Annotated in this window: 52 protein-coding genes and 1 tRNA gene (2 of these 53 only partly in view); 27 read left to right on the plus strand and 26 right to left on the minus strand. The window is 76.1% G+C overall.

All coding sequences use genetic code 11. From position 1 onward, the window contains the following. Together FB458_RS13260 and FB458_RS21380 are read left to right on the plus strand one after the other, a co-directional pair. A protein-coding gene (locus tag FB458_RS13260; protein WP_170185677.1) for a glycosyltransferase family protein crosses the window boundary here: on the plus strand, positions 1-429 show its 3' portion. Its footprint begins 567 nt before the window's first position; only the last 429 of its 996 coding nucleotides appear in the window; its start codon lies off the left edge, out of view; it ends in the stop codon at positions 427-429. A gap of 155 nt (positions 430-584) precedes the next feature. Beyond that, positions 585-755 carry a hypothetical protein gene (locus tag FB458_RS21380; protein WP_170185678.1) on the plus strand — a complete coding sequence of 57 codons (171 nt, stop codon included), beginning with the start codon at positions 585-587 and terminating at the stop codon, positions 753-755. Between the two features lie 11 nt (positions 756-766). Here the strand turns inward: FB458_RS21380 and FB458_RS13265 are convergent, their stop codons facing one another. After that, a complete protein-coding gene (locus FB458_RS13265) occupies positions 767-2,431 on the minus strand; it encodes a GNAT family N-acetyltransferase (protein ID WP_170185679.1) in 1,665 nt (554 codons plus the stop codon). A gap of 182 nt (positions 2,432-2,613) precedes the next feature. Between FB458_RS13265 and secA the strand changes: the two genes are divergently transcribed. Further along, on the plus strand, positions 2,614-5,517 hold the full coding sequence (gene secA, locus FB458_RS13270; protein ID WP_141850577.1) for a preprotein translocase subunit SecA: 2,904 nt from the start codon (positions 2,614-2,616) through the stop codon (positions 5,515-5,517). Positions 5,518-5,538: 21 nt separating this feature from the next. On the opposite strand, the gene FB458_RS13275 is transcribed toward secA, so the two are convergent. After that, complete coding sequence (locus tag FB458_RS13275) at positions 5,539-6,162, minus strand: Rv3235 family protein (protein ID WP_141848908.1); 624 nt, start codon at positions 6,160-6,162, stop codon at positions 5,539-5,541. After that, a complete protein-coding gene (locus FB458_RS13280; protein WP_141848909.1) occupies positions 6,159-7,001 on the minus strand; it encodes a LysM peptidoglycan-binding domain-containing protein in 843 nt (280 codons plus the stop codon). Before FB458_RS13280 ends, FB458_RS13275 begins: the two co-directional genes overlap by 4 nt. A gap of 181 nt (positions 7,002-7,182) precedes the next feature. Here FB458_RS13280 and FB458_RS13285 point away from each other — a divergent pair, with 181 nt between their 5' ends. After that, the gene (locus FB458_RS13285; protein ID WP_141848910.1) at positions 7,183-7,734 is read left to right on the plus strand and encodes a hypothetical protein; all 552 of its coding nucleotides are present in this window, start codon (positions 7,183-7,185) and stop codon (positions 7,732-7,734) included. A 72-nt stretch (positions 7,735-7,806) separates the two neighbouring features. Here FB458_RS13285 and FB458_RS13290 read toward each other — a convergent pair whose 3' ends face one another. Then, on the minus strand, positions 7,807-8,052 hold the full coding sequence (locus FB458_RS13290; protein ID WP_141848911.1) for a helix-turn-helix domain-containing protein: 246 nt from the start codon (positions 8,050-8,052) through the stop codon (positions 7,807-7,809). Between the two features lie 202 nt (positions 8,053-8,254). Between FB458_RS13290 and FB458_RS13295 the strand changes: the two genes are divergently transcribed. The 3 genes from FB458_RS13295 (at position 8,255) to FB458_RS13305 (ending at position 12,287) form a co-directional block, all read left to right on the plus strand. Then, complete coding sequence (locus tag FB458_RS13295) at positions 8,255-8,914, plus strand: CpaB family protein (RefSeq protein WP_141848912.1); 660 nt, start codon at positions 8,255-8,257, stop codon at positions 8,912-8,914. Further along, positions 8,911-10,320 carry a CpaE/TadZ family protein gene (locus tag FB458_RS13300; protein ID WP_141848913.1) on the plus strand — a complete coding sequence of 470 codons (1,410 nt, stop codon included), beginning with the start codon at positions 8,911-8,913 and terminating at the stop codon, positions 10,318-10,320. Before FB458_RS13295 ends, FB458_RS13300 begins: the two co-directional genes overlap by 4 nt. A 446-nt stretch (positions 10,321-10,766) precedes the next feature. Then, on the plus strand, positions 10,767-12,287 hold the full coding sequence (locus FB458_RS13305; protein WP_141848914.1) for a glycoside hydrolase family 6 protein: 1,521 nt from the start codon (positions 10,767-10,769) through the stop codon (positions 12,285-12,287). 74 nt (positions 12,288-12,361) lie between these two features. On the opposite strand, the gene FB458_RS13310 is transcribed toward FB458_RS13305, so the two are convergent. The 6 genes from FB458_RS13310 to FB458_RS13335 are packed head-to-tail and all read right to left on the minus strand — an operon-like array spanning position 12,362 to position 19,761. Then, a complete protein-coding gene (locus FB458_RS13310; RefSeq protein WP_141848915.1) occupies positions 12,362-13,609 on the minus strand; it encodes a glycosyltransferase family 4 protein in 1,248 nt (415 codons plus the stop codon). Then, positions 13,606-14,940 carry a lipopolysaccharide biosynthesis protein gene (locus FB458_RS13315; protein WP_141848916.1) on the minus strand — a complete coding sequence of 445 codons (1,335 nt, stop codon included), beginning with the start codon at positions 14,938-14,940 and terminating at the stop codon, positions 13,606-13,608. Before FB458_RS13315 ends, FB458_RS13310 begins: the two co-directional genes overlap by 4 nt. Further along, a complete protein-coding gene (locus FB458_RS13320; RefSeq protein ID WP_141848917.1) occupies positions 14,937-15,827 on the minus strand; it encodes a hypothetical protein in 891 nt (296 codons plus the stop codon). The genes FB458_RS13315 and FB458_RS13320 overlap by 4 nt, the downstream gene beginning before the upstream one ends. Further along, positions 15,824-17,800 (minus strand): hypothetical protein, encoded by a 1,977-nt coding sequence (locus FB458_RS21385; RefSeq protein ID WP_170185680.1) that lies wholly within the window; start codon positions 17,798-17,800, stop codon positions 15,824-15,826. The genes FB458_RS13320 and FB458_RS21385 overlap by 4 nt, the downstream gene beginning before the upstream one ends. Positions 17,801-17,815: 15 nt before the next feature. After that, positions 17,816-18,976, minus strand: a complete 1,161-nt coding sequence (locus FB458_RS13330; protein WP_141848918.1) for a glycosyltransferase — start codon at positions 18,974-18,976, stop codon at positions 17,816-17,818. After that, entirely contained in the window at positions 18,973-19,761 is a 789-nt protein-coding gene (locus FB458_RS13335) for a glycosyltransferase family 2 protein (RefSeq protein WP_141848919.1), read from the minus strand. Before FB458_RS13335 ends, FB458_RS13330 begins: the two co-directional genes overlap by 4 nt. Positions 19,762-19,885: 124 nt before the next feature. Between FB458_RS13335 and FB458_RS13340 the strand changes: the two genes are divergently transcribed. The 6 genes from FB458_RS13340 to FB458_RS13365 all read left to right on the plus strand — a co-directional run bounded on the left by FB458_RS13340 (position 19,886) and on the right by FB458_RS13365 (position 26,209). Further along, the gene (locus FB458_RS13340; RefSeq protein ID WP_170185681.1) at positions 19,886-20,887 is read left to right on the plus strand and encodes an SGNH/GDSL hydrolase family protein; all 1,002 of its coding nucleotides are present in this window, start codon (positions 19,886-19,888) and stop codon (positions 20,885-20,887) included. After that, on the plus strand, positions 20,884-22,017 hold the full coding sequence (locus tag FB458_RS13345; protein WP_170185682.1) for a glycosyltransferase family 4 protein: 1,134 nt from the start codon (positions 20,884-20,886) through the stop codon (positions 22,015-22,017). The genes FB458_RS13340 and FB458_RS13345 overlap by 4 nt, the downstream gene beginning before the upstream one ends. Then, positions 22,014-23,267, plus strand: a complete 1,254-nt coding sequence (locus FB458_RS13350) for a hypothetical protein (protein WP_141848922.1) — start codon at positions 22,014-22,016, stop codon at positions 23,265-23,267. Before FB458_RS13345 ends, FB458_RS13350 begins: the two co-directional genes overlap by 4 nt. A gap of 62 nt (positions 23,268-23,329) precedes the next feature. After that, complete coding sequence (locus FB458_RS13355) at positions 23,330-24,760, plus strand: WS/DGAT/MGAT family O-acyltransferase (RefSeq protein WP_141848923.1); 1,431 nt, start codon at positions 23,330-23,332, stop codon at positions 24,758-24,760. Next, positions 24,757-25,734: a patatin-like phospholipase family protein gene (locus tag FB458_RS13360; RefSeq protein ID WP_141848924.1), complete on the plus strand. Its 978-nt coding sequence runs from the start codon at positions 24,757-24,759 to the stop codon at positions 25,732-25,734. Before FB458_RS13355 ends, FB458_RS13360 begins: the two co-directional genes overlap by 4 nt. Positions 25,735-25,774: 40 nt before the next feature. Then, a complete protein-coding gene (locus tag FB458_RS13365) occupies positions 25,775-26,209 on the plus strand; it encodes a DUF6912 family protein (RefSeq protein WP_141848925.1) in 435 nt (144 codons plus the stop codon). Here FB458_RS13365 and FB458_RS13370 read toward each other — a convergent pair. After that, positions 26,190-26,720 carry a hypothetical protein gene (locus tag FB458_RS13370; RefSeq protein WP_141848926.1) on the minus strand — a complete coding sequence of 177 codons (531 nt, stop codon included), beginning with the start codon at positions 26,718-26,720 and terminating at the stop codon, positions 26,190-26,192. The genes FB458_RS13365 and FB458_RS13370 overlap by 20 nt on opposite strands. 87 nt (positions 26,721-26,807) lie before the next feature. Here FB458_RS13370 and pruA point away from each other — a divergent pair, with 87 nt between their 5' ends. Then, entirely contained in the window at positions 26,808-28,436 is a 1,629-nt protein-coding gene (gene pruA, locus FB458_RS13375) for an L-glutamate gamma-semialdehyde dehydrogenase (RefSeq protein WP_141848927.1), read from the plus strand. Between the two features lie 33 nt (positions 28,437-28,469). Here the strand turns inward: pruA and FB458_RS13380 are convergent, their stop codons facing one another. The 3 genes from FB458_RS13380 to FB458_RS13390 are packed head-to-tail and all read right to left on the minus strand — an operon-like array spanning position 28,470 to position 29,692. Then, complete coding sequence (locus FB458_RS13380; RefSeq protein ID WP_141848928.1) at positions 28,470-28,970, minus strand: DUF2505 domain-containing protein; 501 nt, start codon at positions 28,968-28,970, stop codon at positions 28,470-28,472. Between the two features lie 9 nt (positions 28,971-28,979). Then, positions 28,980-29,447: a hypothetical protein gene (locus tag FB458_RS13385; protein ID WP_141848929.1), complete on the minus strand. Its 468-nt coding sequence runs from the start codon at positions 29,445-29,447 to the stop codon at positions 28,980-28,982. Continuing rightward, on the minus strand, positions 29,444-29,692 hold the full coding sequence (locus tag FB458_RS13390; protein WP_141848930.1) for a hypothetical protein: 249 nt from the start codon (positions 29,690-29,692) through the stop codon (positions 29,444-29,446). The genes FB458_RS13385 and FB458_RS13390 overlap by 4 nt, the downstream gene beginning before the upstream one ends. A gap of 124 nt (positions 29,693-29,816) precedes the next feature. Here FB458_RS13390 and FB458_RS13395 point away from each other — a divergent pair, with 124 nt between their 5' ends. Then, positions 29,817-34,706 carry an NAD-glutamate dehydrogenase gene (locus FB458_RS13395; RefSeq protein WP_141848931.1) on the plus strand — a complete coding sequence of 1,630 codons (4,890 nt, stop codon included), beginning with the start codon at positions 29,817-29,819 and terminating at the stop codon, positions 34,704-34,706. A gap of 28 nt (positions 34,707-34,734) precedes the next feature. Next, positions 34,735-36,222, plus strand: a complete 1,488-nt coding sequence (locus FB458_RS13400) for a sensor histidine kinase (protein WP_141848932.1) — start codon at positions 34,735-34,737, stop codon at positions 36,220-36,222. A 60-nt stretch (positions 36,223-36,282) separates the two neighbouring features. Here FB458_RS13400 and FB458_RS13405 read toward each other — a convergent pair whose 3' ends face one another. Beyond that, positions 36,283-36,531 (minus strand): WhiB family transcriptional regulator, encoded by a 249-nt coding sequence (locus FB458_RS13405; RefSeq protein WP_141850578.1) that lies wholly within the window; start codon positions 36,529-36,531, stop codon positions 36,283-36,285. Between the two features lie 445 nt (positions 36,532-36,976). Between FB458_RS13405 and FB458_RS21390 the strand changes: the two genes are divergently transcribed. Then, positions 36,977-37,378: a hypothetical protein gene (locus tag FB458_RS21390; RefSeq protein ID WP_170185683.1), complete on the plus strand. Its 402-nt coding sequence runs from the start codon at positions 36,977-36,979 to the stop codon at positions 37,376-37,378. Here the strand turns inward: FB458_RS21390 and crcB are convergent. The 9 genes from crcB to FB458_RS13455 all read right to left on the minus strand — a co-directional run bounded on the left by crcB (position 37,319) and on the right by FB458_RS13455 (position 46,693). Continuing rightward, positions 37,319-37,714 (minus strand): fluoride efflux transporter CrcB, encoded by a 396-nt coding sequence (crcB, locus tag FB458_RS13415; protein ID WP_141848933.1) that lies wholly within the window; start codon positions 37,712-37,714, stop codon positions 37,319-37,321. The two genes, FB458_RS21390 and crcB, sit on opposite strands and share 60 nt — an antisense overlap. Beyond that, complete coding sequence (locus FB458_RS13420) at positions 37,711-38,202, minus strand: fluoride efflux transporter FluC (RefSeq protein WP_246061210.1); 492 nt, start codon at positions 38,200-38,202, stop codon at positions 37,711-37,713. Before FB458_RS13420 ends, crcB begins: the two co-directional genes overlap by 4 nt. A gap of 20 nt (positions 38,203-38,222) precedes the next feature. Next, on the minus strand, positions 38,223-38,846 hold the full coding sequence (locus FB458_RS13425) for a PadR family transcriptional regulator (protein WP_141848934.1): 624 nt from the start codon (positions 38,844-38,846) through the stop codon (positions 38,223-38,225). After that, positions 38,843-39,784, minus strand: coding sequence for a DUF4097 family beta strand repeat-containing protein (locus tag FB458_RS13430; RefSeq protein WP_141848935.1), 942 nt, complete (start codon positions 39,782-39,784; stop codon positions 38,843-38,845). The genes FB458_RS13425 and FB458_RS13430 overlap by 4 nt, the downstream gene beginning before the upstream one ends. 113 nt (positions 39,785-39,897) lie before the next feature. After that, on the minus strand, positions 39,898-40,560 hold the full coding sequence (locus tag FB458_RS13435; RefSeq protein WP_141848936.1) for a GDSL-type esterase/lipase family protein: 663 nt from the start codon (positions 40,558-40,560) through the stop codon (positions 39,898-39,900). Positions 40,561-40,587: 27 nt separating this feature from the next. Continuing rightward, positions 40,588-40,773, minus strand: coding sequence for a DUF6104 family protein (locus FB458_RS13440; RefSeq protein ID WP_141848937.1), 186 nt, complete (start codon positions 40,771-40,773; stop codon positions 40,588-40,590). A gap of 45 nt (positions 40,774-40,818) precedes the next feature. Continuing rightward, positions 40,819-44,613 carry a multifunctional oxoglutarate decarboxylase/oxoglutarate dehydrogenase thiamine pyrophosphate-binding subunit/dihydrolipoyllysine-residue succinyltransferase subunit gene (locus tag FB458_RS13445; protein ID WP_246061577.1) on the minus strand — a complete coding sequence of 1,265 codons (3,795 nt, stop codon included), beginning with the start codon at positions 44,611-44,613 and terminating at the stop codon, positions 40,819-40,821. 239 nt (positions 44,614-44,852) lie between these two features. Further along, positions 44,853-45,656 carry an ABC transporter permease gene (locus FB458_RS13450; protein ID WP_141848939.1) on the minus strand — a complete coding sequence of 268 codons (804 nt, stop codon included), beginning with the start codon at positions 45,654-45,656 and terminating at the stop codon, positions 44,853-44,855. Beyond that, positions 45,653-46,693 (minus strand): ABC transporter ATP-binding protein, encoded by a 1,041-nt coding sequence (locus FB458_RS13455; RefSeq protein ID WP_141848940.1) that lies wholly within the window; start codon positions 46,691-46,693, stop codon positions 45,653-45,655. The genes FB458_RS13450 and FB458_RS13455 overlap by 4 nt, the downstream gene beginning before the upstream one ends. Before the next feature lie 121 nt (positions 46,694-46,814). Here FB458_RS13455 and FB458_RS13460 point away from each other — a divergent pair, with 121 nt between their 5' ends. Together FB458_RS13460 and FB458_RS13465 are read left to right on the plus strand one after the other, a co-directional pair. Further along, positions 46,815-48,170, plus strand: coding sequence for a hemolysin family protein (locus FB458_RS13460; protein ID WP_141848941.1), 1,356 nt, complete (start codon positions 46,815-46,817; stop codon positions 48,168-48,170). Next, positions 48,167-49,219, plus strand: coding sequence for a hemolysin family protein (locus FB458_RS13465; protein WP_141848942.1), 1,053 nt, complete (start codon positions 48,167-48,169; stop codon positions 49,217-49,219). Before FB458_RS13460 ends, FB458_RS13465 begins: the two co-directional genes overlap by 4 nt. Positions 49,220-49,237: 18 nt before the next feature. Here the strand turns inward: FB458_RS13465 and FB458_RS13470 are convergent, their stop codons facing one another. Beyond that, on the minus strand, positions 49,238-50,101 hold the full coding sequence (locus tag FB458_RS13470) for a cytochrome c oxidase assembly protein (RefSeq protein WP_170185684.1): 864 nt from the start codon (positions 50,099-50,101) through the stop codon (positions 49,238-49,240). A gap of 120 nt (positions 50,102-50,221) precedes the next feature. Between FB458_RS13470 and FB458_RS13475 the strand changes: the two genes are divergently transcribed. Both FB458_RS13475 and FB458_RS13480 read left to right on the plus strand, forming a co-directional pair. Next, positions 50,222-50,428, plus strand: coding sequence for a hypothetical protein (locus FB458_RS13475; protein ID WP_141848944.1), 207 nt, complete (start codon positions 50,222-50,224; stop codon positions 50,426-50,428). A gap of 43 nt (positions 50,429-50,471) precedes the next feature. Further along, the gene (locus FB458_RS13480) at positions 50,472-51,101 is read left to right on the plus strand and encodes an FMN-binding negative transcriptional regulator (protein ID WP_141848945.1); all 630 of its coding nucleotides are present in this window, start codon (positions 50,472-50,474) and stop codon (positions 51,099-51,101) included. Positions 51,102-51,156: 55 nt separating this feature from the next. On the opposite strand, the gene FB458_RS13485 is transcribed toward FB458_RS13480, so the two are convergent. Continuing rightward, positions 51,157-51,231 (minus strand) — tRNA-Arg (locus FB458_RS13485). Positions 51,232-51,284: 53 nt separating this feature from the next. On the opposite strand from FB458_RS13485, the gene FB458_RS13490 reads away from it, so the two are divergent. From FB458_RS13490 to rho, 6 genes are all read left to right on the plus strand, one after another. After that, complete coding sequence (locus FB458_RS13490; protein ID WP_170185685.1) at positions 51,285-51,731, plus strand: response regulator transcription factor; 447 nt, start codon at positions 51,285-51,287, stop codon at positions 51,729-51,731. A 9-nt stretch (positions 51,732-51,740) separates the two neighbouring features. After that, positions 51,741-53,159: a diaminopimelate decarboxylase gene (gene lysA, locus FB458_RS13495; protein WP_141848947.1), complete on the plus strand. Its 1,419-nt coding sequence runs from the start codon at positions 51,741-51,743 to the stop codon at positions 53,157-53,159. 91 nt (positions 53,160-53,250) lie between these two features. Then, a complete protein-coding gene (locus FB458_RS13500; protein WP_141848948.1) occupies positions 53,251-54,573 on the plus strand; it encodes a homoserine dehydrogenase in 1,323 nt (440 codons plus the stop codon). 5 nt (positions 54,574-54,578) lie between these two features. Next, entirely contained in the window at positions 54,579-55,661 is a 1,083-nt protein-coding gene (thrC, locus tag FB458_RS13505) for a threonine synthase (protein WP_141850582.1), read from the plus strand. Next, a complete protein-coding gene (locus tag FB458_RS13510; RefSeq protein ID WP_141848949.1) occupies positions 55,658-56,632 on the plus strand; it encodes a homoserine kinase in 975 nt (324 codons plus the stop codon). The genes thrC and FB458_RS13510 overlap by 4 nt, the downstream gene beginning before the upstream one ends. A gap of 202 nt (positions 56,633-56,834) precedes the next feature. Beyond that, positions 56,835-57,671: the 5' end (the start) of a transcription termination factor Rho gene (rho, locus tag FB458_RS13515; protein WP_342778058.1), read on the plus strand. The gene runs 1,203 nt beyond the window's last position; 837 of the gene's 2,040 nt are visible here — the first part of the coding sequence; its start codon is at positions 56,835-56,837; its stop codon lies beyond the right edge, outside the window.

The raw sequence follows: 57,671 nt of genomic DNA on the forward strand, positions 1-57,671 counted from the left end.
CTGCTCGTGCCCCTGGACGTCTGGGACGAGGTGGGCGGCGTCGACCCCGGACTCGTCATCGACGGCGTCGACAGCGACCTCTGGCTCAAGGTCCTCGACACCGGCCGGGAGGTCGTCGTCGCCCCCGGGCTCGCGGTCCGGCACCGGCTCGGCTCGGGCCGACCCGTGCGGCTCGGCGGCCGCACCCTCGTGCTGCCCGTCTCCGCGCCCTTCCGCTCGTACTACCTCGTGCGCAACCGGCTGCGCCTGGCCGGGCGGCACGGGCGCCGGCACCCGGCGTGGGCCCTGGGCCAGCTCGGCGGGCTGGTCCGGCACCTGCTCGTCGTCCTGCTCGTCGACCCGCCCGGGCGGGCGGAGCGGCTGCGCGCCGCCGCGGCGGGGGTGCGGGACGCCGTACGGCGTCGGGAGGGGCGGCGGCCGGGGTCGTGACCGGTTGCTGCCACCGTCCGTTACCGCCGGTTGGGGCGCTCTTGACCATCTCTTGACCGTATTGTCGTGGATGTCAGGAATGGGACGGGCGGCCGGGGGGCCGCCGCCGTCGTGACGGGCCGGTGGGGACCGGCCGGGGGAGCAGGGGGTCGACCATGGTGCAGACGGCGGTGACGTCGGTGTTGGCGTCCACGAGCGCGTCGTTCGGCGACGTGGTGGGGCGGGTCGCGGCCTCGGGCAGCGGCTGGTGCATCCTGGCCGTCGGGGTCCTGGCCGTGATCATCGCGGTCATGGTCGTGCGGACCGGGGGCGACGTCGAGGACTGAGGCCGGGGCGCTCAGGTCGGTCCGTCGGCCCGGGCGTCCCACTCCTGCTCGAGCAGGTCGTGGTCGAGCAGGTCGACGTACCGGCCGTCGCCCAGCCGCTCGGCCGCGCGCTGCCGTCCGGTGCGGGTGAAGCCCGCCGACCGGGCCACCCGCTGCGACGGCTCGTTGCCGTCGGCGGCGCGCAGCGTGAGCCGCCGCAGGCCGAGACCCCCCGCGTCGCGGGGCGCGAACGCGTGCCGGACGACGAGGCGCACCGCCTCGGTCATCACGCCGCGGTCCCGTTCGGCGGGGTGCGTCCAGTAGCCGACCTCGGCCTGTCCCGGGGTCGTGCGCAGACCCATGAGCCCGACCGCGCCGAGCAGCCGGTCGTCCCCGACGTCGGCCACCGCGAGGAACAGGCCGGACCCGTCGGCCGCGTGCTCGCGGGTGCGGGCGAGGTACTGCTCGGCGGAGGCGAGCGTGTAGGGGTGGGGCAGGTCCGCGAGCCAGTGCCGCGTCGTCACGTCCCGGCACCCCTCGACGACCCGGGGCAGGTCGTCGGGGGTCACCGGGCGCAGCCGCACGATCAGGCCCTCCAGCCGGGGCAGCCGCAGCCCGCGGGCGGCCGGCGCCGTGGTGGCGGGACCCCCGCCCCACGGGTCCGGCGCGAGCAGCTCGAAGGCGGCGCCGTCCCGCGGCTCGCCGTCGGCGCCCCGCCAGGCGCCGTGCTCGGTGCCCCAGCAGCGGAACCCGGCCCCGCGCAGCAGGGCCTGCGAGGCGAGGTTGGCCCGGTCGGTGACGGCGTGCAGCCGCCGCAGGCCAAGCCCCCCGTCACCGACGGGGGCGAACGCGTGCGCGACGACCGCCGCGATCGCCCCGGGCAGCACCCGCCGGCCCCGCGCGGGTGGGTGCAGGAGGTAGCCCAGCTCGCCCTGGCCGCCGCCCGCCCCCTCGGCGGGCTCGGTGGCCTCGAGGCGGAAGAGGACGACGTAGCCCAGGGGGTGGTCCTCGCCGGCCCGCGTCACCGCCCAGGTGAGCGCCTCGCCGGCGTCCTGGCGGCGGCGCACCCGCGCCAGCCACGCCGGGTACGACGCCGCGTCGGGGTGCGCCCCCGCGGGCAGGAAGAGCCGGCTGTCCTCGTCGGGACCCTCGTCGGGGCCCGGGACGTCGTCGTCGCGGAAGCCGCGCAGGACGAGGTGCCCCGTGCGCAGGGTGGGCAGGACGAGCGGCTCGACCCCGACGTCGTCGCCGGCACGCCGCTCGAGCAGGACGGTGCCGGCGCCGAAGGCCTCCGCCGGGTCGGGCCGGCCCGGTCGCAGGGTCCCGACGGTCCGGAAGCCGGCCCGTCGCAGCAGCCGCAGGGCCGCCCGGTCGTCGGCGTCGACCCGGACCTCGACCCGGGCCGCGCGCCCGGCCTCGCCCCGGGTCGGGCCGACCGCGTCGTCCCCGAGGACGCCGGCCGGGTCGTCCCCGAGGACGAGGTCGAGGACGGCGTCGAGGGCGGCGCGGCCGAGGCCGGCGCCGCGGTGGGCCGGGTCCAGCCCGCCGCGCAGCACGGTGCCGCCCGGCTCGGGACCGTCGGCGAGGACGACCCCGCCGACCCGGCGGCCGGCGGCGTCGAGGACGTCGTACCGGCGGGTCGGGGCCCCGGGCGGGGCGTCGTCCGCCGGACGCAGCTCGACCGACGCGCCCGACATGGCCTCACCCAACCAGCGCCGCCGCGCCGCGGCAAGGCGGCCCGCGCGCGGCCCGCGCGCGGGCATTGGGGCGGCGGAGCGGGCAGCGACTACGCTGATCGCGCCGGCGGGGTCGTGGTCGACCGCGGCCGACCGGGGGCGAGCAACGCCGACGAGAGCCGATGAGAGCAGGGAGCAAGAGCGTGCCGAAGGTCTTCGAGAAGCTGCTGCGCGTGGGTGAGGGGCGCGTCATCCGCAAGCTCGAGTCGGTGGCCGTGCAGGTGAACGCCCTGGAGGAGGACTTCGAGAAGCTGTCCGACGCCGAGCTGCGCGCGGAGACCGACGTCTTCAAGTCCCGGCTCGCCGACGGCGAGAGCCTCGACGACCTGCTGCCCGAGGCCTTCGCCGCGGTCCGCGAGGCCGCCCGCCGCACGATCGGCAAGCGGCACTTCGACGTCCAGCTCATGGGCGGCGCCGCGCTGCACCAGGGCGCGGTCGCCGAGATGAAGACCGGTGAGGGCAAGACCCTCGTCGCCACGCTGCCGTCGTACCTCAACGCGCTCACCGGCAAGGGTGTGCACGTCGTGACCGTCAACGACTACCTCGCGCAGTACCAGTCCGAGCTGATGGGCCGCGTCCACCGCGCCCTCGGCCTCGAGACGGGCGTCATCCTCGCGTCGATGACGCCGGAGCAGCGCCGCGCCGAGTACGCCAAGGACATCACGTACGGCACGAACAACGAGTTCGGCTTCGACTACCTGCGCGACAACATGGCGTGGAGCCCGGACGAGCTCGTCCAGCGCGGCCACCACTTCGCCATCGTCGACGAGGTCGACTCGATCCTCATCGACGAGGCCCGCACGCCGCTCATCATCTCGGGCCCGGCCGAGGCCGCGACCAAGTGGTACGTCGAGTTCGCGCGGCTGGCCAAGCGGCTGACCCGCGGCGAGCTGGAGTCCGGCGAGGGCGACTACGAGGTCGACGAGAAGAAGCGGACCGTCGGGGTGCTCGAGGCGGGCATCGAGAAGGTCGAGGACATGCTCGGCATCGACAACCTCTACGAGTCGGTCAACACCCCGCTCATCGGCTACCTCAACAACGCCATCAAGGCCAAGGAGCTGTTCAAGAAGGACAAGGACTACGTCGTCATGAACGGCGAGATCCTCATCGTCGACGAGCACACCGGCCGCATGCTCGCGGGCCGCCGCTACAACGAGGGCATGCACCAGGCCATCGAGGCCAAGGAGGGGGTGGAGATCAAGAACGAGAACCAGACCCTCGCGACGATCACCCTCCAGAACTACTTCCGCATGTACGACAAGCTCTCCGGCATGACGGGCACGGCCCAGACCGAGGCGTCCGAGCTGAACGCCATCTACAAGGTCGAGGTGCTGCCGATCCGCACGCACCGGCCGATGGTGCGCCAGGACCAGGCCGACCTCGTCTACCGGACGGCCGAGGCGAAGTTCTCGGCCGTCGTCGACGACATCGCCGAGCGGCACGCCCACGGCCAGCCCGTCCTCGTCGGCACGGTGAGCGTCGAGAAGAGCGAGCTGCTCTCGACCCAGCTGCGCAAGCGCGGGATCAAGCACGCCGTCCTCAACGCGAAGTACCACGAGCAGGAGGCGCACATCGTCGCCGAGGCGGGCCGCAAGGGCGCCGTCACCGTCGCGACCAACATGGCCGGCCGCGGCACCGACATCATGCTCGGCGGCAACTCCGAGTTCCGGGCCGTCGAGGACCTCAAGGCGCGCGGGCTCGACCCCGTCGAGAGCCCGGAGGAGTACGAGGCCGCCTGGGACGCCGCCCTCGAGGCCGCCGAGAAGGCGGTCGAGGCGGAGCACGCCGAGGTCACCGAGCTCGGCGGGCTCTACGTCCTCGGCACCGAGCGGCACGAGTCGCGCCGCATCGACAACCAGCTGCGCGGCCGCTCCGGGCGCCAGGGCGACCCGGGCGAGTCCCGGTTCTACCTCTCGCTGCAGGACGACCTCATGCGGTTGTTCAACTCCGCCATCGTCGACCGCTTCATGTCGGCCGCGGGCATGGAGGACAACGAGCCGATCGAGTCCAAGATGGTCACCCGCTCGATCGCCAGCGCGCAGAGCCAGGTCGAGGCGCAGAACTACGAGATCCGCAAGAACGTCCTCAAGTACGACGACGTCCTCAACCGCCAGCGCCAGGTCATCTACGCCGAGCGCCGCAAGGTCCTCGAGGGCGCCGACATGGAGGAGCAGATCCGCCACTTCGTCAACGACGTCATCGACGGCTACGTCGTCGCGGCGACGAGCGACGGGTACGCGGGGGACTGGGACCTCGAGAAGCTGTGGGCCGCGATGCGCACGCTCTACCGGCCGGTGACGGTGACCATCGACGACCTCGCGGAGGAGGTCGGGGGCCGGGACCACATCACGGCCGACCAGCTGCGCGACGAGCTGAAGTCCGACGCCCACCGCGCGTACGACGCCCGCGAGGAGTCCCTCGGCAGCGACGTCATGCGCGAGGTCGAGCGCCGGGTGGTGCTGTCCGTGCTCGACCGCCGCTGGCGCGAGCACCTCTACGAGATGGACTACCTCCAGGAGGGCATCGGCCTGCGCGCCATGGCCCAGCGCGACCCGCTCGTGGAGTACCAGCGCGAGGGCTTCCTGCTCTTCGAGGCCATGATGGAGGGCATCAAGGAGGAGTCGGTCGCCTACCTCTTCAGCGTCGAGGTGACCGCGGCCGAGCCCGAGCAGCCCCAGGTCGGCCTCACGCCCGTGGCCGTGGGCGACCTCGTGGGGGGCCTCGACGGCTCACCGCAGGACGCCCCGCAGGACGCCGTACCGGCCGGGGGCTCGAACGGGGCCCAGAACGGGACCGGTGACGCTGCCGGGGCCGACGGGGGGGAGGAGCCGGCCACCGTCGGCGCCCCCGCCGACGGTGCCGCCGCGGGCCGTCGTCCGGTCATCGTCGCCAAGGGGCTCGAGGGCGGCCCGACCGCCCGTCGGCTGACCTACTCGGCGCCGAGCGACGGCGGCGGCGTCGAGCAGCGGGTCGTCGACGACGTCCCCGACGGTGCCGACACCTCGCCGAAGCGGCGCGGCAAGAAGGCCAAGCGCCGGGGTCGCTGACCCCGGCGCGGCCGGTCGGCCTCAGCCGACCTGCAGCTCGGTGATCACCCACCGGCCGTCGAGGCCGGTGAGGCGCAGGGCGACCGCCCGGACGCGGTCGCCGTCGACGACCACGAGCCCGACCTCGGCCACGCCGTCGGCGGGCTCGCAGACCCGGACCCGGCGCACGACCGGGGGCCGGCGGGCGCGCAGCCCGCGCCGGGCCGCGACGAGGGAGCGCCTCGCCACGACCGCGTGCACCTCCTGCGAGGTCCACCGGACGACCTGGACCGCGGGCCGGGCGCCCCACAGCACCTCGACGAGGGCCTGGCCGATCCGGGCGGCGAAGGGCCCCGGCGGGGGCAGGTCGACGCGGGAGGTGGGCTGCCGATCGAACAGCGGGTCGGGCTCGTCGTCGACGGGACCGGCCGCCACGGCCCGCCGCGCCGGCAGCCCGCCGCGGGCGCGGGCGTCGGACGGGAACGGGGCGGGGGCCAGCGCGAGCGCGCCCTGCACGTAGCCCGTCGGCGCGGGCGCCGGCGCGAACGCCTCGTCCGCCGAGATCACCGGGGGCTCGCGCCGGGGGACCGGCGTCACCCGGATCCTGCCGCTCGCCGTCGTGGGGCTCGGGGTCGTGGGGCTCGGGGTCGTGGGGCTGACGGTCATCGTCCACCTGCCTGGTCGGGGGCCCGCAGCACCTGGCCGGGCTCGATGTGGTCGGGGTCGGGGCCGACGACGGCCCGGTTGGTCGCGTACCAGTCGGAGGTGGCCCGGGCGACGTGGACCGGGTCGGCCCCGGCGGGCAGGTGGGCCGCCGCGATGCGCCACAGGCTGTCGCCGGGCGCGACGACCACCTCGGCGTGCGGCCCGGCGCCCACGAGGACCCGCGGCGCCGCCGGGGCGAGCGCGCCGAGCGAGGGCGTCGTCGCCCGGGTCGCCGTCGGGGCGGTGGGGGATGCGGGGGGAGCGGTGGGAGCGGTGGGAGGGGGCGGCGTCGTCGTGGAGGAGGGCGTGAGGTCGGGGGACAGGCCGGACCCGGCGACCCGGGCCGACCACGCCGCGGGCCCGGCGACGGCGGCCGGGGACGCCCCGGCTCCCGTCGTCCCGCCGGCCGCGAGGGCCGCGACCGGGGCCAGGCCGCCGGCGAGCAGCGCGCCCCCCAGGGTCGCGGAGGCCAGGCGGCGCAGCAGGGCGGGCGTGGCGCGCTCGGCGGCCCGTCGTCCGGCCCGGCCGACCGCACCCGGGGCGGCCGCGGCGAGGCACACGACCACGGCGAGCGCGAGGTAGCCCGCGACGAGGCCGACCGCGGCCCACACGAGCGCGAGCAGCGCGTCGCCGGGGTCGCCGGGACCACCGCCGCCGCGCAGCGGCCACCCCCACACGGCGAGCCGGCCCGCCCCGAGGGCGGTCACCCCCAGCAGGCCCGCCGCCGCGAGCAGCAGCACGGCGCCCACCGACCCGGCTCCGCGCGACGGGCGCCGCGTCCGCCCCTGCTCGTCCCGCATGTCCGGTCCCCTCGACTCGTGGCCCTGGCTGCCGCTCAGGCGTGTTGACCGTCATTTGATGCCGTTTGCTTGCTGATGTCAAGAGCGACACCGGCGTCGGGGTGGGCCCCGGTCTGGGTACGCTCGCCCCTCGCGCGGGCCGGCCGGTCCGCCGGCGGTTGGTCGGGAGGGGACGTGGGACGTGCGCTGGGAACGGCTCTTCGAGGACCTCGAGGCGGTGGTCCGCGAGCAGGAGCGCCAAGAGCTCGAGGCCGAGGTGGCCGACCGCACCCGGCGCGAGCGGGCGCTGCTGGGTCTGCAGGAACGGCTGACGGCGTGCTACGGCACGGGGGTGGAGGTCGAGCTGCGGGTGGCGGGGGTGGGGGTCCTCCGCGGCCCGGTGACCGACGTCGGGGCCGACTGGGTGCTGGTGCAGGAGCATCCGGACCACCCAGTGCTCGTGGCCTACCCGGCCGTGCGCGCGCTCGTCCTGCCCGCGGCCCGGCTGGCGCCGACGGGGGCGGTGGCGCGCGCGTTCGCGCTCGGCGCCGCGCTGCGGGCCGTCAGCCGGGACCGCAGCGTCGTCGACGTCGTCGACGTCGACGGCCACCGCGTCACCGGCACGGTCGACGCGGTCGGGCGGGACGTGCTCGACCTCGCCGAGCACCCCGCCGACCTGCCCCGGCGCTCCGCCAACGTGCGGACCGTGCTGACGATCCCGTTCGCCGCCGTCGCGGCCGTCCGCCGCCGCTGACCCGAGCCGCCCTCACCGGGGCGTCCGCAGCCCGGCGGCACCGGTGCCCGACGGGTGCGGACGCTCGCGGGGTCAGTCCTGCGGGTCGTCCTCGCCGCCGGCGGCGCCGAACGGGTGCGCCGCGACGAACTCCCGGGTCTCGGTGTACATCCGGGCGATGTAGCCCTCGAGCTCGCTCACCTCGACGCGCCACTGCCCGCGACCGCCGACCTTGATGGCCGGCAGCTCACCGGAGCGCACGAGCGCGTAGGCCTGGGCGGCGGAGATGTTGAGGACGTCGGAGACCTCCGACAGCTGGAGGAAGCGTTGGGTGCTCATGCGGTGCGAGGTCCTCGGGAGGGTGGCGGTGCCAGAGGGGTGAGCAGCGGCTCGACGGCGTTATCCTCCCACAGCCCGACCGGGTGACCGCCGTCGTCCACAGGCCTTCCCGGACCCGCTGCGGGGGCCGGGTCGGGTCGGTCATGATGGGCCCGGGACACGACCGGACCGCTCCGAGGAGCGGGGGGGAGAGGGGGACACGGTGGGCACGTCGCTGCCGACGCCGACCGCGACGAGGCTGCGCCGGCCGGGCTGGCGCGACCCCCGGCTGCTCGTCGGGGTCCTGCTCGTCCTGCTCGCCACGGCCCTCGGGGCCCGTGCGGTCGCCAGCGCCCGCGACACCGTGCCCGTCTGGGCGGCGGCGACGACGATCAAGGTCGGGGACCACGTCACGGCGGGCAGCGTGCGCCGGGTCGAGGTGCAGCTCGGCGACCTCACCGGGCGGTACCTCCCCGCCGACCGCTCGCTGCCCGACGACACGTACGCGGTCCGCTCGGTGCCGTCGGGCCAGCTGGTCCCCCTGGAGTCCGTGGGGCCGCGCGCGGACGTCGACGTCCAGCAGGTCGCGGTCTCCGTCGACGCCGTCTCGGCCACCGGCCTGACGGCCGGCTCCGTCGTCGACCTGTGGGTCAGCCGGCGCGACCCCTCGACGACGCAGGAGCGCTACCGCCAGGCCGAGCGGCTGCTGACCGGGGTGACGGTGGCCGGGGTCCCGCAGGACTCCTCGACCTTCGGTGCGTCGTCGGCCCGCTCCGCGGTGCTGCTGCTGGTGCCCCGCGGCTCGGTCGGCGCGGTCATCGCCGGGACCGACGCGCTGGCGCGCTTCACCCTCGTCCCGGCCCCCGGGACCCCCGGGTCGTGACCGGCGTCCTCGTCGCCGTCGGTCCGCGGTGGGACAGCCGGCTGGCCACCGCGGTGGAGGCGGCCCGCGACCTCGAGCTGACCAGGCGCTGTCCGGACCTCGCCGACCTGCTCGCCGCGGCGGCCGCCGGCCTGGGCCGGGTCGCCGTCGTCTCCGACGACCTGCGCGGGCTCGACCTCACCGTCGTCGCGACCCTGCGCGGGCACGGCGTCGAGGTCGTCGGCGCCGGCACCCCGGGCGAGGAGTCGTCCGAGCGCCGGCTGCGCCAGCTCGGGGTCGAGGTGGTCGTCCCCGCGGACACCACCTCCACCGACCTGGCGCTCGCCGTCGACCGGGCGCTGGCGGGGGCCGCGGGTTCCCCCGGCAGCACGCTCCTGCCCGGCCCGGGCCACCCCCACGACCCCGCCGACCCGCCCGGCCGGCCCGGCGGGGGCGGCCCGTCCGCGCACCCGACGGGGCACGGGTCCGACCGCGCCGTGAGGGGTGGCGGGGCGGGGCCCGGCGACCCGTCGCCGGGGGCCGACGACGGGTCGCCCGACGACCCCCGACCCGAGGGGGTGGGGATCGCCCCCGCCACCGGTCGCGTGGTCGTCGTGTGGGGTCCGACGGGCGCGCCGGGCCGCACGAGCGTCGCGCTCAACCTCGCCGCCGAGGCGGCGGGTCTCGGTGTGCCGACGCTGCTCGTCGACGCCGACACGTACGGCGCCAGCGTGGCGCAGGCCCTCTCGCTGCTCGACGAGGCGCCCGGGGTGGCGGCGGCGACCCGCGCCGCCGACCAGGGCACCCTCGACCTGCCGGTCCTGGCCCGGCTCACCCCGCAGGTCCTGCCCGGGCTGCGGGTGCTGACCGGTCTGCCCCGCGCCGAGCGGTGGCCCGAGCTGCGCCCCGCCGCGGTCGAGCGTGTCCTGCAGGTGGCACGGCTGCTGGCCGCGCTCGTCGTCGTCGACATCGGGTTCAACCTCGAGGACGACGAGGAGCTGAGCTACGACACGCTCGCCCCCCGCCGCAACGGCGTGGCCCTCGCCGCCCTGGCCGCGGCCGACGAGGTGGTGGCCGTCGGGGCCGGCGACCCCGTCGGGCTGCAGCGGCTGGTGCGCGGGCTCCAGTCGCTCTCCGCCGTCGGGACGCCGCCGCCGCAGGTCGTCGTCAACCGGCTGCGCGCCTCGGCCGTCGGCCCCGGACCGCAGGCCGAGGTGACCGCCGCCCTGGAGCGGTTCGCGGGGGTGACCCCCGTCGCGGTGGTCCCCGACGACGCGGCCGCGTTCGACGCCGCGCTGCTCACCGGTCGCGTGCTCGCCGAGGCCGCCCCGACGTCGCCGGCGCGGACCGCCCTGCGGGCCCTGGCCGCCCGGCTGGCCCGGGTGGAGGCCCCCGCCCGCCGACGCCGGGCCCGGCTCGGGCGCTGACCCGGGAGCGCCGCCCGCCCGCCGCCACCGAACCCAGCGAATCGCTGGCAAGATTTCCCTTATGTCCGTTATCCTGCTGCTAGCGGTCCGACGGCCGGCTCGCCCCTCCCACGGGGGCGGCCACACGGCGAACGGTCCCCACCCCGGACGCCCGGACCCCCACCGGTCCCCGCCCGACCGCCGCAGCACCCCGCTCGACCCGTAGCACCACGAACCGGCAGCACCACGAACCGGCAGCACCGGTCCCACCGCAGGACGACCTGCTCGTCGTCCGTCCACCGCCCGGGCCCCACACCCGACGCGGTCCCTCCCGCCCCGACGCGCCCGCCGCGACCGGTCGCGGACCTCTCGCGCACGACCACCCCACACACCCCCCACACCGGCGCCGGACCCCCGGGCGCGACCTCGTCGCGCCCTCGGCCCGTACGGCGCCCGAAGGACCCCTCGTGTCCCTCCGCTCGCTCGTCGCCCCGCACCGGCGATCCGCCGCCCGGCGCGGCCCCGCGCCCCTCGGGGCGCTCGTCGCCACCGCCGTGCTCGTCGCCGGCCCCTCTGCTCCGTGGTCGGCGTCCTCGTCCGAGGACGGCGCCGCCGGCTCGTCCCGCGCGGCGGGCGGCAGCACGCTCCGGCTGGTCCCCGGCGTCCCCTCGGACCCGGCCACGACACGGTCGGCGACGCCACGGCCGACGCCGACGCCGACGTCGACGCCCACGCCGACGCCGACGCAGTCGGCGCCCGCGCCGGCGACGCCGGCCCCGTCGACGGACCGCAGCGCCGTCCCCCCGGTGACCGGGACGGGCGCCGCCGCCGACCGGCGGGCCCCCTCCGCGACCGGCCGGTCCGTGGCCCGACCGGGGTCGGTCCGCCTCTCGCGCACCGCGCCGGCGGCCGCCTCGCCCGGCCCCGGCACGAGTGCGGCAGCGGCCGCCTCCACGGCGGCGCCGGCCGGTCCCGCGACCCGTCCCCGACCGGTGCCCGCCCAGGGCGGGCAGGTCGTCGGCATCGGCACGCCGACGCTGCCGGACCCGGTCCCGGTCCCGGTCACCACGACCAACCCGCTGGCCGGCCGACGGCTCTACGCCGACGGCCGGGACTGGACGCAGCAGCAGGCCCTCGGCTCGCTGACCGGCGCCGCCGCCGACACCGTGCGCGCGCTGGCGACCGTCCCCCAGGCGACGTGGGTCGGCCCGGGCGACCGGGTCGAGTGGATCGCCGACTACGTCGACCGGGCGACCGCGGCGGGCGCGCTGCCGTCCCTCGTCCTCTACGCGATCCCGGGGCGCGACTGCGGCAGCTACTCCGCCGGCGGCTCCACGAGCGCGGCGTCGTACCTGGCCTGGGTCGCCGGGGTCCGGACGGCCATCGCCGGTCGCCCCGTCCTCGTCGTCGTCGAGCCCGACGCGCTCGCCCAGGGGTCGTGCTCCGGCACGGCCACCGACACCGCGGCCCGGCTGGCCACCCTGGCCTCCGCCGTCGACCTGCTCACCGCGGACCCCGGCACCGCCGTCTACCTCGACGCCGGCCACGAGTGGTGGCTGACCCCGCAGGAGGCCGCGACCCGGCTCGTCGCGGCGCACGTCGGCCGGGCCCGCGGCTTCAGCCTCGACGTGTCGAACTTCTACGCCACCGACGGCGAGGTCGCCTACGGCCGGCAGGTCGCCGAGCTGGTCCGCACCCTGGACCCCACCGCGGACCCGCACCTCGTCGTCGACACCTCGCGCAACGGCGCCGGCCCGGCGCCGGCCGGTCCGGGCGACTGGTGCAACCCCGCGGGTCGCCTGCTGGGCCACGCGCCCGGCGCGGTGCCCGGTGGGGGCGTCCTCGACGGCTACCTGTGGGTCAAGCACCCGGGGGAGTCCGACGGCTCCTGCCACCCGGGCGACCCCGCGTCGGGGGTGTGGTTCCCGGGGTGGGCCGACGACCTCGTCGCCCGCTCCGTCGCCGCCGGGCTGCTGGCGGTGCGCTGAGACCGCGGCCGACGGGAGGCCGCCCGCCCGGGAGGGGCGACCCGCCGGAGGGGGCGGGTCGGCCCGCGGGTCGGTCAGCCCGTCGGCCGCGCGGCGTCGTACGCGGCCAGGACCCGACGGGCCACCCGCGACGCCGCGAAGTCGCGGGCCCGGGCCGGGCCGGCCGCGCCGAGGGCGCGGCGCCGGTCCGGGTCCGCGAGCAGACCGTCCAGGGCGGCGGCGAGGGCGACGGGGTCCCCCGGGGCGACGAGGAGCCCCGTACCCGCGGTGACGACGTCCGCCAGACCCCCGAGGTCGCTCGCGACGACGGGGGTGCCCGCGGCCATCGCCTCGACCGCGACGAGGCCCAGCGGTTCGGCCCAGCGCGAGGGCACGGCGACGACCGCGGCGGCGCGCATCGCCCCGAGCACCTGCGCGTGCGGCCGCGGGCCGACGCGCACCACGGGCCGGTCGGCGGAACCGGGCGTCACCGGGGTGTCGGCCCGGGCCGCGCCGACGAGGACGAGCGGCACCGGCGCGCGCATCGCCGCGTGCGCCCGCGCGAGCAGGCCGACGCCCTTGTGCTCGCCCAGCTGCCCGGCGAAGAGGACGACGTCGCCGTCGGGGAGCCACCCCGGGCGCGGCGCGGCCGCCGCGGCGTCGAGCGCGTCGTCGGCGACGGCGCTCGGGACGACGGCCACGTGCTGCCCCGGGGCGAGCGGCGGCAGCGTCGCGGCCACCGCGTCGCTGATCGGCAGGAACAGCCCCACCCGCCGCCGGGCGCGCGCGCCGGCCGCCAGCCCGGCGACGAGCGCGGTCCCCTTGGCGACCCCGTAGAACCCGGCCGCGCAGGGCAGGCAGCGGTCCGCGCGCGGACCGGGGCAGACGACGTCGAGCCGCCGTCGCGGCACGAGCGTCCTCGTCGCACACCGCAGCCCGTAGTCGTGCAGCGTGTGGGCCAGCAGGGTGCGCGGCGGCAGCTCCACCCGGGTCGCCGAGGCCAGCACCCACCCGTGGGCGTGCAGCACGTCGGCGCCCGTACGACGCACCGTGGCCGCCAGGTGCCGCACGACGCCGGGGTCGGGGACGGTGGGGTGGAACCGGTGGGTCGGGTCCGCGGCGAACCGGTCGACCACGGCGCCGAGTCGGGTGGCGACCCGCTCGACGCGGACCCCGTCGCGCTCCTCGACGGCGGGCAGGCCGGGCCCGGCCAGGGAGACGACCGTGACGTCGTGCCCGGCCCGGACCTGCGCGACGGCGAGCGCCTCCACGGCCTGCTCCATCCCGCCCGGGACCGGGGGGTAGCCGTCGACGGCGTGGACGATCCGCACGACGTCCCTCACGCCCCGGCCGACGGCATCGCGGGAGCCCCCACGCGCACCCGCCAGGGCCGGGCGGCCAGGGCCCACAGCGCTCCCGCGGTCTGGGCCGCCAGCCAGCACCACCCGACCGCGGCGATCCCCAGCTGCGGCAGCAGCAGGGTCGAGCCGACGAGGGTGGCGAGCGTCATCAGCCCGTTGAGCGCGACGGCGGTCCCGAGCCGGTCGGTGGCGCGCAGCACCGACACGGCGACGTTGGTCACCGCGTCGGGCAGCGCGGCGACCGTGAGGAGCAGGAGCAGCAGCCCGCCGGCGGCGGGGTACTCCGGGCCGAAGAGCCGCAGCAGCAGCCGCCCCGCGAGGAGGTAGACGACGACGGGTCCGGCGAGCAGCAGCGCGATGATCCGCGCGCTGCGGCGCACCGCCTGCGGGATCCCCGCCGGGTCCCCGGCGGCCGCGTCGAACAGCGACGTGGAGACGGCGGGGCTGATGACGGCGAAGACCGACCCGAGCATCCAGGTGACGTAGAAGTGCGCGTTGTCGGTCGGGGTCAGCACGTCGACGACGAGCACCGGCAGCAGGTACGTCGTGAGCATGGCGGTCACCGTGATGAGGTGCTGGCCGACGACGGAGCGCCCGATCAGCCTCGTCTCGGGGCCGACCCGGCGCAGGTCGGGCCGCAGCGAGTAGCCGTCGCGCCGGCCACCGAAGGCGGGCACGCAGACGACGAGCGACAGCACGGCGGACAGCGACCACGCGGTCAGCACCTGCACCGGGTGGCCGTCCACCGCCAGCGGCAGCAGGACGACGGGGAGGCGGGTGGCGGACGCGATCGCGTTGCGCAGCAACATCATCGAGCCCCGGGCCCGGGAGATGCAGACGAAGTCGAAGAGGCTGCCGTGCGCGGTCGCGACCGTCCCGACGACGAAGAGGACGGCTCCGGCCGGGGTGCGCAGCGACGGGCTGACGTGGAAGACCCAGCCGCCGAGCCAGAGCGCGGCGACCCCGCCGACGAGGGAGGCGACGCTCGTGGTGACGAGACCGGCGGTGACCCGCTGGCGCCACTGCGCCGCCCCCTGGGCGCGCGGCAGCCACTCGATCATCGCCGCCGCCGGCCCGATCGCCGCGACGAGGGTCGCGGCCATGAGCAGGCTCGTCACCGCGGCCCCGTCGCCGCTGACGTCGGCACCGGCGACCCGGGCCACGGTGAGCCAGATGACGTAGCCCAGGCCGCTGGTGACGACGGTCGTCAGGACGATGGCGGCGCTGTTGCGGAAGAGCCGGTCGTGCCCGAGGCGCTGCCACGTCGAGCGGGCCAGCCCGACCAGCCCGACCAGCCCCGGCGCCGCGGTCACGGCCGGACCTCGAGGACGAGGTCGAGCGTCTGCGCGGCCCCGGCGTCCCCGACGGTGAGCGCGACGCGGTAGAGGCCCGGGGTGGTCGGCGCCGTGGCGGAGACGGTGCCGGCGCGGGAGGCGGTGGCGCCCGTGGCGTCGGCGGGCGGCGCGGCCTCGCCGCGGGTCACCTCGCCCGCCGCGGCCCCGGCGACGGTGAGGGTGACCGGGGGGTCGGTGGGCAGCGGCTCGTCGTACGCGCGCAGGACCCAGCCGACGGTGACCCGAGCGCCGGGGGCGACGACGAGGCCGTCGGGCGAGGAGATGGGCGGGTCGGTGAGGGCCAGCTGCGTGTAGCGCTCCACGCGCTCGGTGAGGAGGGCGCGGGCGCCCGCGACGGCGCCGACGAGCAGGAGGACGGCGCCGAGCGCCGGCAGGACGACCCGGCGGGCGACCAGCGCCGTCCGCCGGCGGTCGTGGCGGCCCCCGCCCGTACGGCGCCCCGCGGTCGCCACCAGGTGCAGCGCCGCCGCGACCGCGCCCGCCGCGACGAGCAGCGAGGTGGTCGTCACCCGCACCCCGAGGGCCGGGGTCAGGACGAGCCCGAGCAGCAGGGCCGAGCCGAGGGCCGCGACGACCCCGAGGAGCACCGGGACGACGACGCGCAGGGTGCCCTCGTCGACGACCGCGCGGCGCTCGGGGGCGGGCCGCGCCCCGAGGACGAGGGCCCCCAGCGCCCGACCCGCGACGAGGACGACGACGGGCAGCGAGAACAGCGTGCGCACCGGGCTCGGCGCCCCGGCGAGCGCGATCCCGACGGCCGACGCGACGAGGGCGACCCCGGCCAGCGCCTCGAGCGCCCGCCCCGACACCGCCCGCCCGGCCCCCGGCCGGTCCCCGGGCCTCACGGGACCGTCCCCAGGGTCCGCCCGACCCGGCTCAGGTCGAGCCGGTAGACGCGCAGGTGGTCGGTGCTCATCACCCGGGAGGCCCACGGCACCGTGTCGAGGCGCTCGAGGAACGCGCGGGGCGTGGCCCGACCGCTCAGCGGGTCGGCGTCGCCGTAGTTGTCGCCGTTGAAGGCCGGCGCGTCGGCCATCCGGGTGTCGACGACGAGGTAGTCGTACCGGGACTCGACGAGCTGGCGCACGAGGTCGGGCTCCGGGTCGCGGTCGGTCTGCGCGAGGTCGGCGGCTGGGAAGCCGGTCGACGGGGTGGCGACGTAGACGCCGCCGTACGCCGACAGGGCCAGACCGGTGTAGCGGTCCGCGACGGCCCGCACCGGCCCGTCGGGGCCGACCGCGATGCCGAGCTGCTCGGCGACGGTGCGCGCCTCGGCGCTCGCGGAGTTGGTGTCCGAGCCCCAGGTGAAGGGGCCCGGGAAGCGGTAGGGGTCGTTGAGCCCGGCGCCGACGTTGCCGACCATCACCGCCGCGAGGGCGAGCACCCCCAGCCGCGGCCACCACCGCGCGGGGACCCGACGCAGGGGACCTGGCGCCCGCGGCGGGTGGGCGACGGCGAGCGCGACGAGCAGCGCGACGCCGGCGTACGTGAAGGCCCACGACCGGCGCGCCCCCTCGGCACCCATCGGCGCGAGGATGAAGGCGACGGACGGGAAGTAGACGAGCCCGAACACCATGAGCGCCAGGGTGTCGCCGGACCAGCGGGTCCGGGTGCGCCGCACGAGGAGCACCGCCCACAGGCAGACCAGCCCGACGAGCAGCGGCGCCAGCCCCGACAGCCCGCGCTCCCACAGCGGCTGCGACGACGCCGCGAGCAGCCGGCGACCCGTCCGCCCGTCGCCGGAGGCGATGTCGCCCAGCTGGGTGACCGAGCTGCCGGCGTACGGCGAGAGGTAGCCGAGGGTCGCGCGCGCGGCGAGACCGACCCACAGCCCGGCCAGCCCGAGCACCGCCGCGGTGACGACGGGCCACACCCGCGGGTGCGCGGCCGGGGCCGGGACCACGACGTCGTCCCCCGGGCCGGGCGCCCCGGCCCCGCGCGGGCGGGTCCGGCCGAGCAGCCGGGGACGCACTGCCTGACCGAGGGTGACGAGCAGCAGCACCCCGGCGAGCGACAGCGTCGTCAGGTGGTGGGTGACCACCGTGGCCGCCGCCACGAGGACCGCCCCGGCGACCAGCCCGCGCCGCGCCCCCGGGCGCGGCTCGCGCGCGGCGAGCGAGGTGAGCGCGAGGACCCAGAGGAACCACGGCATCGTCACCGACTCGTAGGCGTACTGGGTGTCGAAGTAGAGCACGGAGCTGTTGAGCGAGTAGACGACCGCGGACACCGCCCCCGCGCGCGCCGAGCCGAGGTGCACCTGCCCGAGGACGAGGACGGCGAAGAAGGCCAGCACGTGGGCGGACAGCACGAGCAGCAGCCCCGACCCCCACACGTCGAGCCCGGACAGGGCGTGCACGAGCGCGGTGAGCGCCGACGTGCCGGGGTAGTCCGCCGCGATGGGGATGATCGCGTTGGGCGGGCGCAGCGCCCCGCCGGCGAGGACGTCGAGCGCCTCGCGCCAGTGCGCGTACTCGTCGTGGTACAGCGGTCCCGCGGGGTTGCGCAGGTACTTGGGCGCGGCGGTGACCAGGGCCAGCAGCGCGAGCCCGAGGACCCGGTCGCGCCGGTGCGTGCCGGCCCGGACGACGAGGACCGTCACGGGCAGCGCGGCCAGCAGCAGGCCGGCCCAGAAGACGGCGTAGTACAGCTGTGCGCAGGCGCCGGACCCGGACAGCCGGTAGGCGAGCCCGACGACCGGGATCCCGGCCGCGGCCGCGAGCACCACCGCCACCCGGGCGGACGTCCGGACCCCCCGCGCGGCGGTGGTCCCGGTCCCGCCGGGCGCCCGGACGAGGTCGCCCGCCGTCACCGCGTCCACGACCCGACCCCCACGTCAGCCCGCGGCGGACCCGGGCCGGGCGAGCCGGTCCAGCGCCGCCGTCGTGCGGTCCCACGAGTGCGGGTCGGGGAAGCGCTCGTGCCGGACGGGCTCGAGGTCGAGCAGCGCCTGCCGCAGCCCGGCCACGTCGTCGGGCGGCACGAGCCGTGCGCCGGGGTAGTCGCGCACGGCCTCGACGAGACCGCCGACGGCGTAGAGGACGACGTGCAGGCCGCGGCTCATGGCGATCTGCAGCGGCCCGCTCGCCGAGCCGCGCCGGTAGGGCAGCACCACCGCGTCGGCGGCCGCGAAGTACGCGCCGGCGGCCTCGTCGGTGACGTACTCGTTGACGACCTCGACGCGGTCGCGGTGCCGGCCTCCGGCGAGCATCCGCGTCGGCCGGGTCCAGCCCTCCCACGTCTCGCCGACGACGGTGAGCCGGAAGCGCCGCGCCTGCTCGTCGGTCAGCCCGTCGAACGCCTCGGCGAGGTCCTCGAGGCCCTTGTAGGGCCGGATGAGCCCGAAGAAGAGCAGCCGCGTCACGTCCTGCTCGTCGCCCGCCCCGGACCCCCCGGGCGGCGTCGCGGTGGTCGGCAGGTGGTCGTACGGGCCGTGCGGGGCGACCTCGACGTGCAGGTGCGCCAGCGTGTCGCCGTACGCCTGCTGGAGCATCTCCCGGTCGTGCTCGGTGTGCACGAGGGCACCGGAGGCCAGGCGCAGCAGGGTGGGGACGAGCGCGGCCCGGTACGGCGCCACGAGCGGCACCGCCGCCTCGCCGGTGTCCTGCAGCTCGTGGAACTCCAGGACGACGGGGACCCCGAGCCGGCGCGCGGCCAGCGCGAGGGCGAGGTAGGTGTGCAGGGTCGCCGCCGTCCACCACTGCAGGACGAGGACGCGCGGCCGGCGGCGCCGCAGGTGGGCGAGCGCGCGGACCAGCCCGGCGCCGTACCAGTCGACCTGCGCCGCCACCCGCACCCGCGGGTCGTAGGCGAGCGACGACAGCGGCGCGCCGACGCGGTGGCCGCCCGGGTAGAGCCGGGCCGGGACGAGGCGGTCGAGGAGGACGACGTCGACGTCCTGCCCGTCCTGCGCCAGCGCGTTGGCCAGCCGGCAGGTGTAGACCGACAGCCCGGACAGGAAGCGGAAACCCGGGCCGACGAGGCAGACGCCGCTCACCCGACGCGCCGGTGCTCGGGGCCCGCGTCGGCCGGGACCCCGCCCGTCGGCCGCGCGACCGGACCCGCCGACGCCCCCGTCGGGGGCAGCGGCCGCGCCGGGGCGAGCCGCACCCGGACGAGGACCGCGAGGCGGCGCAGCCCCTCCCGCACCGTCGGGCCGCGGCCCTCAACCGGCGGGCGGCCCCGGTAGGAGACCGCCACCTCGTAGGGGCGCACACCGGCGCGCAGCAGCCGCGCGGTCAGCTCGGTGCCGAGCGCGGCCCCGGTCCTCTCGAGGCCGAGGGCGCGCACGTGCGCGGTCGGCACGACCTTGAGGCCGGCGTGCAGGTCGGTGAGGCAGGACCCGTAGAGCAGGTTGGCGGCGAGCGTCGTCGCCCGGCCGCCGACGGCGGCGCGGAACGACGGGAAGCGGGTGTGCAGCCCGAGCACCCGCACCCCGAACACGTGGTCGGCGACCCCGTCGAGGACGGGGGCCAGCAGCGCGGGGACGTCGTCGGGGGAGTACGCGAGGTCGGCGCCGAGGACGAGCACGTGGCTGCCCGACGCCTGGCCGACGCCGGTCCGGACGGCCGCGCCGCGCCCCCGGGGACGCTCGTGCCGCACGAGCCGCACCCTCGGGTCGTCCACCGTCTCCAGCCGCTCCCACGTCGCGTCCTGCGACGCGTCGTCGACGACGACGACCTGGGTGGGGCAGGGGTAGTTCACCGCGAGGACGCGGCCCACCGCGGTGAGGACGCCCGCCGCCTCGTCGTGGACCGGCATGACGACGGTCAACGTGGTCATCGAGCTCCTCACGTCGGGAGCCCAGGAGGGCTCACGGCGGTTCCCCCTGCCGACGGTCGCCTACCATACCGGGCAGAAGCGACTCTTCCGTCAGCCGCGCCGTCCACCCACCGCAGGGAGCCCCGTGCCGAGACGCCCGCGCCGACGCCCGGCCCTCCCGGCCATCATGACCCTCCTGGCGGTCCCCCTCGTCGCGCTCCTCGGCGGCTGCGCGCCGTCGCCGACCCCCACGTCCACCCCGTCCACCACGGCCACCGCGACCGCCGCGACCGCCGCCACGGGCTCCCCTCCCGGCGCGGCGACGTACGTCTCGGTCGGCGACTCGTACGCCGCCGGCTACCAGCCCGGCGGCTTCCCCACGGACCAGGGCTTCGCCGTCCAGGTCGTCCGCCGCCTCGCGGGCACCCCGCGGGCGCTCGAGCTCGTCCAGCTCGCCTGCCCGGGCGCGACGACCGACTCGGTCCTCACCGAGACCCGGTGCACGTCCCCCTACGGACCGGACCTGCTCGCCCACCCGGGCACGACCCAGCTCGCCGCGCTCGAGCAGGTGCTGGGCGAGCGGGCCGGCCGGGTGCGGCTGGTCACCGTCGTCCTCGGCGGCAACGACGTCCTGCCGTGCCTGGACCGCGACGACGCGGCGGACTGCGTGCGCGCCGCCCTGCCCGGCCTCACCACCCGCTTGGGCACCCTGCTGGCCGCCGTACGGCGACTCGCCCCGACGGCGACCGTCGTCGGTCTCGGCTACCCCGACGTGGTCCTCGGGCAGCTCGCCCGGGGCGGCGAGCGCGAGGCCGCCCGCGCCCGCGCCTCGGTCCCCGTCTTCCGCGACCTGCTCGGCCCGGCGCTGGCCCGGACCTACGCGGCCGCCGGCGCGCGCTTCGTCGACGTCGCCGCGCTGACCGGCGCCTACGACCCCCTCACCCCGACGACGACCACCGTGCAGGGCCGCCGGGTGGCGGCCCCCGTCGCCCGGGTGTGCGCGCTCACGCACGTCTGCACCCGGGACGACATCCACCCGGACGCGGCGGGATACTCGTTCTACGCCGACCGCGTCCTCGAGGCGCTGCCCACCACGAGCCCGAGGACGAGCACGATCGCCACCACCTCCGCCGGGCCGCGCCCGTGAGCCCCGCCCGACCGGACCGGCTGCGCGTCACCGTCGTCAGCCCCGGCTACCCGCCCGACCGCGGCGGCGTCGAGGAGCACGTCGCCCAGGTCGCGCGCCGGCTCGCGGCCGGGGGCGACGCGGTCCGGGTGCTCGCCGGCACGCCCGACCCGGCGCTGCGCGGGCGCGAGGACGTCCTCGACGGGGTCGTCGTGCGCCGCTACCGGTCGCTGCCGACCCCGGGCATGACCACCGCGCCGGGGCTCGTCGTCGCGGGCCTGCGCGAGGCGGGCCGCGGCGACGTCCTGCACGTGCACAGCTACCACGCCCTCAGCGGCCTCGCCGCGCTCGCCGGACGGCGCCACCCGGTCGTCCTCACCCCGCATTACCACGGGACGGGGCACTCGGCGGCGGCCCGCGTGCTGCACGGCGGCTACCGGCACCTCGGGGCCCGGCTGGTCGCCGCGGCCGACCGGGTGGTCTGCGTCTCGGCCGCCGAGGCCCGGCTGCTCGAGCAGGACTTCCCCGGCGTCGCCGCGCGGACCACCGTCATCCCCAACGGCGCCGAGACCGCCGCGATCCGGGCCGCCGACCCCTGGCCCGAGCAGGGGCCGACCGTCCTCGCCGTCGGGCGGCTCGAGCCCTACAAGGGGCACGACCGGGTCGTCGAGGCGATGCCGGACGTCCCCGGGGCCCGGCTCGTCGTCGTCGGGCGCGGGCCCGAGCGCGACGGGCTGCGGGCCCTCGCCGCGCGGCTCGGGCTCGCCGACCGGGTGCGGGTCCTCGACGACGTCGCCACCCCCGAGCTGCACCGCTGGCTGCGCACCGCCGACGTCCTCGTCTCGATGTCCGCGCACGAGGCGTTCGGGATGGCGCCCGTCGAGGCGGCGGCGGCCGGCTGCCGGACCGTCCTCAGCGACATCCCCGCCCACCGCGAGGTCGCCCGCGAGCACCTGCACGGCAGCGCCACCCTCGTCCCGCGGACGGCGGGGCCGACGCTGCTGGCCACCGCCGTGCGCAGCGCCCTCGAGGAGACCGGGCGCGAGGGCCGCGTCCGCGTGCGCGTCCCCGACTGGGACGACGTGGCCGCCCGCACCCGTGAGGTCTACCTCGAGGTCCTCGACGCCGCCGGGGTGGGAGGCGCGGCGTGAGCCCACCTCCGGGGCGACGGGTCGCCGCGGTCGACCGGGCCTGGGCCGGGCGGTACGCCGCGCTGCTCGTCAGCGGGGTGCGCGTCCCCCCGGTCGACGTCGTCCGCGCGACGGTCCGCGCGGTGGTCACCGGCCGCCCCGACACCCCGTACGGCGCCCTCCTCGACCCGCGGCGCCTGCGCTGGGTCCCCGTCGACCCGGACCGGGTCGAGGAGCACCTGGACCGGGTCGTCGTGGCCGGCCCCGACCCCCGGCCGGGGCAGGAGGAGGCCGCCCTCGAGGACCTCACCCGCGGCCACGAGGAGGACCTGCCGGTCCGGGTCACCGTCGGGCCGACGTCGCTGGGCTGCACCGCCTCGCACATGGTCGGGGACGCCGTCACGACCGCGCTGCTGCTGCGCTCGCTCCTGCTCGGCGACCCCGGCCCGGTGCTGCGCGAGCGCCGCCTCGACGCGGGCCTGCTGGGCCGGGCGGCCCTCGCGCAGACCCGTACCCACGCCCGCGACTGGGCCCGCCTCGCCGTGCAGCGGCGCCCGGTCGGGGCCGGTCCGCGGGGCCGGGGGGCCGGCCCGCCCGACCGGGTCGACGCGGGCCCCGGGTCGGGCACCCGCCTGGTCGGCACCCGGCTGGAGCCCGCCGACCTCGCCGCGGTGAGCCGCTGGCGCAACGCCCACGCCCCCGGCGCCCCGCTCGCGGCGGCGCTGGCCACGCTGTCCGCGCGGGCCCTCGTCGACGCCGGCGTCCCCCTCGACACCTCCGGCCTCTTCACCCTCGTCGACCTGCGCCGCTACCTTGTCGGGCTCCCCCCCGGCACCGCGGTCGGCGGCAACCTGGCCAAGGCCGTCCGGCTGCCCTGCGACCTGCTCGACCCGCGCGCGGTCGGCAGCGCGCTCGCCCACGTCGTCGCCAGCGGGCGACCGGTCCCGGCGACCGTGCTCGGTGCGGTGGGCGCGCTGCTCCGGCCCCCGTCCGCCGGCGGCGGGCCGGGCGCGCCGCTGCGGCTGACCTTCAACACCGTGCCGGGCCTGCCGGGCAGCGACACGCTGCCCTGGCTCGAGGGCCGGCGCGGGCGGTACGTCGGCGCCGGGTTCCCGGTGGCGCCCGACGGCCTCAGCCTCGTGGCCCACCGGCTGCGCGACCACCTCGAGCTGACCGCGAGCGTCGCCCCCGGCACCGTCCCCGCCGAGCTGGTCCGGGACGCGCTGCGCAGCCTCGTCGGGGGGACCCGCCCCGGCGGTCCGCCGCTGTGAGTTCCCGGACACGGTCCGGTCACGGACCCCGCGCGCCGTACCCGCTCTGACACGATGAGGCGGTGCCCGACCGGCTGACGTCCCTCGACGCGTCGTTCCTCTACCTCGAGGAGCCGACGACCTTCATGCACGTCGGCTCGGTCATGGTGTTCGAGACCCCGGCGGAGGGGTTCTCGCTGGAGGAGCTGTCGACCCTCGTCCAGCGGCGGATCGTCGGCTACCCGCGCTTCCGGCAGAAGGTGCGCGAGGTGCCCGGCCGGCTGGCCAACCCGGTCTGGGTCGACGACGAGGCGTTCGACCTCAGCTACCACGTGCGCCAGTCGGCGCTGCCGCGCCCGGGCGGCGACGACCAGCTGCAGGAGTTCGTCGCCCGCATCCAGTCGCGGCCGCTCGACCGGCGCCGGCCGCTGTGGGAGGTCTACCTCATCGAGGGCCTCGAGCTGGACCGCTTCGCCGTCGTCACCAAGACCCACCACGCCCTCGTCGACGGGGTGCACGCCGTCGACATCTCCCAGCTCGTCCTCGACGGCGAGCCGGGCGAGCCCGCGCCGGTCACCGACGCCTGGCGCCCGCGCTCCGAGCCCACCGACCTCCAGCTCGTCGGCGACGCCGTCGTCGACAACCTGCTCGGCCCCAGCCAGGCCCTCGACGCCGTCCGCGGGGGCGCCAACGAGGTCCGCGAGGTGGGGGAGCGGGTGCTGCGCGGCGTCGGCTCGCTCCTGTCGACCGTGGCCCGCGGCGCCGCCCGCCCGGCGCCGGTGTCGCCGCTCAACGCCGAGATCGGCGCCGCCCGCCGCTTCGTCATGGTCGGCACGGACCTCGAGGACCACCGGCGGGTGCGCGCCCGGCTCGGCCAGGGCGCCTACGCCGAGGACGTGAGCATCAACGACGTCGTCCTCGCGACGATCGCCGGCGCGTTCCGCACCTGGCTGCTCACCCGCGGCGAGCCGGTCGGCCCGGGCTCGGTCGTGCGCGCCATGGTGCCGGTGAGCATCGACGGCGCCGGCGACGGCAGCGGCGCGGGGGTCGGGCACCGGCTCACCGCGTGCTTCGTCGACCTGCCCGTCGGCGAGCCCGGCGCGTCGATGCGCCTGCACCAGGTCGCCTTCGCCATGCGCCAGCAGATCGAGGGCGGCCAGGCCGTCGGCGCCGAGCGGCTCGTCGGCCTCGCGGGCTTCGCCCCGCCGACCCTGCACGCCCTCGGCGCCCGGCTCGGGTCGGCGATGTCGCGGCGGCTGTTCAACGTCGTCGTCACCAACGTCCCCGGACCGCAGTCGACGCTCTACGCCGGGCACGCGCCGATGCTCTCGACCTACCCCGTCATGCCGCTGGCCCGCGGGCAGGCGCTCGCCATCGGGCTGACGTCGTACGACGGCGGGGTCTACTACGGGCTCAACGCCGACCGCAACGCCATGCCCGACGTCGAGGTGCTGGGGCAGAGCATCGTCGACTCGCTCGCCGAGCTGTCGCAGAAGCGCGAGGGCGCCGGGTGACCCGGCCGCGTCGGGGGCTGGTCGTCGGTGGCGGCGGGGTCCTCGGCGCCGCGTGGGCGGTGGGCGCGCTCACCGCGCTCGAGGAGACCCTCGGCGTCGACGTGCGCGAGGTGGACGAGCTGGTCGGCACCTCGGCCGGGTCGGTCCTCGTCACCCTGCTCGCCGCCGGGGTGTCGGTCGCGCAGATCCGCACCCACCAGCTCGAGGGCCACGTCGACGAGGGGCCGCTGGCCGGCTTCACGTGGGACTACGAGTCGGCCACCGGAGGCGACCGCCCGCCCACGCCGCGGGCCGGTCTCGGCTCACCGGTGCTGCTGCGCAAGGGGATCCGCGAGCTGCGCCAGCTGCCGCCGACCGCCGTGCTCGCCGCGTTCCTGCCCGAGGGCCGCGGCCGGCTCGACAGCGTCGGCGCGATGGTGCGCCACGTCGTCCCGTCCGGCTGGCCGCCCCGGGCGGGCCTGACCGTCGCCGCCGTCGACTACGACGCGGGGGTCCGGGTCCCCTTCGGCCGCGAGGGTGCGCCGGTCGTCGACGCCGCCGAGGCGGTCATGGCCTCGTGCGCCATCCCCGGGTGGTACGAGCCGGTCCGGATCGGCGAGCGGCGGTTCATCGACGGCGGCACCTGGTCCTCGACCAACCTCGACCTGCTCGTCGGGCGCGGCCTGGACGAGGTCTTCGTCCTCGCGCCGCAGGTCTCCTTCGACTCGGACGCCCCGTCCGCGCTGGTCAGCCGGCTCGAGCGGCAGTGGCGCAACCGGGTCACCGCGCGGGCCCTCAAGGAGGTCGCCGTCCTGCACGCCGACGGCGCCGAGGTGACGATGATCGGCCCCGGCCACGAGGACCTCGAGGCGATGGGCGGCAACCTCATGGACGTCAGCCGCCGGCCTACCGTCGTGATCACGTCGCTGCGCACCTCGCTCGCCGCGCTCGCCGACCCGGCCGAGCTGCCCGAGCCCCGTTCCGACAGCCTCTGACCCCCCACCCGAGAGCACCCGAGAGCCCCCGAGGAGCCCCGTGCACCAGTGCCGCGTCTACCTGCCGCTCGGCCCCGCCGGCGTGCGGACCCTCCACCAGGACAAGGGGATCCGCGTCGCCGACGGGTACGCCGTGACGACGGCGCTGGAGCGCGCGCACCCCGAGGAGGACGAGGAGGGCCTGGAGTACCTCGCCCTGCAGGACGCCCTCGCCGCGGGTCTGGCGGCGCGCGAGTCGCGATCGTCGCTCGTCGTCGTCGTGGCCGCCGACGTGCCCTCCGACCGGCTCGACCTGCGCGCCCCGGCCACCTCGCCGCCGAGCCGTCTCGCGCTGCGCGACGCCGTCGCGCTCGGCAAGGTCGTCGCGCTGCACGTCGAGGAGCCCCCGGCCGGCGGCAGCGACGAGCCCGACCTGCTCTGGTACGACGTCACCGAGCTCGCCGAGGTCGTCCGGCTCACCGCCGCCGGCCGCTGACCTCCGCGCGCCGCTCGCCCGGCAGCCGGCCGTGCCGCAGCTGCAGGTGCTCGGGCCAGGGCAGGACCAGCCGCCCGCCCGCCGGCACCGCGCGCCAGGCGTCGACGAGCTCGGCCAGCCGGGCCTCGATCCGCCCCCGGAGCCGCTCGTCGACGTCCGGGTGCGGCCGCATCCGCCCGTCGGGCCCGACGAGCCCGGCCAGCAGCTCGGAGCGCTCGACCTCGTGGCGGCCCGCGCGGCCGACCCGCTCGGAGCGCTGCCGCTCGGCGAGGGTGCGCGGGTGGCCGGTGCGGAAGAACCCGCCGACGTCCCCGCCCGCGGCGACCTGGCCGTAGATGCCGAGGGTCAGCCCGGCCACCTCCTCCACCGCGAAGTGGACGAGGTCGTGCGGCAGGTCCGCGCCGCCGGGCCCGGGGCGCACGACGACGTCCGCCCCGACGTCGTACCGGCCACCGCGCGTCGCCCCGATCCGGTAGCGACGGCCGTCCACCCGCTCGAGGACCACGTCCACGACCCCGACGGTAGGAGCGTCGCGCCCGCGGAGCCAGCGGGTTTCCCCCGTCCTGCTCCCGCGCCGCGCCGTGGGAGCATGACGGCCATGGACGCTGTGACCCAGGTTCCCTCTCCCGTCAACGAGACCGTGCTCGACTACGCGCCCGGCAGCGCCGAGCGCGCCGAGCTCGAGCTCGCGCTGGCCCGCCTCGGCGCCGAGCAGCGCGAGCTGCCGCACACCATCGGCGGCCGCCGGGTCCTCGGCTCGGGCAAGAAGATCGACGTGCGCCAGCCGCACGCGCACCGCAAGGTCCTCGGCACGATGCGGAACGCCTCGCTCACCGAGGCCCGCGACGCCGTGCAGGCCGCGAAGGACGCGGCGCCCGGCTGGCGCGCCCTGTCCTTCGACGACCGCGCCGCCGTCTTCCTGCGCGCGGCCGAGCTGCTCTCCGGCCCGTGGCGCCAGACCCTCAACGCGGCGACGATGCTCGGCCAGGGCAAGACCTGCTACCAGGCCGAGATCGACTCCGCCTGCGAGCTCATCGACTTCTGGCGGCTCAACGTCCACTTCGCCCGGCAGATCATGGCCGAGCAGCCGCCGCTCAACAGCACGGGCGTGTGGAACCGCACCGACCACCGTCCGCTCGAGGGTTTCGTCTACGCGATCACGCCGTTCAACTTCACCGCCATCGCCGGCAACCTGCCGACCGCCCCCGCGCTCATGGGCAACACGGTCGTGTGGAAGCCGTCGCCGACCCAGGGCCTGGCCGCGCAGCTGACGATGGAGCTGCTCGAGGCCGCGGGCCTGCCCGCCGGCGTCATCAACCTCGTCACCGGCGACGGCCTCAACGTCAGCAAGGTCGCGCTCGCCGACCCGGACCTCGCCGGCATCCACTTCACCGGCTCGACCCCGACCTTCCAGTCGCTGTGGCAGCAGGTCGGCGCGAACATCGCGTCGTACCGGACCTACCCGCGCCTCGTCGGCGAGACCGGCGGCAAGGACTTCGTCCTCGCCCACCCCTCGGCCGACCCCGACGTGCTGCGCACGGCGCTGATCCGCGGCGCCTTCGAGTACCAGGGCCAGAAGTGCTCGGCCGCGTCGCGCGCCTACGTGCCGGCCTCGCTGTGGAAGAAGATCAAGGGCGACCTCGCGAGCATCACCGACGGCCTGCCGATGGGCGACGTCACCGACTTCTCCCACTTCATGGGCGCCGTGATCGACGAGCGCTCGTTCACCAAGAACGCCGCCGTCATCGACCGGGCCCGCGCCACCTCCGGCGTCCAGGTGGTCGCCGGGGGCACCTACGACCGCTCCGAGGGCTGGTTCGTGCGCCCGACGGTGCTCCAGGTCGACAACCCCGAGGACGAGGTGTTCTCCACCGAGTACTTCGGCCCGATCCTCGCCGTCCACGTCTTCCCCGACCGCCGGTACGACGCCGTGCTCGACCAGATGGAGTCCGTGGCGCCGTACGGGCTGACCGGGGCGGTCATCGCCACGGACCGCGCGGCCATCGCCGACGCGACGAGCCGGCTGCGCTTCGCCGCGGGCAACTTCTACGTCAACGACAAGCCGACCGGCGCGGTCGTCGGGCAGCAGCCCTTCGGCGGTGGCCGCGCGTCGGGGACCAACGACAAGGCCGGCGCGGCGCAGAACCTGCTGCGCTGGACCAGCGCCCGCTCGATCAAGGAGACCTTCGTCGCCCCGACGGGCGTCACCTACCCGCACATGGGCTGAGGCGCCCGTACGGCGTCCCGGAGGGGCTCGGCGTCAGGAGGCGCCGAGCCACTCCAGGCCGACCTCGCGCTCCTTGGCGATCGCGTCGAGCACGGCCGGCTCGGCGGCCTTCTCGATGCGGCCGCCGATGAGCGGCACCTTGGCCTTGAGCTCGCCCTCGATCCGCACGACGGAGCCGGGGCCGCCCGGGCGCAGCGTCATGGTCCCGGTCATCGCGACCGGGACCTTGCCGTCCCCGACCTCGACCTCGACGGTCCCGTCGCGCGAGCCGTCGGCCGCCGGGGCGGACCACACGTAGGTCTCGCTCACCGCGATCTTCGGGCCGACCATCGAGCGGACGAAGTCGGGGAAGTCGTCGGTCGGCATCACCCGGCGGGTGCGGATCTGCGTCGAGTCGCCGAGCGGCGTCACCGACTCGGTGTGGCTCTCGGCGTGGGTGGCCTCGCACTTGCGGGCCTGGAAGGCCGGGTCGGCCACCATGGCGGCGACGGCGTGCGGGTCGGCGGGGTACTCGAAGCTCCGGCTGATCCTCATGCCGCCACGCTACTGGTCGTGCCGCCGCGCGGCCGGACCGCTCGCCGCGCCCGCCGCGCGCAGGGCCGCGGTCGCCTCGTCGAGGCTGCGGCGCAGCGCCCCCCGGGCCCGCGCGGCGCTCGACCCGAGGCGCTCCGAGCGCCGCTGCAGCACCGGCAGCGACGCGCGCCGGCGCTGCGCGGTCTCGGCGGACGCGACACCCCACGGCTCGGCGACCGCGAGGCCGTCGAGGACGAGCCCGGCCGCCTCGACGTCGAGGGCGAGCCGGCGCAGCTCCTGCTGGGCCGCGGCGAGGTCCTGGGCGAAGCGCTGGCAGGCCTCGCCGGCGCGGTCCAGGCGCAGCGCCAGCACGCGGACGAGGTGCCGCTCGCGCCCGTCGGGCAGGGTCGGCTCCCGGTCCTGCAGCCGCGCGGCCAGCGTGCGCAGCTCGGCGCCGAGCTGCGAGCAGCCCGCCGGGTCGCCGGGGACGGCGGTCACCGCCCGGCCCCGTCGGGAGCCTCGGAGAGGGCCTCGCCACGGGCCTCGTCACGGGCCTCGTCACGGGCCTCGAGCCGGTCGGCGAGCAGCCGCAGCGCGGCGACCGCCTCGTCGACGAACGCGTCGACGCGGCGTCCGGTCGCCGGGTCGCCGGTGTCGGGGACGTGGGTGAGGAGCCGCTCGGCGGCCGCGGCGGCGAGCCGGGCGAGGTCGTCCCGGGCGTCGGGGCCGGGACCGGGGAGCACCGCCCCACCCTAGGGGCGTGGGCCCGCGAGCCCCCCAGGTTCTCCACCGACCCCCGGCGCTATGGTCGGGACCGGCACCCGACGAGGTGTGCCGGACCACCGACGCCAGGAAGTGCGACCCACCATGCCCACGTCACTGGAGCTCTCCCGCGCCCAGCAGCTGCACGCGGCGGCCGACCTCGCCGGTCCCGCCGCGCGAGCCCGGGGAGGGGAGGAGCTCGAGGCGTTCGTGCGGCGCTACTACCGGCACGTCGCCACCGAGGACCTGCTGGCCCGCCAGCCCGGCGACCTGCTCGGGGCCGCGCTGGCGCACCGCGAGCTGGCCCAGCACCGGCCGCCCGGCACCGTCGACGTCCAGGTCGCCAACCCGCACGTCGAGGCCGACGGCTGGTCGTGCGGGCACACCGTGGTCCTCGTCGTCACCGACGACATGCCGTTCCTCGTCGACTCGGTCACGGCCGAGCTCGCCCGCCGGGACCGCACGATCCACCTGCTCGTCCACCCGCAGCTCGTCGTCCACCGCGACCCCGAGGGCCGGCTGCTCGACGTCGTCGACGCCGACCCGTCGCCGGTGCCGGACGGCGACACGCTCACCGAGTCGTGGATGCTCCTCGAGGTCGACCGGATCGGCTCCGAGGAGGAGCGCGAGGACCTGCGCCGCGCCCTCACCGCGGTCCTCGACGACGTGCGCGACGCGGTCGAGGACTGGCCGCGGATGTGGGCGCGCTGCGAGGAGGTCGCCCGCGACCTGCGCACCGCCCCGCCCGTCGGGGTCGACGCGGGGGAGGCCGCCACGAGCGCCCGCTTCCTCGACTGGCTCGCCGACCACCACTTCACGTTCCTCGGCTACCGCGAGTACCGGCTGACCGGGTCGGCCGGCGACCCGGCGGGCGAGGCCCTCGAGGCGGTGTCCGGCTCGGGGCTGGGCATCCTGCGCGACGACCACCCGGGGCGGCGTACCCCCTTGTCCGGCGCGGCGCGGGCCATCGCGCACGAGCCGCACGTGCTCGTCCTCACCAAGGCCAACTCGCGCGCGACCGTGCACCGCGACGTGCACCTCGACTACGTCGGCGTGCGCACCTTCGACGAGCAGGGCCGGGTGACCGGCGAGCGCCGCTTCCTGGGCCTGCTCGCCTCGAGCGCCTACACCGAGTCGATCCTCGGCATCCCCATCCTCGACGAGCGCGTCCAGGAGGTCCTGCACCGCGCCGGCTTCAGCCCCGACAGCCACTCGGGCAAGGACCTGCTCCAGGTCATGGAGTCCTACCCCCGCGACGAGCTGCTGCAGACCAACGCCGACGAGCTGCTCGAGACCTGCCTGGAGGTGCTGCGCCTCGCCGAGCGGCGCCGCACGCGCCTGTTCCTGCGCCCCGACGTCTACGGGCGCTTCATGTCGTGCCTGGTCTACCTGCCGCGCGACCGCTACAACACCGCGGTGCGGCTGAAGATGGAGACCATCCTGCGCCGCGCGTTCCGCGCCGAGAGCGTCGACTTCTCCACCCGGGTCGGCGAGTCGGCGCTGGCCCGGCTGCACTTCGTCGTCCGCGTCCCGCGCGGGGCCACGCTGCCGCAGGTCGACGCGGCCGACCTCGAGCGCGAGGTCGTCGAGGCCACCCGCACCTGGGAGGAGGACCTCGCCGAGGCGACCCGCACCGAGCTGGGGGAGGAGGCCGGCGCCCGGCTCGTCGGGCTCTACGGCCGCGCCTTCCCCGAGGCGTTCAAGGAGGACTTCCACCCGCGCGTCGGCGTCGCCGACCTGCGCCGGATGGAGGCCCTCACCGACGACGACGGGGTCGAGCTCGGGCTGTACCACGAGCCCGGCGCGCCGGCCGACGAGCGCCGCTTCAAGCTCTACCGCCGCGGTCCGCTGTCGCTCACCGCGGTCCTGCCGCTCTTCACCCACCTCGGCGTCGAGGTCGTCGACGAGCGCCCGTACGAGGTCCACCGCGCTGACGGCGTGACGGTGCACGTCTACGACTTCGGGCTGCGCGCGGCGCGCCTGGCCGACGTCACCGGCGCCGAGCGGGAGAGCTTCCGCCAGCTGCTCCAGGACGCGTTCCGGGCCGTGTGGCGCGGGCAGGCGGAGTCGGACGGGTTCAACGCGCTCGTCCTCGACGCCGGGCTGACCTGGCGCCAGGTCGTCGTCCTGCGCGCGGTGGCGAAGTACCTGCGCCAGACGCGCTCGACCTTCTCGCAGGACTACGTCGAGGCCGCGCTGGTCTCCAACGCCGACCTCGCCCGCCGGCTCGTCGAGCTCTTCGAGACCCGCTTCGACCCGAGCCGGTACGACGCCGCGGCGGGCGAGGAGCGCGCCGCCGCCGAGCAGGCGCAGGCCGCCGAGCTGCTCGAGCGGCTCGACGACGTCGCCAGCCTCGACCACGACCGGATCGTCCGCGCCCTGCTCGGGGTCGTCCGGGCGACGCTGCGCACCAGCTACTACCAGGTCGACGAGCACGGCGACCCGCTTTCGTACGTCGCCCTCAAGCTCGACCCGCACCGCGTGCCGGACCTGCCCAAGCCGGTGCCCATGTTCGAGATCTGGGTCTACGCGCCCCGGGTCGAGGGCGTGCACCTGCGCTTCGGCAAGGTCGCCCGCGGCGGGCTGCGCTGGAGCGACCGGCGCGAGGACTTCCGCACCGAGATCCTCGGTCTGGTCAAGGCACAGATGGTCAAGAACGCGGTCATCGTGCCGACCGGGTCCAAGGGCGGCTTCTACCCCAAGCAGCTGCCCGACCCGGCGGCCGACCGCGACGCGTGGCTGGCCGAGGGCGTGGCGTCCTACCGGACCTTCATCTCCGGGCTGCTCTCGGTGACCGACAACCTCGTCTCCGGCGAGGTCGTCCCGCCGGAGCGGGTCGTGCGCCACGACGGCGACGACACCTACCTCGTCGTCGCCGCCGACAAGGGGACGGCGACGTTCTCGGACATCGCCAACGGCCTGGCCCAGGAGCACGGCTTCTGGCTCGACGACGCGTTCGCCTCGGGCGGCTCGGCGGGTTACGACCACAAGGCCATGGGCATCACCGCCCGGGGCGCGTGGGAGTCGGTCAAGCGGCACTTCCGCGAGCTCGGCCTCGACACCCAGACGGAGGACTTCACGGTCGTCGGGGTCGGCGACATGAGCGGCGACGTCTTCGGCAACGGGATGCTCCTGTCCGAGCACATCCGCCTCGTCGCGGCCTTCGACCACCGGCACGTGATGGTCGACCCCGACCCGGACGCGGCGACGTCGTACGCCGAGCGGGCGCGGCTCTTCGGGCTGCCGCGCTCGTCGTGGGCGGACTACGACACGGCGCTGCTCAGCGAGGGCGGCGGCGTCTGGCCGCGGACGGCCAAGTCGGTCCCGGTCAGCCCGCAGGCGCGGCGGGCGCTCGGGCTGCCGGACGGGACGACGTCGCTCACCCCCGCGGAGCTCATCCACGCGATCCTCCTCGCCCCGGTCGACCTGCTGTGGAACGGCGGGATCGGCACCTACGTCAAGGCGGCGACCGAGAGCCAGTCCGACGCGGGCGACCGCGCCAACGACGGGATCCGCGTCGACGGCCACGAGCTGCGGGTGCGGGTCGTCGGCGAGGGCGGCAACCTCGGCCTGACCCAGCTCGGGCGGATCGAGGCGGCCGAGGCGGGGGTGCGGGTCAACACCGACGCCATCGACAACTCCGCCGGCGTCGACACCAGCGACCACGAGGTCAACCTCAAGATCCTCCTCACCGACCTGGTCCGCGAGGGCGACCTCACGCTCAAGCAGCGCAACGCCCTGCTGCACGAGATGACCGACGAGGTGGCCGCGCAGGTGCTGCGCGACAACTACGAGCAGAACGTCCTGCTCGGCAACGCCCGGGCCCAGGAGCACGCGATGCTCCCGGTGCACCAGCGGCTCATCCACTGGCTCGAGCAGCGCGGCGACCTCGACCGCACCATCGAGTTCCTCCCGAGCGACGCCGAGATCGCCAAGCGGCGCGACGCGGGCCTGGGGCTGACGTCGCCCGAGTTCTCAGTGCTCGTCGCCTACGCCAAGCTCGCGCTCAAGCACGACCTGCTGCCGACGGCGCTGCCCGACGACCCCTGGTTCCGGACGACGCTCGAGGACTACTTCCCGGCGCCGGTGCGCGAGCGGCTCGGCGACCACATCGGCGAGCACCCGCTGCGCCGCGAGATCATCACCAACACGGTGGTCAACTCGATGGTCAACCGGGGCGGGATCACCTTCGCCTTCCGCGTCGCCGAGGAGACCGGCGCCGAGCCGGAGCACATCGCGCGCGCTTTCGTCGTCTGCCGCGAGGTCTTCGACCTCGCCGGCTGGGTGGCGCAGGTGGAGGCGCTGGACAACCAGGTGCCGACGGCGGTGCAGACCCAGCTCTACCTCGAGTTCCGGCGGCTGCTCGACCGCGCCGTGCGGTGGTTCGTCACCGCCCGGCCGGGCACGATCGACGTCGGCGCCGAGGTGGCGCGCTTCCGGGACGTCGTCGCGGCCTTCGCGCCGCGGGTCGGCGAGCTGCTCCAGGGCGCCGAGCACGAGCGCCTCGAGGCCAAGGTCGCCGAGCTCGAGGGGGCGGGGGCCCCGCCCGCCGTCGCCCGGCGGGCCGCGGGCCTGCTCGACCAGTTCTCGCTGCTCGACGTCGTCGAGATCGCCCAGGACCTGCACGCCGACCCGCAGGACGTCGTCGGCGTCTACTACCAGTGCTCGGAGCGGTTCGGCATCGACGCGATGCTCACCCGGGTCTCGCGGCTGCCCCGCGACGACCGCTGGGACGCCCTGGCCCGCGGCGCGATGCGCGACGACCTGTACGCCGTCCTCGACTCCCTCACCCGGGCCGTGCTCGCGACGGCGGACGCGGCCGGCTCCCCGGCGGAGCGGTTCGAGCAGTGGGCGGGGGCGAACAAGGACGCGCTGACCCGGGCCCGCAACGCCCTCGACGGCATCGAGCGGCTCGACACGGCGGGTATCGCCGCGCTCTCCGTGGCGCTGCGCACCCTGCGCTCGGTGCTGCGCAGCGCGGGCCAGAGCGGGTGAGCCCCGGCGCGTGACCTAGGCTCCGGGGGTGGCCACGCTCGCCGAGCTGCTGAACGAGCACTCCGACCTCGAGGTCGCCGACGTCGAGTGGCTGCACCTGCTCGTCGGGGACTGGCAGCTGCTGTCCGACCTCTCGTTCGCCGACCTCGTCCTGTGGGTGCGCTCGTCGCGCGTCCAGTGGAACGCCGTCGCCCACGTGCGCCCGACGACCGGCCAGATGGTCTTCTACGAGGACCAGGTCGGCGGTCGGGCCTCGCGCGGCCGCAGCGAGACCCTCGAGCAGGCCTTCAGCGAGCGGCGGATCGTGCGCGAGCGGGACACGGAGTGGCGCGACGACCTGCCGGTGCGCGAGGAGGCCATCCCCGTCGTGCGCCGCGGCCGGGCCATCGCCGTCATCAGCCGGCACACCAACCTGTCGATGATGCGCACCCCGAGCCGGCTCGAGCTGACCTACCTGGCCACCGCCGACGCCCTGTCGCGGATGATCGCCGGCGGGGAGTTCCCGCACGCGGCGGCCCCGACCGGTCTGCGGCGCGGCGCGCCCCGGGTCGGCGACGGCGTCGTGCGCCTCGACGCCGACGGCACGACGACGTACGCCAGCCCCAACGCGATCTCGGCCATCCACCGGCTCGGCTACGTCGGCGACGTCGTGGGGGAGTCGCTGAGCGGCATCGTCACCTCGGTGCTGCGCGACAGCTCACCCGTCGACGAGGGGCTGCCCTTCGTCCTCACCGGCCGCCAGCCGTGGCGCACCGAGGTCGTGGGGCGCGGCGCCACCGTCTCGATGCGGGCCATCCCGCTCACCGAGGTGGGGCAGCGCTTCGGGGCGCTGCTGCTCGTGCGCGACGTCAGCGAGCTGCGCCGGCGCGAGCAGGAGCTGCTGACCAAGGACGCGACGATCCGCGAGATCCACCACCGGGTGAAGAACAACCTGCAGTCGGTGGCGGCGCTGCTGCGCCTGCAGGCGAGGCGCACCGACGACCCCGTGGGCCGCGAGGCGCTGCACGAGGCCGAGCGGCGCGTCGGCACGATCGCGCTCGTCCACGAGACGCTCAGCCAGGGGTTCGACGAGACCGTCGACTTCGACGACGTCGCGGACCGGGCCTTCCGCGCGGTCGTCGAGGTGGCGTCGTACGACCAGAAGATCGCGCGCGAGCGCACCGGCGGCCGGTTCGGGCGGCTCAAGGCCGAGGACGCCACGTCCCTGGCGATGATCCTGTCCGAGCTGGTCCAGAACGCCGTCGAGCACGGCCTGGCCGGCACCGGCGGGACGGTGTCCGTCGACGTCAGCCGCACGTCCTCCGGGGACGGCGAGCTGCTGCGGGTCCGGATCGCCGACGACGGCGCCGGGATCCCGCCGGACCGGCGCCCCGGATCGGGGCTCGGGACGCAGATCGTCCAGTCGCTCGTGCAGGACCTGCGCGGGTCGATCGCCTGGCGGGCGGGCGAGCCGCGCGGCACCGTCGTCGAGTTCAGCGCGCAGCTGCGGACCCTGCCGGCCGACGGGCGGTCCTGACGGCCGCGTCCTGTCGGCTGGTCCTGCCGGTCGGTCCTGCCGGTCGGTCTGGGCGTTCGGTCAGCCGGCGCGGCGCGCGCGGGCGTTGCGACGCTTGAGCGCGCGGCGCTCGTCCTCGGACAGGCCGCCCCAGACGCCGGCGTCCTGGCCGGACTCGAGCGCCCACTTCAGGCAGGTGTCCATGACGTCGCACCGACGGCAGACGGCCTTGGCCTCCTCGATCTGCAGGATGGCCGGGCCGGTGTTCCCGATGGGGAAGAACAGCTCCGGGTCCTCGTCGAGGCAGGCAGCGCGGTCGCGCCAGTCCATGCTGATCGTGCTCCTCGTCGTCCGGGGGGTGGTGCTCTGGCCGCCGGCCGGGGCGCCGGCGGGCGCCGGGGCGGCGGAGCGGGTCGGCAGGCCGCGGGTCTGGCCGTCGTGCCGGGTGGTGGAGCGGGTCGTCGTCATCGTGCTCATCAGTCGGGAGTCTCGTCCGGTCGGGGTCATGGTGGCAGGCCTGCACCCCTGATGGGGGGACCTGCACGGGTCGGTGCGGGCGCCGTGGCGCCTCCGCGGGCTCGGGTGGTACCCGCTGAGGACGTCATCGTCGCGTCGACCCACGAGGGGCAACGACGGGCGGGTGCTCGGTGTTCCGGGCCGTCGTCCATCATCGTCGCTCGACCGTCGTCGGCACAACCCTTCGACGTCGAAAGATTCCGGCGCGTCGCCGCCGGGCCCCCCGCCCGGCCCGGGCGTGCCTCGCTAGGGTCGAGGCGTGCTCGCCGCCCGTGTCGCCCCCGCCGTGGCCGCCCTGGAGGCGGCGGTCCTCGCGGTGCTCACGGTCCTCGTCGTCGTCGAGCTGGTCCTCGGGCGCAGCAGCTCGGTCGGCAGCGCGCTGGCCGAGGCGGTGCTCTCCCTGGTCGTGGCCGCCGGGCTCGCCGCGCTGGCCGTGACCTGGCGCCGGGCGCCCGACCGGGCCCGCACCCCCGCGCTGGTGTGGCACGTGCTGCTCGTCCCGGTCGTCATCAGCCTCTTCCAGTCGGCCCAGGCGCTGTACGGCGGCCTGCTGGCCGCGGCCGTGCTCGTCGGCCTGGTCTCGGCCGGCGCCGCGGGACCCTCAGAGCCGGACCCCGACGGCGTAGCCGAGGGTCGCGAGGACGAGCCCGAGGGCCACTGACCCGACGACGTTCGCGGCGGCGGCCCGCCACCGCCCGGCGTCGGCCAGCCGGACCGTCTCGACCGCGAAGGTCGAGAAGGTCGTGAACGCCCCGCAGAAGCCGGTGCCCACGAGCAGGGCGACGACGTCGGTGCCGAGCCGCACCGTGAGCCCGGCGACGACGCCGAGCAGGAGCGAGCCGACGAGGTTGACCGTGAGCGTGCCCCACGGCACGTCCTGTGCTTCCGTCCGGCCCGCGATGGCCCGGGTGACCGCGCGGTCCACCCACCAGCGGGCGGGGGCCCCGACCGCCGCGCCCACGGTGACGAGGAGCGCCCCCGTCCCGTGCCCGGTCACGTCGCCCGCCCCTCGGCGGGCCCGGGGGGCCCGGGGAGCCCGGGGAGCCGGGTGGCCAGCCGCAGCCCGGCGAGGGCGGCGGCGAGGCCGAGCAGGAGGGACAGGGCGACGTACGCCAGCGCGACGCCGGGGGCGTGACCGAGCAGGTCCCGGGTCTCCGACGTGAGCGTCGAGAAGGTCGTCCAGCCGCCGAGGACGCCGGTCCCGAGCGCGGGGCGCCACAGCGGGTGGGCCCGCGGGAGCCGGCCGAGCAGCCCGAGCAGCAGCCCGAGGGCCAGGCTGCCCGAGACGTTGACGAGCAGCGTCGCCCACGGCAGGCCGTGGTGCGCGGTCGGCAGGCCCAGGGCGACGCCCCAGCGGCCGAGGCTGCCGACGACCCCGCCGAGGGCCACGACGCCCGCCACCACGACGTCCGGTGGGGTCGCCGGGGTGACGGGGTCGAGGTCCGGGTCGAGGTCCGGGTCCTCCGGGTCGTGCCGCGCGCTCACCCGGGGAGCCTACGAGGGCCTCAGGGGCGCTGGTCGCGGGCGACCACCTCGCGGATCCGTCGCCCGGCCTCGGTGAGGATGGCCGCGATCTCGCCGACCTGCTCCGGGCTCAGCCCGCGCTTGCGCCACGCGTCGCGGGCCTCGGACCGGAAGGCCGACAGGACGTGCTCGAGGTCGTCGCCGGTGCGCGGCGCGCCCCAGCCTCCCCAGCCACCGTACGGCGCGTCGGCCGGCCCCCCGACGGGGCGGGCGGTGGCCCGGGCCTCGCGGGCGGCCGCCTTCAGCTCGGCGCGCAGGTCGGCGGCGGTGCCGGAGACCCGGTCGCGGACCTCCTCGGCAAGGTCGCGCACGGTGCGGTCGAGGTCGTGGCGCAGGTCCTCGAGGTCGCCGCGGCGGGCGGCCACCTCGGCGCGACCGGCGTCGGTGAGCCGGTACGTCGCCTTGCGCCCCTCGTCCGCGCGCTCGACCAGCCCCTCCTCCTCGAGCTTGGCCAGCCGCGGGTAGACCGTGCCGGCGCTCGGGGTGTAGAGGCCGTTGAAGCGCTGCTCGAGGTCCTGGATCATCTCGTAGCCGTGCCGCGGGCCCTGCTCGAGCAGCGCGAGCAGGTAGAGGCGCAGCTGGCCGTGGGCGAAGACGGGGCTCACCGCCCCTCCTCCCCGTCGTGGGCGTCCTGGGCGTCCTGGGCGTCCTGGGGTCCGCGGGCGTCCTGCGGCGCGGGGGCGTCCTGGGGTGCCCCGGCGCCGTCGACACGGGCCGAGGAGCGCAGGACGACGATCGAGCCGGACACGGCGCTCGCGCGCACCCGCAGCTCGCCGTCGCCCTCGACGAGCTGGCCACCGCGGCCGAAGCCGAAGCCGCCGCGCCGCCCGCCCGCCGAGAGCTGTCGGCCGTCGACGACGACCTGGCCGGTGGCGGTGTGCCCCTCGACGTCGTACCCGAGCAGCGGGGCGCGGACGGTGACGTCACCGGAGACGCTGTTGGACTCGACGCGGCAGCGGCCGTCGAGCAGGTCGAGGGCGATGTCGCCGCTCACGGTGTTGACCTCCGCGGAGGGCAGCCGGCCCGCCTGGACGGTCACGGCGCCCGAGACGCCGTTGACCGAGAGGGCGCCCTCGACGTCGGTGCAGTCGACGGCGCCGCTGACCGTGTTGACCTCGAGTGGGCCGCGCAGGTCGCTCAGCGTCATCCGGCCGGAGACGGTGTTGGCGCTGACCTTGGCCCGCACGCCGGAGACGAGGCCGGTCGCGCTGACCGTGCTCACCGAGGTCGTGGCCCCCTCGGGGACGGAGAGGCTGAGGACGACCTTGTTGCGCCCGAAGCTCTCGACCGTCCGCTTGATCATCTCGATGACGCTGTGGTCGTCGTCCTTGCCGTGGGTCACCGTGAGGGTCGAGCCGTCGTAGCGGACCCGCACCGGCAGGCCCTCGACGCTCGTCACCTCGAGCCGGGCGGTGGGGGAGTCGTCGTGCGTGACGACGTCGACCCGGCCCCCGACCACCATGACGGTGAGCGCGTCCACGCGCTCGCCCTCACCGCCGATGTCGAGGACCCGTGGGCCCTCGATGCTCCATTCCTGCGTCATCGCCGCACTCCCGTCGTGTCGCGTACGACGCGATGTATCGCGTCTCGTGCAGACACGTTATATCGCGTTGTATCGCGAGGCAACCCCCGACCGCGGAGGATCGCCAGGGGGCGTCAGGCGGCGGAGACCCGCAGCCAGTCGTACCAGCCGTTGTGCAGCACGAGCCACGCGATGAGGCCGTAGCCGGCCTGCCCCGGGTGGACGCCGTCGCGGGAGGCGGCGAGGTCGGACAGCCACTGGTCGTGCTGGACGAGCGGGCGGAAGCAGTCGACGTACGGGACCCCGCGGCGCGCGCAGACGTCGGCCTGCACGTCGGCGAGCGCCTCGAGCCGGGCGTTGTGCTCGGGGTCGGCGCTCGGGGCGAGGCCGACGACGAAGACGGCGATGCCGTGCGAGCTGGCCTCGTCGAGGACGTTGGCGAGGTTGAGCCGCGAGCGGGCCAGCGTCACCCCGGTGGTGAGGTCGTTGGCGCCGACCGACAGCACGAGCCGGCGCTCACCGCGGTGCGCCCAGCGCGGGTCGCACTCGGTGCGCCAGCGGCCGACGACGTCGGCGGAGCTCTGCCCGCGCACCCCGAGGTTGTACGACGTCAGGTCGAGGTCCGGGTGCTGGCTGCGGCTGACGACGCGACCGACCCACCCCAGGCCCTTGGGGTCGCCGTACCCGGCGACGGTGGAGGCCCCGACGAAGCAGAGGGAGACGTCGCGCCGTCCCTCCGCCAGCCCCTCGTCGACGACGAGCTGCGGGCTGGGGTGGAAGGTGGGGGTCTGCGTCATCTCGTCGTCTCTCGGCGTCACTCGCGCTCACTCATCGTCGTCCAGGTCGTCGTCGAGCCGGGCCAGCCAGGTCGCCAGCCGCTCGACGGGCACCTCGAAGTCGGGGTGCAGGTCGACGAAGGTGCGCAGCTGGTCGGCCACCCACTCCAGGGTGACCTGCTCGTCGCCGCGCCGGCTGGCCAGCTCCTCGATGCCCCGGTCGGTGAAGTACACACCGGGGAGGCTACCGCGCGCGGCGGAGCCTCCCCGGCGGCACGCTCAGCGGTCGAACGCCGCCTGCACGAGGGCCTTCTGCTCGACGTCGTGCGCGTGGTGGCTGCCGGTCGCGGGGGACGCGGCGGCCTTGCGCGAGATGACCTGAAGCGGGCGGGTCTCGCCGCGGGCGGCGAGCTGCTCGGGCAGGTTGAGGGCCATGAAGGGCCACGCGCCCTGGTTGCGCGGCTCCTCCTGGACCCACACCACCTCCGCCTGCGGGTACGACGCCAACTGCTCGGCGATCTCGTCGGCCGGCAGCGGGTGCAGCTGCTCGACGTGCAGCACCGCGGTGCTGCGGTCCTGCCGACGGGCGCGCTCGGCCTCGAGGTCCCACACGACCTTGCCGGTCGCGAGGAGCACCCGGGTGACCTGCTGCGGGTCGAGGCCGGCCGAGTCGGGCAGCACCGGGCGGAACGTCTGCTCGGTGAAGTCCTCGACGCTGCTGCTCGCGGCCTTGAGGCGCAGCATCGACTTCGGGGTGAAGACGACCAGCGGACGGCGCGGGCGGGCGTAGGCCTGGCGGCGCAGCAGGTGGAAGTACGACGCCGGCGTCGTCGGGAACGCGACGGTCATGTTGTCCTCGGCGCACATCTGCAGGTAGCGCTCGATCCGGGCCGAGGAGTGGTCCGGGCCCTGGCCCTCGTAGCCGTGCGGTAGGAGCAGGACGACCGAGGAGTGCTGGCCCCACTTCTGCTCCGAGGACGAGATGTACTCGTCGATGATCGACTGGGCGCCGTTGGCGAAGTCACCGAACTGCGCCTCCCACAGCACGAGCGCGTCGGGTCGCTCGACGGAGTAGCCGTACTCGAAGCCCATCGCGGCGTACTCGCTGAGCAGCGAGTCGTAGACCCAGAAGCGGGCCTGGCCCTCGCCGAGGTAGAGCAGCGGGGTCCACTCCTGCGCGGTGTCCTTGTCGATGAGGACGGCGTGCCGCTGCACGAACGTGCCGCGGCGGCTGTCCTGCCCGGCGAGGCGGACCGGGGTCCCCTCCTTGAGCAGGCTCCCGAAGGCGAGCAGCTCGCCCATGGCCCAGTCGACGTTGCCCTCGCGCACCATCTGCGTGCGCTTGTCGAGCAGCTGGCGCAGCTTCGGGTGGACGGTGAAGCCGTCGGGGACCGCGACGAACGCGTCGCCGATGTGCTCGAGGTCCGCGCGCGAGACCGGGGCGACCGTGCCGGCGCGCCCGGGGCGGGCGCCGTCCTGGGTCTGCGCGGCCGGCTTCTCCAGGCCCTTCTCGTCCTCGCGGGCGGGCTTGGGGGCGTTGATCGCCTCCTTGGTCTCGACGAAGACCCGCTCGAGCTGCTGCTGGTAGTCGCGCAGCGCGGCGTCGACGTCCTCGCTCGAGATGTCGCCGCGGCCGATGAGCGCCTCGGTGTAGAGCTTGCGCACGGAGCGCTTGTTCTCGATGAGGTGGTACATCAGCGGCTGGGTCATCGACGGGTCGTCGCCCTCGTTGTGACCGCGGCGGCGGTAGCAGACCATGTCGATGACGACGTCCTGGTTGAACGCCTGGCGGTACTCGTAGGCGAGCTCGGCGACGCGCACGCACGCCTCGGGGTCGTCGCCGTTGACGTGGAAGATCGGCGCCTGGATCATCCGCGCGACGTCGGTGCAGTAGACCGACGAGCGCGACGACGAGGGCGAGGTGGTGAACCCGACCTGGTTGTTGACGATGACGTGGATGGTGCCGCCGGTGCGGTAGCCGCGCAGCTCCGAGAGGTTGAGCGTCTCGGCGACGACGCCCTGGCCGGCGAAGGCCGCGTCGCCGTGCATGAGCACGGGCAGCACGGTGAAGTCCTCGCCACCGAGGCCGATGCGGTCCTGCTTGGCCCGCACGATGCCCTCGAGCACCGGGTCGACGGTCTCGAGGTGCGAGGGGTTGGCGGCGAGGTAGATCTTCGTCGACGAGCCGTCCTCGGCGACGAACTCGCCCTCGGTGCCGAGGTGGTACTTCACGTCGCCCGAGCCCTGGACCGACTTGCGGTCCTGCTGGTCCTCGAACTCGCGGAAGATCTGCCCGTAGGACTTGCCGGCGATGTTGGCCAGCACGTTGAGCCGGCCGCGGTGCGGCATGCCGATGCAGACCTCGTCGAGGCCGTCGGCGGCGGCGCGGCACAGCACGCGGTCGAGCAGCGCGATGGCCGACTCCCCGCCCTCGAGCGAGAAGCGCTTCTGCCCGATGAACTTGGTCTGCAGGAAGGTCTCGAAGGCCTCGGCCGAGTTGAGCCGGCGCAGGATCCGCAGCTGCTCCTCGCGACCCGCCTTGGCGTAGGGCTTCTCGACCTTGTCCTGGATCCACCGGCGCTGCTCGGGGTCCTGGATGTGCATGTACTCGATGCCGACGGTGCGGCAGTAGGAGTCGCGCAGGATGCCGAGGATGCGCCGCAGCTTGAGGAACGGCTCGCCACCGAACCCGCCGGTGGCGAACGAGCGGTCGAGGTCCCACATCGACAGGCCGTGCGTGGTGACGTCGAGGTCGGGGTGCCGGCGCTGGCGGTACTCCAGCGGGTCGGTGTCGGCCATGAGGTGGCCGCGCACCCGGTAGGCGTGGATGAGCTCCTGCACGCGGGCGACCTTGTTGATGTCGTCGTCGTGGCTGGTGGAGATGTCCTGGACCCAGCGGATCGGCTCGTAGGGGATCCGCAGCGACTCGAAGATGTCGTCGTAGAAGCCCTCCTCGCCGAGCAGGAGGCGGTGCACGAGACGCAGGAAGTCGCCGCTCTGGGCGCCCTGGATGATCCGGTGGTCGTAGGTGCTGGTGAGCGTGAGGATCTTGCTGACCGCGTTGCGGTTGATCGTCTCGGTGCTCGCGCCCTGCCACTCGGCGGGGTACTCCAGCGCGCCGACGCCGATGATCGTGCCCTGACCCGACATGAGGCGGGGCACCGAGTGCACGGTCCCGATGGTGCCGGGGTTGGTCAGCGAGATGGTCGTCCCGGCGAAGTCGTCGACGGTGAGCTTGTTGCCGCGCGCCTTGGCGACGACGTCCTCGTACGCCGTCCAGAAGTGGACGAAGTCCATCTCGTCGGCGTTCTTGATGCTCGGGACGAGCAGCTGGCGCGTGCCGTCCGGCTTGGCCAGGTCGATGGCCAGCCCGAAGTTGACGTGCGCGGGTCGCACGAGGACCGGCTTGCCGTCGCGCTCGGCGTAGCCGTTGTTCATCTCCGGCATCGCGCGCAGGGCGCGGACGACGGCGTACCCGATGAGGTGCGTGAAGGAGACCTTGCCGCCCCGCGAGCGGGCGAGGTGGTTGTTGATGACGACCCGGTTGTCGATGAGCAGCTTGGCCGGCACGGCCCGCACGCTCGTCGCCGTCGGGACGTGCAGGCTCGCCTCCATGTTGGTGACGACCCGGGCGGCCGGGCCGCGCAGCGGGACGACCTGGTCCTCGACCGGCGCGGAGGGGCCCGCGTTCTTCGGCAGCTCACGCGGCTTCGGCGGCGTCTTGGCCTCGGGCACGGGCTTGGCCTCGGGGGCGGGCTTCGCCGGCGGCGCGACCTCGGCCGCGGCGGCCGGCTGCTGCGCGGGCGGGGGCGTCACCGGCTGCGCGGGGGTCTTCGCCGCGGCCGGCGCCGAGTGCCCGTCGGCGGCCCCGTTCGGGCTGCCGTTGGGGCTGCCGTTCATGCTGCCGTTCGCGGTGCCGTTCGCGGCCCCGTTCGCGCTGCCGTGGGAGGCGCTGCTCGTCGTGCTGCCGTTCGCGGTGCCCGTCGTCCCTCCCTCGCCGGGCGGGTTGCTCGCGAAGTACGAGGCCCACTTCGGGTCCACGGACGTCGGGTCGGCGAGGTACTGCTGGTACATCTCGTCCACCAGCCACTCGTTGGGACCGAAGTCCGTGAGGGAAGTGGTCCGGGACTGGTCGGGCACGGCGGATACGCCTCTTTCACAGCGTCGACGGCGGAAGGTCGCGCCCCACGACATGCACGAATCGGACGCGACACGGTCCTGTCCAGGGTAGACCTGCGCACGCCGGGCCGGGACCACCCCACGGGGCGTGCCGGTGTGCGGCACGCCACGTGCGGTGGACGGTCAGGAGGTGCTCAGGAGATGTCGCGGCGGGTGGTGAGCGCCGACCCGACCCCCGCCATGACGGCGGCGTACGCCATGAGCACGAGCGCCCCGGCCCACCAGGAGAGGGTCGTCGCGTCGCTCGGGCCCCCGCCGAAGGCGTTGCCGGTGTCGCCGAGCATCGCGCTCGTGGCCTGGCTGGGCAGGTAGGGGACGATGTCGCGGCCCCAGCTCACCAGGCCGAGGACGGCGCCGAGGATGGGCTCGACGATCCAGGCCACGCCGACGGCGACGAGCAGGGCGGCCACCTGGTTGGGGATGAGGATCCCCGCGCCGAGGCCGATGAGGGCCCACAGGCCGAGCACGAGCAGGGCGAGGGCGAGCGAGCGCCAGATCGCCGGGTCGGCGAACGCGTCGTGCCCCTTGGCGCTCAGCACGGCGGTGCCGACCCCGACCGAGACGAGGATCGACAGGACGCCGTACCCGGCGCCGATGACGAGCAGCGAGACGATCTTGGCGAGCATGACCCGCACCCGGTGCGGGGTGGCCAGGAACGTCGAGGTGATCGTCTTGTGCCGGTACTCCGCGCCGATGGTCAGCACGCCGATGGCGAGGGTGAGCAGGTAGACCAGCCCGATGCCGCCGGTGAAGACCGTGCGGGCGAGCTGCAGGTCGGTGGTGGCGGCGCCCGGCTGGTCCTGCACGGACGAGCTGGTGAGGACGAGACCGAAGAGCAGGGCGAGCCCGCCGCTGGCCAGGGCGATGGCGATGGCCATGCCCCACCACATGCGGGTGGTGAGGAACTTGCGCAGCTCGGCGGAGATGGCGCGGGTCATGCCGACGCTCCTTCGGTGGTCGTGGGGTGGGGGGCGTCGGCCGGGGCGCCGGGGCCCGCCGGGGCGGAGAGGTTGCGGTTGGCGTTCGACGGCAACGACGTGAGCCGGAAGTAGAGCGACTCGAGGTCGGCCTTCTGGGCGACCAGGCCGTGCAGCGGGACCCCGGCCGAGAAGGCGAGGTCGCCGACGGCGGCGGCGTCGCCCGTGGCGAGCCGCACGGTGCCGCGCTCGTCACCGGCCTGTGGCTCGAGCAGCCGGACGCCGGCCCGGCGGGCCGCGTCGGCGAGCTCCTGGGCGCGGGGGCTGCGGGCGATCACGGTCGGCTCGCCGCTCAGCTCGTCGACGGTGCCCTGGGCGACCGAGCGCCCGTTGGCGACGATGACGACGTCGTCGACGGTCTGCGCGACCTCCTGGAGGAGGTGGCTGGAGACGAGCAGCGTCTTGCCCTGGCTGCTGAGGTGGCGCAGGAAGCCGCGCAGCCAGCGGATCCCCTCGGGGTCGAGACCGTTGGTCGGCTCGTCGAGGATGAGGACGCGCGGGTCGCCGAGCAGGGCGGCGGCGAGGCCGAGCCGCTGGCGCATGCCCATCGAGTAGCCGCCGGCGCGCTTGCGGGCGGCGGCCGGGATCCCGACGAGCTCGAGCAGCTCGTCCACGCGCGACGTCGGCAGCCCGGCGGCGGCGGCGAGGACGCGCAGGTGGTCGCGGCCGGTGCGGCCGGGGTGGAAGTTGGTCGCCTCGAGGGCGGCGCCGACCTCGCGCAGGGGGACGGGCAGGTCCTGGTAGCTGCGGCCGCCGATCGTCGCGGTGCCCGAGGTGGGCCGGACCAGCCCGAGGAGCATCCGCAGCGTCGTCGTCTTCCCGGCGCCGTTGGGGCCGAGGAAGCCGGTGATCCGGCCGGGCTCGACGGTCAGGTCGAGCGAGTCGACGGCCACGAAGCCGCCGAAGCGCTTGGTGAGGCCGCGGACCTCGATGCGCGCGCCGTCGGTCGCGCCGCCGCCGGGGGAGACGCGGGAGGGGGCGAGGGGTGCCTGGGTCATGACGCCACCCTCCCACCGCCCGGGGGTCGCGGGATCCGTCCTGCGGGGGAGTTCGGGGTCCGCGGGCCCCAGGATCAGGGGGGAGGGAGGGCGGACCCTGACCTCCTAGGATGGGTGGACTATGACCGAGTGGTTGCTCGTCCTCCTGGCGGTCGCGCTCACGGCGGGCACCTCGATCTTCGTCGCCGCGGAGTTCAGCCTCGTCGCGCTCGACCGCCCCACCGTCCAGCAGGCCGTCGACGAGGGGGACGGGCGGGCCCGGGCCGTCCTGGGCTCGCTGCGCCAGCTGTCCACCCAGCTCTCCGGCGCGCAGGTCGGCATCACCCTCACCACGCTCATCGTCGGGTACGTCGCCGAGCCGTCCGTGGGCGCGCTCCTCCAGGGTCCGCTCCGCAGCGCGGGTCTGCCGGACGGGGTGGTCGCGACGGTGGCCACGACGCTGGCCCTCGTCCTCGTCACCGTCTTCTCCATGGTGTTCGGCGAGCTGCTGCCGCAGTTCCTCGGCATCTCCGCGCCGCTCGGCACCGCCAAGGTCGTCGCGCTGCCCGTGCGCGGCTTCGCCCTCCTCGTCCGGCCGCTCATCGTCGTCCTCAACGGCTCCGCGAACCGCTTCCTGCGCGCGCTTGGCATCACCCCCCAGGAGGAGCTGTCCGGGGCGCGGACACCGCAGGAGCTGGCCAGCCTGGTCCGTCGCTCGGCGCTGCAGGGGACGCTGGAGGAGGGGACCGCGCGGATGATCACCCGGGGGCTCGACTTCGGCGACCGCACCGCCTCCGACGTCATGACCCCGCGGGTGCGCGCGGTCGCGGTGGACCGGACGACGTCGGCCGAGGAGGTCCTGCGCACCGCGCGGCAGACCGGCTTCTCCCGGTTCCCCGTCCTCGGCGACGGCTGGGACGACGTCGACGGCATCGTCCACGTCAAGCGGGCCATCGCCGTGCCGCAGGAGCGGCGTGCGGACGTGCCGGCCAGCGCCCTCATGGCCCCGCACGTGCTCGTCCCCGAGACCATCCGCCTCGACCCGCTGCTGCTGCAGCTGCGCGCCGCCGGCCTGCAGATGGCCGTCGTCGTCGACGAGTACGGCGGGACGGCGGGGGTGGTCACGCTCGAGGACCTCGTCGAGGAGATCGTCGGCGAGGTGAGCGACGAGCACGACCGCTCCGGCGGCGACGGCCAGCGGCTCACCGACGGCTCCTGGTCGGTGCCGGGCCTGTGGCGCCCCGACGAGGTGCGCGACGCCACCGGCGCGGTCGTGCCGGACGGGGCGTCCTACGAGACCGTGGGCGGGTTCCTCATGGCCGAGCTCGGGCGCGTCCCGGTGCCCGGCGACGAGGTCCCGCTCGAGGGCTGGACGCTGCGGGTGGCGCGGATGGAGGGTCGGCGCGTCGACCGCGTCCGCATCGTGCCGGCGGGCGAGCCGCCGGGCGGGCCGCCGGGCGAGCCGGCGCCGTCGCGACCCGAGGGGGAGGGGGCGTGAGCCACACCGTCGCCCTGTGGGTCTCGGTCCTCCTGCTGCTCGGCAACGCGTTCTTCGTCGGCGCCGAGTTCGCCGCCATGGCCGCGCGCCGCTCGACGCTCGAGCCGCTGGCCGAGCAGGGCAGCGCGCGGGCCCGGATGTGCCTCGACGCCCTCGAGCAGCTCGGGTCGATGCTCGCCACGGCCCAGCTCGGCATCACGGTCTGCTCGGTCGGCATCGGCGCGCTCGCGGAGGCCGCCCTGCACGAGATGATCGAGGGGCTCTTCCACACCTGGCACCTGGCCGAGCACGGCCTCTCCGACGCGTGGAGCAGCCCGCTGGCCCTCGTCCTCGCGCTGCTCGTCGTCGTCTACCTGCACGTCGTCGTCGGCGAGATGATCCCCAAGAACCTCGCCATCGCCGGGCCGGACCGGGCGGCGCTGCTGCTCGTCCCGCCGCTGCTGTGGCTGGCGCGGGCGCTGCGGCCGGTCGTGCGGGTCATGGAGGCGCTGGCCAAGTCCCTCGTGCGGCTGTTCCGGGTCGAGCCCAAGGACGAGATCGCCAGCGCCTTCACCGCCGAGGAGGTCGCGCACATCGTCGCCGAGAGCACCGCGGAGGGCCTCATCGAGGAGGAGCGCCAGGGCCTGGTCCGCTCCGCGCTCGAGTTCAGCGACAAGAGCGCGGCCGACGTCGCCGTCCCGGTCGCGCAGCTGGTCACCGTCGGGCCGGACACGACGCCCGCGCAGATCGAGCGGCTCGTCGCCCGGCGCGGCTTCTCGCGCTACCCGGTGACCGACGCGGTGGGGGAGGTCGACGGCTACCTGCACCTCAAGGACGTGCTCTACGCCGACGACGAGCGGCACGAGCAGCCGGTCCCCGCCAAGCGGGTGCGGCGCCTCGCCACCGTCCGCCCCCAGGACGAGGTCGAGGACGTGCTGGCCACGATGCAGCGCACCGGCGCCCACCTGGCCCGGGTGGTCGGTGAGGACGGCGTCGTCACCGGGGTCGTGTTCCTCGAGGACGTCCTCGAGGAGCTGGTCGGCGAGGTCAGCGACGCCACCCAGCGCTGACCCGCCCGACGGGGCGTCTCAGCGCCGGCCGTAGCGCCCCGCCAACCGGGGGTCGCTCTCCCACCAGGGCCGGTCCGGGCCCGTCGTCGGCCCGGTCGGCGTCGGTCGGCCGTCGGCCGGCGGGGGAGCGACGGCGGCGTCGAGCCGGGCGTCGAGCGCCCGGGCGCCCTCCTCGTCGGCGCGGGCCCACTGCACGAGGGTGACGAGGACGAGCGGCACCCCGACGGACTCGGCCACCGCGACGAGGGTCTGCCCCGTGAGCCAGTCGAGCGAGCCGAGGGCGACGATGCCGGGGACGGCGTCGAGCAGGCCGTCGGAGAAGGCGAACAACGCCCGCAGCGCCGGCCCGCACCACGCCGGCAGCAGCCCCTCGACGAGCAGCGGCACGGTGACCAGCAGCCCGAGCAGCAGCGCGACGACCTGGAGCGAGGACCAGGCCTCCGGCCGGGTGCGGGCGTCGGTGAACCAGCCGCTGGTCACGGCGAGCGTGAGGACGGCCGCGGAGAGCACCGAGGCCACGAGCGGGAAGGTGAGGACCCGCGCCGCCCGCCCGTGGAGCAGGGCGACAGGACCGCCGTGACCCTCCTCGAGGAGGCGCACCGGGTCGCCGAGGCCCAGCAGGAAGGGCACGACCGCGGTGACGAGGCCGAGCGAGAGCGCGAGCGGCCACGCCTCCTGCGCCCGACGGGCGGCGGGCCAGCCGGCCACCGCCCAGACCAGGAGCAGCAGGCCGAGGACGACGGGCAGGGCCCGCCAGGCGGGGTAGGCCGTCGCCGCCCCCCGGCGGCGCGCCGCGCGGTGGCGCGCCAGCAGGACGCCGTACGCCGCCGCGAGGGCGACCGGGAGCGCGAGCAGCGCGTCGGGCGCCCAGGTCGTCAGCACCTCCCGATGGTCACCCCGGACCCTGACCGTCCGCTGGGAACCGGCAGTATGGGACAGCCTTGATGAGTCATGCATGATGTGACATCATTACTGTCACATAGGGAAGCGAGGCCCGACGAGGTGCCCGTCCCGACCCCGACCTCCCGGAAGGTGGTGGCCCTCATGGCCCTGCTCCACACCCCGCACACGAACGACGACCGGGCCCCCCGGCTGCGCGGCCCGGTCTCCTACGACGAGACCCAGGGCGACGTGGGCGCGTCGCTGTTCCTCGGCGGGCTCGTCGTGCTCGCCCTGCTCGGCGGTCTCATCTGGCTCGGCCTGTTCTGAGGGGCCCGCGAGGGGCCGCGGCAGGGCGAGGCACACTGACGTCGTGTACGTCCCCGCCGCGAACGGCGTCCCCGACGAGGCCGAGGCCCGCGCGATGGTCGCGGCGGCCGGCGCGGCCACCGTCGTCACGACGGGAGAGGACGGCTACCCGCGCGCGACGCTGCTGCCGGTGCGCTGGGTGGGCGACCGGGTGGTCGCCCACCTGGCCCGGGCCAACCCGCACTGGCGCGAGATCGCCGACGGTGCCCCCTGCCTGCTCGTCGTCGACGGACCGCAGGCCTACGTCTCGCCCGGCTGGTACGCGAGCAAGGCCGAGCACGGCCGCGTCGTGCCGACGTGGAACGACGCGAGCGTGCAGCTGCGCGGCCGGGCCACGGTCCACGACGACCCCGCGTGGCTGCGCGCGGTCGTCACCGACCTCACGGACGCCCACGAGGGCGGCCGGCCCGACCCGTGGCACGTCACCGACGCCCCCGAGACGTACGTCGCCGGCCAGCTGCGCGGCATCGTCGGCCTCGAGGTCCTCGTCGAGCAGGTGACCGCGAAGGCCAAGCTGTCGCAGAACCGCTCGGACGCGGACCGCGCCGGCGTGGTCGCCGGGCTGGCGGCCTCGGGCGACCCGCGGGCCGCCGCCGTGGCGGCGCGGATGCGGCGCGCACCGAGCCCCGGGTGAGGGGCCGGACCTCGGCGGGTGACGCCGTACGGGCTGTGGCGGCCCCGGACGATCGTGGTGCCCCCGGCAGGATTCGAACCTGCGCTTCCGCCTCCGGAGGGCGGCGCTCTATCCCCTGAGCTACGGGGGCCCGTCGGCCGGTTCGGCCGCGCTCGGCGAGGTTAGCAGCCTACGGTGGGATCCGTGGAACCGGTGCTGGCGCAGGGCGACGACGGGCCGGGCTGGGTCCTGGTCGCCGACGACACGGAGTCGATCCGGCTCCTCGTCCGGGTCAACCTCGAGCTCGAGGGGTGGACGGTGGTCGACCGCCCCGACGGCGACTCGGCCCGGGCCCTGCTCGACGAGTCGGCCCTCGGCGGCCGGCTGCCGCGGGTCGTCGTCCTCGACGCGCAGATGGAGCCCGGCGACGGCTGGTCGGTCCTCGCGCACATCCGCGCCGTCGCGGCCCTCGCGCCCCTGCCGGTCGTCATGGCCACCGCCGCGATCCAGGACCACGAGCGCAAGCGGGCGGTCGCCATGGGGGTCGACGCGTTCCTGCCCAAGCCGTTCGACCCCGAGGCGCTCGTCGACCTCGTCGCCGGCCTGGCCCGTGACGGGCGGCCGCCGGTCGGCACCGGGGCGGGCCCCTAGGCTGGACCCATGCGCGCGCACGAGGCCGGAGCCCTGCACGCCGACGGCTACGGGCGGCCCTCGTGGCTCGCCGTGCCGGGCGACGTCAACGACCTCGTGCCCGCCCTGTGGGCCGGCTCGGTCGAGCGCGGCGCCGACGGCGCGCTCACCGTCGGCGGCACGAGCGTCCTCGACCTCGCCCGCGAGCACGGCACCCCCGCCTACGTCCTCGACGAGGACGACTTCCGCACCCGGGCCCGGGCCTTCCGCGACGCCTGGGCGACGGCGTACGGGCCCCTCGCCGGCGCCGACGTCTACTACGCGGGCAAGGCGTTCCTGTGCACCCAGGTCGCCCGGTGGGTGCGCGACGAGGGGCTGCACCTCGACGTCTGCTCCGGCGGTGAGCTCGCCGTCGCGCAGCGGGCCGGCATGCCGCCCGAGCGGATCGGCGTGCACGGCAACAACAAGTCGATGGCCGAGCTCGAGCGGGCCGTCGCGCTGGGGGTGGGGCGGGTCGTCGTCGACTCGGCCGAGGAGATCGAGCGGCTGGCCGCCGTCGCGCAGCGGCTCGGCACGACCGCGCGGGTCATGGTGCGGGTCACCGTCGGCGTCGAGGCGCACACCCACGAGTTCATCGCGACGGCCCACGAGGACCAGAAGTTCGGCTTCTCGCTCGGCTCCGGCGCGGCCGCCGACGCCGTACGCCGCATCCTCGCCCACGCCCCGCACCTGGAGCTCGTCGGCCTGCACAGCCACATCGGCAGCCAGATCTTCGACACCGCGGGCTTCGAGGTCAGCGCCCGCCGCGTCCTCGGCCTGCACGCCGCGGTCGCGCAGGAGCACGGGGTGCGGCTGCCCGAGCTCGACCTCGGGGGTGGCTTCGGGATCGCCTACACGACCGAGCACGACCCGCTGCCGCCGCACGAGCTGGCCTCGGGGATGGCGGCCATCGTCGAGCGCGAGTGCCGGGGTCTCGGCGTGCCGGTCCCGCGGGTGTCGGTCGAGCCGGGGCGCGCCATCGCCGGCCCGTCGACCTTCACGCTCTACGAGGTCGGCACGGTCAAGCAGGTCGACCTCGACGGCGGGGCGCGGCGCGCCTACGTCTCCGTCGACGGCGGGATGAGCGACAACATCCGCACCGCGCTGTACGAGGCCTCGTTCTCGTGCACCCTCGCCTCGCGCCGCAGCGAGGCCCCGCCGCGGCTCTCCCGGGTCGTCGGGAAGCACTGCGAGAGCGGCGACATCGTCGTCATGGACGAGTTCCTCCCCGCCGACGTCCGCCCCGGCGACCTGCTCGCCGTCCCGGGCACCGGGGCCTACTGCCGGGCCCTGTCCAGCCAGTACAACCACGTCCCGCGCCCACCGGTGCTCGCCGTCCGGGACGGGGTCTCGCGGGTGATCGTGCGTCGCGAGACCGTCGAGGACCTCCTCGCGCTGGACGTCCCGTGATCGCCCCGTCGACCCGCCGTCCTTCCCGTCCTCGGTCCGGATCCCGGAACATCCGCCGTCCGAGGCGTGGACGCACGGCACACTCGGGCTCGTGACCGGCACCCCCAGCAGCGCCCCGCTGCGCGTCGCCCTGCTGGGCTGCGGCGTCGTGGGCTCCTCCGTCGCGCGCCTGCTCACCGAGCACGGCGACGACTTCGCCGCCCGGGTGGGCCGACCGCTCGAGGTCGTCGGGATCGCCGTACGGCGCCCCGGACGGGACCGCAGCGCGAGCGGCGTCGACCCCGACCTCTTCACGACCGACGCGGCCGGGCTCGTCACCCGCGCCGACATCGTCGTCGAGGTCATCGGCGGGATCGAGCCGGCCCGCGGCCTCATCCTCTCCGCGATGGCGCACGGCGCCTCGGTCGTCACGGCCAACAAGGCGCTGCTCGCCGAGGACGGCCCGACGCTCTACGCCGCCGCGCAGGAGCACGAGGTCGACCTCTACTACGAGGCCGCCGTGGCCGGCGCCATCCCGCTGCTGCGCCCGCTGCGCGAGAGCCTCGCCGGCGACGACGTCCGCAAGGTCATCGGCATCGTCAACGGCACGACGAACTACGTCCTCGACAAGATGGACACGACGGGGGCGGGCTTCGACGACGCCGTCGCGCAGGCCCAGGCGCTCGGCTACGCCGAGGCCGACCCGACCGCCGACGTCGAGGGCTTCGACGCGGCCGCCAAGGCCGCGATCCTCGCCTCGCTCGCCTTCCACACCCGCGTCTCCGGCGAGCACGTGCACCGCGAGGGGATCAGCGACGTCACCGCCGCCGACGTCGCCGCCGCGCGCGAGATGGACTGCGTCGTCAAGCTGCTCGCGATCTGCGAGAAGGTCGACGGCGAGGACGGCGCTCCCGGCGTCAGCGTGCGGGTGCACCCGGCGATGATCCCGCGCTCGCACCCGCTGGCCGGGGTCCGCGAGGCGTTCAACGCCGTCTTCGTCGACGCCGACGCCGCCGGGCAGCTGATGTTCTACGGCAAGGGCGCCGGCGGCGACCCGACCGCCTCGGCCATCCTCGGCGACGTCGTCGCGGTCGCCCGGCACCGGGTCGGCGGGGGCCGCGGCCCGGGCGAGAGCACGTACGCCGACCTGCCGATCCTCACGATGGGGCAGGCCCTCACCCGCTACCACCTCAGCCTCGACGTGCACGACCGCCCGGGCGTCCTGGCCCAGGTCGCCACGGCGTTCGCCGACCACGGCGTCTCCATCGAGACCGTGCGCCAGCAGACCGAGGACGGGCCGGGGGAGCGCGGCGCCTCGCTCGTCGTCGTCACCCACACCGCCACCGACGCGGCCCTGTCGGCCACCGTCGACGCGCTCGCCGCGCTGCCCGTCGTCCGGTCCGTGCGCTCCGTCATGCGCGTCGAGGGGGAGTGACCGCGATGGTCCAGCAGTGGCGCGGGGTCATCCGCGAGTACGCCGACCGGCTACCGATGCTCGACGGCGCGCCGGTCGTCACGCTGCGCGAGGGCGGGACGCCGCTCATCCCGGCCGAGCACCTCTCCGAGCTCGTCGGCGCGCAGGTCCACCTCAAGTACGAGGGCCTCAACCCCACCTGCTCGTTCAAGGACCGGGGCATGACGACGGCGATGTCGATGGCGGTCAAGCACGGCGCCAAGGCCGTCATCTGCGCCTCGACCGGCAACACGAGCGCCAGCGCGGCGGCCTACGCCACCAAGGCGGGCCTGACCTGCGCCGTCCTCGTGCCCGACGGCAAGATCGCCATGGGCAAGCTCAGCCAGGCCATCGCCCACGGCGCGACCCTGCTGCAGGTCGACGGCAACTTCGACGACTGCCTCACCCTCGCCCGCAAGCTCGCCGAGGCCTACCCGGTCGAGCTCGTCAACTCGGTCAACCCGGCCCGCATCGAGGGGCAGAAGACGGCCGCCTTCGAGGTCGTCGACGCGCTCGGCGACGCCCCGGACGTGCACTGCCTGCCGGTCGGCAACGCCGGCAACATCACCGCCTACTGGCGGGGCTACCGCGAGTACCACCGCTCGTCCGAGCAGCCCGGCCCGGCGACGAAGGTCCCGGTCATGTGGGGCTTCCAGGCCGCCGGCGCGGCCCCGCTCGTCGTCGGCCACCCGGTCGACGAGCCGGAGACGATCGCCACCGCCATCCGGATCGGCAACCCCGCCTCGTGGGACGGCGCCGTCGAGGCCCGCGACACCTCGGGCGGTCGGATCGACGCCGTCACCGACGAGCAGATCCTGCACGCCCACCGGCTGCTCTCGGCCCGCGAGGGCGTCTTCGTCGAGCCGGCCTCGGCCGCCTCGGTCGCCGGGCTGCTCGCCGCCGCCGACGCCGGGCTCGTCCCGTCCGGGGCCACCATCGTCTGCACCGTCACCGGTCACGGCCTCAAGGACCCGCAGTGGGCGCTGCGCGGCGCCGACGGCTCCGACGTCACGCCGCAGCGCGTGCCGGTCGACGCGGTGACCGTCGCCACCGCCCTCGGCCTGCAGTGAGCACCCTGCCCGCCGGCACGGCCGTCCACGTCCGGGTCCCCGCCAGCAGCGCCAACCTCGGGCCCGGCTTCGACTCGGTCGGTCTCGCGCTGGGCGTCTGGGACGAGGTCACCGTCACCGTCACCGACCACGGCGGTCTCGTCGTCGACGTCGAGGGGGAGGGTGCGGCCGACGTCCCCCGCGACGCCGAGCACCTCGTCGTCCGCTCGCTCGTCGCCGGGCTGGCCTCGCTCGACGTCCCCGTCCCCGAGCACCTGCACCTGCGGGCCGTGGGGCGGATCCCGCACGGGCGGGGGCTGGGCTCCTCCGCGTCGGCCATCGTCGCCGGGGTCGCGGCGGCGCACGCGCTCGTCGCGGCGACCGGCGGGGCGCCGTACGGCGACGCGGTCCTGGAGGGCGACGACCTCGCCCTCGACCTCGCGGCGGTCGCCGACCTCGCCAGCCGCCTCGAGGGGCACCCCGACAACGCGACCGCGAGCGTGTACGGCGGCCTCACCGTCTCGTGGACGGCCGACCCCGGCGACCCGCGCGAGGGCCGGACGGCGACGGCGCGGGTCGCCGTCGGCGAAGGGCTCGACGCCGTCGTCCTCGTCCCCACGACGCGGCTGGCCACCCACACCGCCCGCGCGGTCCTGCCGGCGACCGTCGCCCACCACGAGGCGGCCCAGCAGGCCGGCCGGGCCGCGCTGCTCGCCCTCGCCGTCACCGGCCGGCCCGAGCTGCTGCTGCCCGCGACCCGCGACTGGCTGCACCAGGAGCAGCGTCGGCCGGCGTTCGCGGCGACGATGGCCCTCGTCGACGACCTGCGCGCCCGCGGGCACGCCGCGGTCGTGTCCGGCGCCGGCCCGGCGGTCCTCGTGCTCACCCCCGCGGCGGCCACCGACGACGTGACCTGCGACGACCCCGCATGGCGGCGGATCGTGCCGGGTGTCCCGACGACCGGGGTGCACGCCCGTCGGGTGCTAGCCTGATCGTGCTCCCACCGCGGGTCGGCTCGACCGTTCGCGCAGCACGCCTCGCCGGGACGCACTCCCGCCCCCGGGCGGGTCCGGAGCCGGTCGCCCCGTCGCGACCGACCTCCGGCCGACCTGCTCCCTGAACCACGCTGGCCTCCGGTGCCGGCGTGACCGGGTCGCGCGACCGGCGCGCCCGATGACGAGGCAAAGGATCTTCGTGGCAGACACCACCGCCGGTTCGCGCGGCGCGCTCAGCGCGATGAACGTCGTCGACCTCAAGTCGCTGGCCAGCCGGCTCGGCATCCGCGGCACCGCCCGGATGCGCAAGGACGACATCGTCGCCGCCATCTCGGCGCACCAGTCCGGTGGGTCGTCCGCGGGCGACCAGGCGGCCGCCCCCTCGTCCGCGGCCTCGTCCGCGGCCTCGTCCGCGGCCACGTCCGCCCCGACGTCCGCCCCGACGTCCGCCCCGACGTCCGCCCCGACGTCCGCCCCTCGCCGCGCGGAGGCCGGTGCCGGCGCGCCCGCCCCGCGCGAGCAGGCCGAGCCGCGCGAGCAGGCGACCCGCGAGGAGCGCGACGAGCCGACCCGCGTGGACCGCGCGCAGCGCGACGAGCACGCCCTGCTGGAGGAGAACCGCCGCCGGGCCGCCGCCCAGGCCGAGCTGGCCCGCGCCGAGCAGGCCCGGTCCGAGCAGCCCGCGTCGGAGCAGCCCGCCCGCGCAACCCAGCGCGAGCAGCGCGAGCCCGCACCCCAGCGGGAGCAGCGAGAGGCGCGGGAGCAGCGCGAGCCGCGGCAGCAGCCGGGCCAGCAGCCGGGCCAGCATTCGGGCCAGAGTGGCCAGCAGGGTGGCCAGCAGGGTGGCCAGCAGGGTGGCCAGCAGCGCGACCGCCAGGCGTCCCACCAGCAGCGTGACCAGCAGCGTGACCAGCAGGCCCACCAGCAGGCCCAGGGCGCCGCGTCCCAGCAGGCCGCCGACGACGACGAGCGCACGGGCCGGCGGCGCAACCGCCAGCGCAACCGCGACCGCAAGCGCCGCGGCACGACGACGGGG

The sequence above is a fragment of the Lapillicoccus jejuensis genome, assembly GCF_006715055.1.
Classification (GTDB): Bacteria; Actinomycetota; Actinomycetes; order Actinomycetales; family Dermatophilaceae; genus Lapillicoccus; species Lapillicoccus jejuensis.

Bases quoted from the DNA above. Each gene is read 5' to 3' on its own strand.
- FB458_RS21380 (WP_170185678.1), top strand. From the start codon at position 585: ATGGTGCAGACGGCGGTGACGTCGGTGTTGGCGTCCACGAGCGCGTCG.
- FB458_RS13265 (WP_170185679.1), bottom strand. From the start codon at position 2,431: ATGTCGGGCGCGTCGGTCGAGCTGCGTCCGGCGGACGACGCCCCGCCC.
- FB458_RS13275 (WP_141848908.1), bottom strand. From the start codon at position 6,162: ATGACCGTCAGCCCCACGACCCCGAGCCCCACGACCCCGAGCCCCACG.
- FB458_RS13280 (WP_141848909.1), bottom strand. From the start codon at position 7,001: ATGCGGGACGAGCAGGGGCGGACGCGGCGCCCGTCGCGCGGAGCCGGG.
- FB458_RS13290 (WP_141848911.1), bottom strand. From the start codon at position 8,052: ATGAGCACCCAACGCTTCCTCCAGCTGTCGGAGGTCTCCGACGTCCTC.
- FB458_RS13335 (WP_141848919.1), bottom strand. From the start codon at position 19,761: ATGACCACGTTGACCGTCGTCATGCCGGTCCACGACGAGGCGGCGGGC.
- pruA (WP_141848927.1), top strand. From the start codon at position 26,808: ATGGACGCTGTGACCCAGGTTCCCTCTCCCGTCAACGAGACCGTGCTC.
- FB458_RS13380 (WP_141848928.1), bottom strand. From the start codon at position 28,970: ATGAGGATCAGCCGGAGCTTCGAGTACCCCGCCGACCCGCACGCCGTC.
- FB458_RS13395 (WP_141848931.1), top strand. From the start codon at position 29,817: ATGCCCACGTCACTGGAGCTCTCCCGCGCCCAGCAGCTGCACGCGGCG.
- FB458_RS13405 (WP_141850578.1), bottom strand. From the start codon at position 36,531: ATGGACTGGCGCGACCGCGCTGCCTGCCTCGACGAGGACCCGGAGCTG.
- FB458_RS13430 (WP_141848935.1), bottom strand. From the start codon at position 39,784: ATGACGCAGGAATGGAGCATCGAGGGCCCACGGGTCCTCGACATCGGC.
- FB458_RS13435 (WP_141848936.1), bottom strand. From the start codon at position 40,560: ATGACGCAGACCCCCACCTTCCACCCCAGCCCGCAGCTCGTCGTCGAC.
- FB458_RS13445 (WP_246061577.1), bottom strand. From the start codon at position 44,613: ATGTACCAGCAGTACCTCGCCGACCCGACGTCCGTGGACCCGAAGTGG.
- FB458_RS13450 (WP_141848939.1), bottom strand. From the start codon at position 45,656: ATGACCCGCGCCATCTCCGCCGAGCTGCGCAAGTTCCTCACCACCCGC.
- FB458_RS13455 (WP_141848940.1), bottom strand. From the start codon at position 46,693: ATGACCCAGGCACCCCTCGCCCCCTCCCGCGTCTCCCCCGGCGGCGGC.
- FB458_RS13460 (WP_141848941.1), top strand. From the start codon at position 46,815: ATGACCGAGTGGTTGCTCGTCCTCCTGGCGGTCGCGCTCACGGCGGGC.
- lysA (WP_141848947.1), top strand. From the start codon at position 51,741: ATGCGCGCGCACGAGGCCGGAGCCCTGCACGCCGACGGCTACGGGCGG.
- thrC (WP_141850582.1), top strand. From the start codon at position 54,579: ATGGTCCAGCAGTGGCGCGGGGTCATCCGCGAGTACGCCGACCGGCTA.